The organism is Paenisporosarcina sp., assembly GCF_057785155.1.
This window is the reverse complement of record NZ_JBYNRN010000032.1, coordinates 1-57,671: the sequence shown is the minus strand read 5'-3', so window position 1 is coordinate 57,671 and position 57,671 is coordinate 1. Positions and strand designations below refer to the sequence as shown.

Annotated in this window: 50 protein-coding genes and 1 riboswitch (1 of these 51 running past the window's edge); of the genes, 15 read left to right on the top strand and 35 right to left on the bottom strand. The window is 37.3% G+C overall.

The window, feature by feature from the left end; all coding sequences use genetic code 11:
- From AC3EA5_RS11430 to AC3EA5_RS11405, 6 genes are all read right to left on the bottom strand, one after another.
- On the bottom strand, nt 1-485 hold the beginning of the coding sequence (locus AC3EA5_RS11430) for an S-layer homology domain-containing protein (RefSeq protein ID WP_488608458.1). Its footprint begins 1,969 nt before the window's first position; the window shows 485 of its 2,454 coding nt (coding positions 1-485); its start codon is at nt 483-485; the stop codon falls past the left edge of the window.
- Between the two features lie 302 nt (nt 486-787).
- Complete coding sequence (locus AC3EA5_RS11425; RefSeq protein WP_488608457.1) at nt 788-2,182, bottom strand: O-antigen ligase family protein; 1,395 nt, start codon at nt 2,180-2,182, stop codon at nt 788-790.
- 11 nt (nt 2,183-2,193) lie between these two features.
- Complete coding sequence (locus AC3EA5_RS11420; RefSeq protein ID WP_488608456.1) at nt 2,194-3,309, bottom strand: glycosyltransferase family 4 protein; 1,116 nt, start codon at nt 3,307-3,309, stop codon at nt 2,194-2,196.
- Between the two features lie 7 nt (nt 3,310-3,316).
- On the bottom strand, nt 3,317-4,186 hold the full coding sequence (galU, locus tag AC3EA5_RS11415; RefSeq protein WP_488608461.1) for a UTP--glucose-1-phosphate uridylyltransferase GalU: 870 nt from the start codon (nt 4,184-4,186) through the stop codon (nt 3,317-3,319).
- A gap of 15 nt (nt 4,187-4,201) precedes the next feature.
- Nucleotides 4,202-5,476, bottom strand: a complete 1,275-nt coding sequence (locus AC3EA5_RS11410; RefSeq protein WP_488608455.1) for a nucleotide sugar dehydrogenase — start codon at nt 5,474-5,476, stop codon at nt 4,202-4,204.
- A gap of 43 nt (nt 5,477-5,519) precedes the next feature.
- A complete protein-coding gene (locus AC3EA5_RS11405; protein ID WP_488608454.1) occupies nt 5,520-6,236 on the bottom strand; it encodes a WecB/TagA/CpsF family glycosyltransferase in 717 nt (238 codons plus the stop codon).
- 150 nt (nt 6,237-6,386) lie between these two features.
- Between AC3EA5_RS11405 and csaB the strand changes: the two genes are divergently transcribed.
- Genes csaB through AC3EA5_RS11385 form a run of 4 tightly spaced genes read left to right on the top strand, consistent with a single transcriptional unit; the run spans nt 6,387 to nt 11,842 of the window.
- The gene (csaB, locus tag AC3EA5_RS11400) at nt 6,387-7,508 is read left to right on the top strand and encodes a polysaccharide pyruvyl transferase CsaB (protein ID WP_488608453.1); all 1,122 of its coding nucleotides are present in this window, start codon (nt 6,387-6,389) and stop codon (nt 7,506-7,508) included.
- The gene (locus AC3EA5_RS11395) at nt 7,505-8,677 is read left to right on the top strand and encodes a glycosyltransferase family 4 protein (protein WP_488608452.1); all 1,173 of its coding nucleotides are present in this window, start codon (nt 7,505-7,507) and stop codon (nt 8,675-8,677) included. Before csaB ends, AC3EA5_RS11395 begins: the two co-directional genes overlap by 4 nt.
- Nucleotides 8,678-8,731: 54 nt before the next feature.
- Nucleotides 8,732-10,240, top strand: coding sequence for a murein biosynthesis integral membrane protein MurJ (gene murJ, locus AC3EA5_RS11390; RefSeq protein ID WP_488608451.1), 1,509 nt, complete (start codon nt 8,732-8,734; stop codon nt 10,238-10,240).
- 33 nt (nt 10,241-10,273) lie between these two features.
- Entirely contained in the window at nt 10,274-11,842 is a 1,569-nt protein-coding gene (locus AC3EA5_RS11385; protein WP_488608450.1) for a hypothetical protein, read from the top strand.
- Nucleotides 11,843-12,044: 202 nt separating this feature from the next.
- Here AC3EA5_RS11385 and AC3EA5_RS11380 read toward each other — a convergent pair whose 3' ends face one another.
- From AC3EA5_RS11380 to AC3EA5_RS11345, 8 genes are all read right to left on the bottom strand, one after another.
- Nucleotides 12,045-14,105: an S-layer homology domain-containing protein gene (locus AC3EA5_RS11380; protein ID WP_488608449.1), complete on the bottom strand. Its 2,061-nt coding sequence runs from the start codon at nt 14,103-14,105 to the stop codon at nt 12,045-12,047.
- 132 nt (nt 14,106-14,237) lie between these two features.
- Nucleotides 14,238-15,275, bottom strand: coding sequence for a C40 family peptidase (locus AC3EA5_RS11375; RefSeq protein ID WP_488608448.1), 1,038 nt, complete (start codon nt 15,273-15,275; stop codon nt 14,238-14,240).
- 334 nt (nt 15,276-15,609) lie between these two features.
- Nucleotides 15,610-17,517 carry a S8 family peptidase gene (locus AC3EA5_RS11370; RefSeq protein WP_488608447.1) on the bottom strand — a complete coding sequence of 636 codons (1,908 nt, stop codon included), beginning with the start codon at nt 17,515-17,517 and terminating at the stop codon, nt 15,610-15,612.
- Nucleotides 17,518-17,662: 145 nt separating this feature from the next.
- Nucleotides 17,663-19,132 carry an N-acetylmuramoyl-L-alanine amidase gene (locus tag AC3EA5_RS11365; protein WP_488608460.1) on the bottom strand — a complete coding sequence of 490 codons (1,470 nt, stop codon included), beginning with the start codon at nt 19,130-19,132 and terminating at the stop codon, nt 17,663-17,665.
- 270 nt (nt 19,133-19,402) lie between these two features.
- Complete coding sequence (locus tag AC3EA5_RS11360; protein ID WP_488608446.1) at nt 19,403-21,571, bottom strand: 5'-nucleotidase C-terminal domain-containing protein; 2,169 nt, start codon at nt 21,569-21,571, stop codon at nt 19,403-19,405.
- A 146-nt stretch (nt 21,572-21,717) separates the two neighbouring features.
- Complete coding sequence (locus AC3EA5_RS11355) at nt 21,718-22,191, bottom strand: VanZ family protein (RefSeq protein ID WP_488608445.1); 474 nt, start codon at nt 22,189-22,191, stop codon at nt 21,718-21,720.
- A gap of 76 nt (nt 22,192-22,267) precedes the next feature.
- Nucleotides 22,268-22,720, bottom strand: coding sequence for a hypothetical protein (locus AC3EA5_RS11350; RefSeq protein WP_488608444.1), 453 nt, complete (start codon nt 22,718-22,720; stop codon nt 22,268-22,270).
- Between the two features lie 63 nt (nt 22,721-22,783).
- Nucleotides 22,784-23,839, bottom strand: a complete 1,056-nt coding sequence (locus AC3EA5_RS11345; RefSeq protein WP_488608443.1) for an S-layer homology domain-containing protein — start codon at nt 23,837-23,839, stop codon at nt 22,784-22,786.
- A gap of 469 nt (nt 23,840-24,308) precedes the next feature.
- Here AC3EA5_RS11345 and AC3EA5_RS11340 point away from each other — a divergent pair, with 469 nt between their 5' ends.
- Nucleotides 24,309-25,169 carry a nuclease-related domain-containing protein gene (locus AC3EA5_RS11340; protein WP_488608442.1) on the top strand — a complete coding sequence of 287 codons (861 nt, stop codon included), beginning with the start codon at nt 24,309-24,311 and terminating at the stop codon, nt 25,167-25,169.
- 61 nt (nt 25,170-25,230) lie between these two features.
- On the opposite strand, the gene AC3EA5_RS11335 is transcribed toward AC3EA5_RS11340, so the two are convergent.
- The 4 genes from AC3EA5_RS11335 to AC3EA5_RS11320 all read right to left on the bottom strand — a co-directional run bounded on the left by AC3EA5_RS11335 (nt 25,231) and on the right by AC3EA5_RS11320 (nt 30,180).
- Entirely contained in the window at nt 25,231-25,449 is a 219-nt protein-coding gene (locus tag AC3EA5_RS11335) for a hypothetical protein (protein WP_488608441.1), read from the bottom strand.
- Between the two features lie 132 nt (nt 25,450-25,581).
- A complete protein-coding gene (locus AC3EA5_RS11330; protein WP_488608440.1) occupies nt 25,582-26,931 on the bottom strand; it encodes a DUF5667 domain-containing protein in 1,350 nt (449 codons plus the stop codon).
- 83 nt (nt 26,932-27,014) lie between these two features.
- Nucleotides 27,015-27,100: riboswitch (cyclic di-GMP riboswitch) on the bottom strand.
- A gap of 202 nt (nt 27,101-27,302) precedes the next feature.
- Nucleotides 27,303-28,922 (bottom strand): M20/M25/M40 family metallo-hydrolase, encoded by a 1,620-nt coding sequence (locus AC3EA5_RS11325; protein ID WP_488608439.1) that lies wholly within the window; start codon nt 28,920-28,922, stop codon nt 27,303-27,305.
- A gap of 94 nt (nt 28,923-29,016) precedes the next feature.
- Complete coding sequence (locus AC3EA5_RS11320) at nt 29,017-30,180, bottom strand: aminotransferase class I/II-fold pyridoxal phosphate-dependent enzyme (protein ID WP_488608438.1); 1,164 nt, start codon at nt 30,178-30,180, stop codon at nt 29,017-29,019.
- A gap of 198 nt (nt 30,181-30,378) precedes the next feature.
- Between AC3EA5_RS11320 and AC3EA5_RS11315 the strand changes: the two genes are divergently transcribed.
- Nucleotides 30,379-30,597: a hypothetical protein gene (locus AC3EA5_RS11315; protein WP_394188580.1), complete on the top strand. Its 219-nt coding sequence runs from the start codon at nt 30,379-30,381 to the stop codon at nt 30,595-30,597.
- Nucleotides 30,598-31,545: 948 nt separating this feature from the next.
- Here the strand turns inward: AC3EA5_RS11315 and AC3EA5_RS11310 are convergent.
- The 6 genes from AC3EA5_RS11310 to pxpB all read right to left on the bottom strand — a co-directional run bounded on the left by AC3EA5_RS11310 (nt 31,546) and on the right by pxpB (nt 35,961).
- Nucleotides 31,546-31,734 (bottom strand): zinc ribbon domain-containing protein, encoded by a 189-nt coding sequence (locus AC3EA5_RS11310; RefSeq protein WP_488608437.1) that lies wholly within the window; start codon nt 31,732-31,734, stop codon nt 31,546-31,548.
- Between the two features lie 465 nt (nt 31,735-32,199).
- Complete coding sequence (locus tag AC3EA5_RS11305) at nt 32,200-32,625, bottom strand: hypothetical protein (RefSeq protein WP_488608436.1); 426 nt, start codon at nt 32,623-32,625, stop codon at nt 32,200-32,202.
- Nucleotides 32,626-32,670: 45 nt separating this feature from the next.
- Nucleotides 32,671-33,597 (bottom strand): DMT family transporter, encoded by a 927-nt coding sequence (locus AC3EA5_RS11300; protein ID WP_488608435.1) that lies wholly within the window; start codon nt 33,595-33,597, stop codon nt 32,671-32,673.
- A gap of 81 nt (nt 33,598-33,678) precedes the next feature.
- Nucleotides 33,679-34,521 carry a 5-oxoprolinase subunit C family protein gene (locus tag AC3EA5_RS11295; RefSeq protein WP_488608434.1) on the bottom strand — a complete coding sequence of 281 codons (843 nt, stop codon included), beginning with the start codon at nt 34,519-34,521 and terminating at the stop codon, nt 33,679-33,681.
- On the bottom strand, nt 34,518-35,285 hold the full coding sequence (locus AC3EA5_RS11290) for a LamB/YcsF family protein (protein WP_488608433.1): 768 nt from the start codon (nt 35,283-35,285) through the stop codon (nt 34,518-34,520). Before AC3EA5_RS11290 ends, AC3EA5_RS11295 begins: the two co-directional genes overlap by 4 nt.
- The gene (gene pxpB, locus AC3EA5_RS11285; protein WP_488608432.1) at nt 35,272-35,961 is read right to left on the bottom strand and encodes a 5-oxoprolinase subunit PxpB; all 690 of its coding nucleotides are present in this window, start codon (nt 35,959-35,961) and stop codon (nt 35,272-35,274) included. The genes AC3EA5_RS11290 and pxpB overlap by 14 nt, the downstream gene beginning before the upstream one ends.
- 142 nt (nt 35,962-36,103) lie before the next feature.
- Here pxpB and AC3EA5_RS11280 point away from each other — a divergent pair, with 142 nt between their 5' ends.
- Both AC3EA5_RS11280 and AC3EA5_RS11275 read left to right on the top strand, forming a co-directional pair.
- On the top strand, nt 36,104-36,961 hold the full coding sequence (locus tag AC3EA5_RS11280) for a hypothetical protein (RefSeq protein WP_488608431.1): 858 nt from the start codon (nt 36,104-36,106) through the stop codon (nt 36,959-36,961).
- A 195-nt stretch (nt 36,962-37,156) separates the two neighbouring features.
- The gene (locus AC3EA5_RS11275) at nt 37,157-38,017 is read left to right on the top strand and encodes a manganese catalase (protein WP_488608430.1); all 861 of its coding nucleotides are present in this window, start codon (nt 37,157-37,159) and stop codon (nt 38,015-38,017) included.
- Between the two features lie 6 nt (nt 38,018-38,023).
- On the opposite strand, the gene AC3EA5_RS11270 is transcribed toward AC3EA5_RS11275, so the two are convergent.
- From AC3EA5_RS11270 to AC3EA5_RS11255, 4 genes are all read right to left on the bottom strand, one after another.
- Nucleotides 38,024-38,854, bottom strand: coding sequence for an MBL fold metallo-hydrolase (locus tag AC3EA5_RS11270; protein WP_488608429.1), 831 nt, complete (start codon nt 38,852-38,854; stop codon nt 38,024-38,026).
- Nucleotides 38,855-38,914: 60 nt separating this feature from the next.
- On the bottom strand, nt 38,915-39,142 hold the full coding sequence (locus AC3EA5_RS11265; protein ID WP_488608428.1) for a WGxxGxxG family protein: 228 nt from the start codon (nt 39,140-39,142) through the stop codon (nt 38,915-38,917).
- Nucleotides 39,143-39,444: 302 nt separating this feature from the next.
- The gene (locus AC3EA5_RS11260; protein ID WP_488608427.1) at nt 39,445-40,056 is read right to left on the bottom strand and encodes a 3'-5' exonuclease; all 612 of its coding nucleotides are present in this window, start codon (nt 40,054-40,056) and stop codon (nt 39,445-39,447) included.
- 197 nt (nt 40,057-40,253) lie between these two features.
- A complete protein-coding gene (locus AC3EA5_RS11255; protein ID WP_488608426.1) occupies nt 40,254-40,832 on the bottom strand; it encodes a C40 family peptidase in 579 nt (192 codons plus the stop codon).
- 373 nt (nt 40,833-41,205) lie between these two features.
- Between AC3EA5_RS11255 and brnQ the strand changes: the two genes are divergently transcribed.
- Complete coding sequence (gene brnQ / locus AC3EA5_RS11250) at nt 41,206-42,537, top strand: branched-chain amino acid transport system II carrier protein (protein WP_488608425.1); 1,332 nt, start codon at nt 41,206-41,208, stop codon at nt 42,535-42,537.
- A gap of 278 nt (nt 42,538-42,815) precedes the next feature.
- On the opposite strand, the gene AC3EA5_RS11245 is transcribed toward brnQ, so the two are convergent.
- Together AC3EA5_RS11245 and AC3EA5_RS11240 are read right to left on the bottom strand one after the other, a co-directional pair.
- Nucleotides 42,816-43,760: a sensor domain-containing diguanylate cyclase gene (locus AC3EA5_RS11245; protein ID WP_488608424.1), complete on the bottom strand. Its 945-nt coding sequence runs from the start codon at nt 43,758-43,760 to the stop codon at nt 42,816-42,818.
- Nucleotides 43,761-44,063: 303 nt separating this feature from the next.
- Nucleotides 44,064-45,305, bottom strand: a complete 1,242-nt coding sequence (locus AC3EA5_RS11240) for a YflT domain-containing protein (protein WP_488608423.1) — start codon at nt 45,303-45,305, stop codon at nt 44,064-44,066.
- A 454-nt stretch (nt 45,306-45,759) separates the two neighbouring features.
- Between AC3EA5_RS11240 and AC3EA5_RS11235 the strand changes: the two genes are divergently transcribed.
- Nucleotides 45,760-45,927 (top strand): hypothetical protein, encoded by a 168-nt coding sequence (locus tag AC3EA5_RS11235; RefSeq protein WP_488608422.1) that lies wholly within the window; start codon nt 45,760-45,762, stop codon nt 45,925-45,927.
- Between the two features lie 36 nt (nt 45,928-45,963).
- Here AC3EA5_RS11235 and AC3EA5_RS11230 read toward each other — a convergent pair whose 3' ends face one another.
- Both AC3EA5_RS11230 and AC3EA5_RS11225 read right to left on the bottom strand, forming a co-directional pair.
- Nucleotides 45,964-46,794: an STAS domain-containing protein gene (locus tag AC3EA5_RS11230; protein ID WP_488608421.1), complete on the bottom strand. Its 831-nt coding sequence runs from the start codon at nt 46,792-46,794 to the stop codon at nt 45,964-45,966.
- 128 nt (nt 46,795-46,922) lie between these two features.
- On the bottom strand, nt 46,923-47,432 hold the full coding sequence (locus AC3EA5_RS11225) for a sigma-70 family RNA polymerase sigma factor (RefSeq protein WP_488608420.1): 510 nt from the start codon (nt 47,430-47,432) through the stop codon (nt 46,923-46,925).
- A 237-nt stretch (nt 47,433-47,669) separates the two neighbouring features.
- Here AC3EA5_RS11225 and AC3EA5_RS11220 point away from each other — a divergent pair, with 237 nt between their 5' ends.
- The 3 genes from AC3EA5_RS11220 to AC3EA5_RS11210 all read left to right on the top strand — a co-directional run bounded on the left by AC3EA5_RS11220 (nt 47,670) and on the right by AC3EA5_RS11210 (nt 52,450).
- Nucleotides 47,670-48,131, top strand: coding sequence for a competence protein ComK (locus AC3EA5_RS11220; protein ID WP_488608419.1), 462 nt, complete (start codon nt 47,670-47,672; stop codon nt 48,129-48,131).
- 197 nt (nt 48,132-48,328) lie between these two features.
- Nucleotides 48,329-50,326: an EAL domain-containing protein gene (locus AC3EA5_RS11215; RefSeq protein ID WP_488608418.1), complete on the top strand. Its 1,998-nt coding sequence runs from the start codon at nt 48,329-48,331 to the stop codon at nt 50,324-50,326.
- Nucleotides 50,327-50,341: 15 nt separating this feature from the next.
- Nucleotides 50,342-52,450 carry a flagellar assembly protein A gene (locus tag AC3EA5_RS11210; RefSeq protein ID WP_488608417.1) on the top strand — a complete coding sequence of 703 codons (2,109 nt, stop codon included), beginning with the start codon at nt 50,342-50,344 and terminating at the stop codon, nt 52,448-52,450.
- A gap of 416 nt (nt 52,451-52,866) precedes the next feature.
- Here AC3EA5_RS11210 and AC3EA5_RS11205 read toward each other — a convergent pair whose 3' ends face one another.
- Entirely contained in the window at nt 52,867-53,826 is a 960-nt protein-coding gene (locus tag AC3EA5_RS11205; RefSeq protein ID WP_488608416.1) for an NAD-dependent epimerase/dehydratase family protein, read from the bottom strand.
- Nucleotides 53,827-54,495: 669 nt separating this feature from the next.
- On the bottom strand, nt 54,496-54,684 hold the full coding sequence (locus AC3EA5_RS11200; RefSeq protein ID WP_488608415.1) for a hypothetical protein: 189 nt from the start codon (nt 54,682-54,684) through the stop codon (nt 54,496-54,498).
- Nucleotides 54,685-54,925: 241 nt separating this feature from the next.
- Between AC3EA5_RS11200 and AC3EA5_RS11195 the strand changes: the two genes are divergently transcribed.
- Nucleotides 54,926-56,428: a UDP-N-acetylmuramoyl-L-alanyl-D-glutamate--2,6-diaminopimelate ligase gene (locus tag AC3EA5_RS11195; RefSeq protein ID WP_488608414.1), complete on the top strand. Its 1,503-nt coding sequence runs from the start codon at nt 54,926-54,928 to the stop codon at nt 56,426-56,428.
- A 239-nt stretch (nt 56,429-56,667) separates the two neighbouring features.
- Here AC3EA5_RS11195 and AC3EA5_RS11190 read toward each other — a convergent pair whose 3' ends face one another.
- On the bottom strand, nt 56,668-57,147 hold the full coding sequence (locus AC3EA5_RS11190) for a hypothetical protein (protein WP_488608413.1): 480 nt from the start codon (nt 57,145-57,147) through the stop codon (nt 56,668-56,670).
- Nucleotides 57,148-57,548: 401 nt separating this feature from the next.
- Between AC3EA5_RS11190 and AC3EA5_RS11185 the strand changes: the two genes are divergently transcribed.
- Nucleotides 57,549-57,671 (top strand): helix-turn-helix domain-containing protein (locus AC3EA5_RS11185; protein WP_488608459.1); only part of this gene is annotated, 123 nt, incomplete at its 3' end.

The following is a 57,671-nucleotide window of genomic DNA, read 5'->3' as shown; positions in this document are numbered from 1 at the left end:
ACGTCAGTGAATTTCAATGAAGAAGTATCACCTTTAAGATCGTAAGCTTTAACGTTAGCCATGATTAATGCAACTTCACCACGAGTTAAGTTATCTTCAAAACCAAAACTAGTAGTTGTTTTACCATTGATGATTCCAGCAGCTTTTAAAGAATTGATTGCTAGTGCTGCACGAGCAGGAACATCAGTGAAACCTGATGGTGCTGCATTGCTGTCATCTACGATACCTAATGCTTTTGCAAGCATGATCGCAGCATCACCACGTTTGATTGTAGAGTCGATACCGAAAGAAGTTTCAGTTAAACCTACTGTGATGTTGTTTTCTACTAAGTAATCTACTGCTACTTGGTATTTTGCAGAAACATCCGTAAATGCTGCAGTTGATGCACCGTTAGCTGATGCTACTGGTACGATTGCTGATGCTACTAATGTAGCAGTCGCTGCAGTTGCAACGAATTTTTTGTACGACTTTGGTTGGTAAGCCATGTGTAGTATTCCTCCTGTTTTTTCGTTCATTCTGTGATATGAGTTGATTTGCATCAACTTTATTGCACAGTTTAAATTGTACCAACAATTTCTATCTTATGCTACTATTCTTTGACATTATTATTACTTTTATTAAAAAAGTATGAAACGTCTGTAATGGGAACACAAGAAGAAATTGGGAACTTTTTAAACTCTCATTCTATAATAACAAAGAATTTCCTTTTTTCAACTAAAAACATAGAAAAATATGATAAAAATTAGTTTATTTCGAAAATAGGGTTATATTACACTTGCCATAATACCTATTTTTTAACATTTCTTAGTAGTTTAGTTTCACCATAAATCGACAGTATTGCCAATAATGCACCTAAATAGATAGAAACACTTGGTGCGGTGAGCACATGTCCTGCTGTATAACTAATACCAATTCCTAAAAGAAAGGATACACCTGTAAAAATCGTAAAATAGTTGAAATGGTATTTAAAATTCTGAATAATACGTAAAACATATTTACTTGCCAAGTAGACTAACGGTGCTATTAAATAGATAAAACCTAAAATCCCAAATGTATAAAAGAAATCGTGGAAGTCCATTTCAACTATTTTTAATGGCTTTTCTTTTGTTGGCACATCGTAGTTACCAGCATAGCCCATTCCAAAAAGCTTCTGCGCTAGTGGAGCTTCATTAAATTCTTTCTTATAATTTTCTGCATACTGTTCTCTACTGCTAAATACTAAATTTTGAAATTGCTCATTAGTAATCTCTTGATCTTCTGTATCCTCATCATCGATATTTTCTCCTAATCCTAACTCAGGTTCATTATCCTTATTTGAAAAATCAATTCCTAAAATCCCAAGATGAGCGTACATATTATGAAACACTGGTGTAAACGGTGTTACCGCTATTAGTATTACTAGAAATAGTCCGCTTACCATCGTATTGATTTTAAATGAAGATTTTTTATTCCAAGCCCATAAAATTAAACTCCCTATTAAAGCACTGAGTAATACTACTACAATTCCACCATATCCTACCTTTGTTCCAAGTGCGAGCATGGATAAAGACAAACCTACAAACGGAATCCAGTATTTAATATCTTTCCAGCTGCTTGTTTTTTGTACAGCATATAGTGCTGTAATTGGTAGCAAAATGGCCATGATAGCCCCTATCTCGTTACCAGCATAGAACCATCCTGTCCATCCTTCTTTCGAACGCACATAATTTTTCATGCTTGTTTGTGTTAGCTGAGCCACTATAAATACAGCACTAATAATTATTGAAGATGTAAGGAACGTTCTGATGATTTGTTCTTTTACATTCGTTCCATTTAGTTTCAGTTGCTCAAAAATTAATAGGAAACCGAATAACATGACATGAAAGTACACGGCTTTATTAAAGAAGGTTAACTCTTGAACCAAATAGTATGGATCCTTTATTTGCATATTCATTGCTATATTTATAATCAGTAAGATGAATAGACCAACGAGATAGGCTAGGTAATATTTAGCTCGTTTCGATTGGAATGCCATATAAAGAATAAATACCGTCATCAGTAAGAAATAAAGTGTTCGTAATACAATTCCAACTGAGATCGATAAATCTGTCCAAAGAATAGTTGCAGTAGTTAATATATCAATTACTGGTTGCAATACAATAAATGCAACCATGAAAAGTAAAAATCGTTGGTTCTTCATCATTGATTTCATCCTCATTCGCTTTCTATAGAAGGTTTTTGTTTTTCAAATACGTTTTTGAGCCTTTTAGCAACTAAATTCTGATCAAAATATTTCGCTGTATGGAGAGCATTTCGACTCAGAGCTTTTTTTTCTGTTTCTGATAAATTAGCATAAACTATTATTTGATCAGCTAATTCACTTGCGTTACTCGCTTGAAAAGTTAGAGCATTTTCTTCATTCACATAATCTCTTGTACCAGGGATGTCACTAGCTATTAGTGGAATTCCGCATGCCATTGCCTCTAAACCTACTAATCCTAAACTTTCTTGATGAGATGGAAAACAAAAAATGTCTGACGCATTAAACACTTCAACCATTTGTTTTTGAGTTAACATGGGTAATCGAGTGATGGAAGAATTTAATTCGCAAGCATTAACCATCGTGTTTAATGTATGATCTTGTGAACCTGATCCAGCCATTAGAATATGAAGCTTCTTAAAGTTTTCAGGATTATGTTTTTTGATAATTGATATGCTATCAATGAGAGTATCCCACCCTTTAAATGGATCCACTCTTGAAATATAGCTTATAACAATTTTATCTTTTGAAATATTGTGAGATTCCCTAAAGCTATTCCCAAATTCATCATTTGGTTGGAAAAGCTCTGTGTCAACTCCACCGGATGGGAAAATGGTGATAGGACAAGATACTTCATACTTTTCTTTTACTACTTGTTGATAATAGGAGGATGGCACAATAACTTGATCAATGACTTTCATCATTTTTTGAACATCCGGTTGATACTGTTCTTGTGCTTTTGTTTGAGGCAAGATATCTGTTCCATGTGTGTTTAAAATGATGGGGATTGACGTCTTCCATTTCTTCATCAATTGAATCAGTTTTGCGTTTTGTGAAGCGTAGTGTACATAAATAACATCGGGTTTAGTAAAATGGGTTTTCATGAAAAATGAAAGAGCATATCGGATATATCCAATTAGCTTTTTCATTTTCGAGTTTGTTTTAGTTAGTTTCACTAGAATGATTGAGTGACCAGCATCTTTTAATATGTTTTCCGTTCGTTGAACAAACACCCCGTAATTTGGTGCTTGTTCTGAAGGATACATATTCGTTAACAAAAGGATTTTCATAAAAGCATCATCCTTGTTCTAATTTCTTTTTCATGAATTCTATTAATCCGTCTTTCAAATCAGGTCGTTGCAGCGCCATTTCAATCGTAGTAGTCACAAACCCTAATTTTTCTCCTACATCAAAACGCTGACCTTCGAATTCATATGCGTAAACTTGTTGCACTTGGTTTAATTTTTCAATTGCATCGGTTAATTGTATTTCTCCACCTGCTCCTATTTCCATTTCATTTAAATAAGAAAATATCTCAGGTGTAAAAATGTACCTTCCCGTGATGGCTTTATTCGAAGGAGCAGTTCCAAGTTTAGGTTTTTCTACAAACTTCTTCACTTTATACAAATTCCCATCCTGTTCATAAGGATCAATAATTCCATAACGATCTGTTTCTTCAGGTGCAACATCCATAATACTGATCACTGAAGATTGTGTTTTATCATATTGGTCCATTAACTGCTTGAGACATGGGACTTCAGCTTGTACAATATCATCTCCAAGTAAAATAGCAAAAGGTTCATCACCAATAAATTTGCGTGCTGTCCAAACAGCATGACCTAATCCTAAAGGAGCTTTTTGACGAATGTAATGTATTTCAACTTTACCTGAGCTCTGCACTTCAGCTAGTAAATCGAACTTCTCTTTACGCTCTAATGTATCTTCTAAAAGCGGAGCAGAGTCAAAGTGATCTTCGATTGCACGTTTGTCTTTCCCTGTGACGATAATAATGTCTTCAATACCTGAAGCAATCGCTTCTTCTACAATATATTGAATGGTTGGTTTATCGACAATGGGAAGCATTTCCTTTGGCATTGCCTTTGTGGCTGGTAAAAAGCGAGTACCTAGTCCTGCAGCAGGTATAATGGCTTTTCTTACTTTTTTCATCAAACCATTACCTCCTTAGTTTTTCGCATCTCCTAAAAGATACACGTCAAATCCTGCAGCTTCCCACGTTTCACGATCGATACAATTTTTCGTATCAATCACTACGTGATGCTTCATTTGAGATTTAATATCGTTAGGACGAATATCTTTAAATACTTGGTGATCCGTCAAAATCAATATAGCTGAAGCACCTGACAACGCATCATCTTGAACTTGCGTTTGCTCAGGTAAGTTATTGTTTTTGATATGTGGATCGAATGCCATAAGATTCATTTTACGTTCAATTAATTGTTCTACCACTTCAACTGATGGACTCTCACGCATATCGTCGATATTTCCTTTGAAAGCTAGTCCAAAAACTGCTATTTTAGGATCTTTAATGCCTTTTGCATTTAAAATATCCGCAGTTAATTGTGCAGTATACGACGGCATACCATCATTAGTCTTACGAGCTAAATGAATCATTTTTGATTGTTCTGGATCTAACTCTACTAAGAACCATGGATCGACTGCTATACAGTGTCCGCCAACACCAGGTCCTGGAAAGTGAATATTTACACGTGGATGGAAATTAGCTAATTTAATTGCTTCCCAGACATTAACACCAATGTTTTGAGCGATTTTTGCCAGTTCGTTCGCGAAGGCAATGTTTACATCCCGATACGTATTCTCCATTACTTTTACAAGTTCAGCAGTAGTGGCATCGGTTTCGTGCATATTCCCTTCTACAAAGGATTGATATAATTCAGTCGTTTGGCGAGCAGATTCTTTGTTAATTCCACCAATGATACGGTCATTTGTAACTAATTCTTCAAACACCTTTCCTGGAATTACCCGTTCAGGTGAATGAGATACAAAAAGCTCAGTTCCGATTTCAAGGTTAGACTTGACTAGTTCTGGCATCATAACATCTTCTACAGTTCGTGGAGGAACTGTTGATTCAAGAATAACCAAGTTTCCTTTTTCTAAAAATGGGACTGTTGAAGCCGTTGCTATACGAACATATTCCAGGTCCGCTGTTTTGTCGGCTTTTATCGGTGACGGAACCGCAATGATAAAAACATCTGCTTTAATTGGTTTGGTCGAAACAGTTAAAGTACCCGAATCAATTGCTTTGTCTAATCGTTCTTGTAAGCCGTTTTCTTCTATATGAAGTTGTTTGTTTTGAATCATTGTAATTGCTTTTTCGTTTACGTCCACACCATGTACTTGATGTCCGTGATTCGCAAACATGACCGCAGTTGGTAATCCAATATATCCTAGACCAACAACACAAATGGATTTTTTCATTTGAATTCTCCTTCAGATAATAATCTATATAATAGTAGGGATTTTATTTTCGTTCTTTTAAAACTTTAAGTAAAAAGATAGGTAAATTCATTTGCCGACGAATTCGTGATGGATTACTAGCAAGTCGATACAACCATTCTAACCCAAGTTTCCGGAAAAGTGCGGGTGCTCTTTTGACTAACCCAGAAAACACATCAAAACTCCCACCAACTCCTTGGAAAACAAGAACGTTTGGCAGGTTCGTTAGGTTCCTTTTTATCCACAATTCTTGTTTAGGGCTACCAAGGGCAACAAATAATACCTTAGCTCCACTATTATGGATTCGTTTGAGTAGAGCGTCTTCGTGTTTATCATAACCATTGGTATAACCAGCTACGATAATATTCGGTCGTTCTTTCGTAATTTCTGAAATCGCTTTCGTCACTACTTCTTCTTTCGCTCCATAGAAATAAACTGGATGCCCTTCATTTGCAGCAAAATCAAGAAGTTTACCCATCATATCTACCCCAGTAACACGAGATGTAATCATACCACCTTTTACTTTTGATGCTAGTAAGACTCCCACACCATCAGCAATTTGAAAAGTAGAATTATTTATTAGATCTTTTACTTCGGGATTCTTCTGAGCCGTAATGATTTTCTCAGGGTTGACAGCTATGATTGTAGACTGTTCATTTTTAGACATTCTCGCTTTTATTTCAGAAATGATTCCTTCGTATGATAAGGGCGATACATTCACGCCTAAGTAAGTTTTTTTCACGTTTCCTAACCTCAATTCGTTCACTTTCAATTGATATAGTATAGCAGATTTTATGTTTAGTTGCATAGGCTCCTCTACAAGTGATAAAATTTGGAGATAGTGTTGCTTTCACCACCTGTGTGAAAGCTTTCTTTATGAGGAGGATTTATTTTGAAAATTGTACTTTCTGGCTTTTATGGTCTTGGTAATACAGGCGATGAAGCTATTTTAAAAGCGATTGTGGATAATTTGCGTTCTGAGTTAAACAATCCTGACATCACGGTTTTTTCGTTATCACCTGAACAAACGGCTAAAGAGCACGGAGTTAAATCAGTGTATCGCGGGTGGCGTCATGGGAATAAAGAAAAAGTCAAAGCACTTCGAGATGCTGATTTACTTATTTCTGGTGGTGGTGGCCTACTGCAAGACACATACCCTACGAAATTTTTATTTGGACCGCTTCCATATTATTTATTAATCGTATTCTTGGCGAAGCTTTGCGGAGCTAAGGTTATGTTCTTTTCTCAAGGAATTGGACCCGTCACTTCTACTTGGGGCAAAATATTAATGAAAGTATTCGCAAACATGGCTGATTTCGTTACAGTTCGTGATGATTATTCTAAGGAATATCTTCATTCATTGGGTGTAAAGCGACCTGAAACGGTTGTTACTGCAGACATCGTTTTTGCTTTCCAAGGTACGACTGATACATCTGCATATGATTCACTTCAATTAGACGGCAGAGAGAAGTTAGTTGCGGTTGCTCCACGTCCGTGGTTTGAACAAGAAGAAGAATATATCGAGAAAATGGCTTGGGTTCTTGACGAATTAATTGAACAACGTCAAGTGACTCCAGTTTTTGTCCCAATGGAGCCTCCATACGATACGAATGTTTCGAAAAAGATCTTAGCAAAAATGAAACACGCTGACGCTACAAAATTATTAGGTGAACAATTCACGCCTAACCAATTTTATAACTTCATTGGACAAACAGATTTAACACTTGCCCTACGTTTACATGCCTTAATTTTTGCAGCGTTATCGAATGTACCGCATATTGGATTAAGTTATGACCGTAAAGTCGAAAGCTTTTTAAAACGTTCAGGCATGTGGAAGCATTCATTCCCGCTTGAAGACTTTACGAAAGAAGCTTTATTGACTGAAGCAATTTATGCCTTAGACCATTCTGCTGAAGTAAAAGCCATGATGGAACCTAATGTGGAAGTACTTCGTCAAGAAGCTCGACGCAATGTAAGCTTATTAAAAGAGAAGTTTGGGAGGACTGCCAAGTGAAAATTTTACTCGCTACTTCATATGATTACCCACATTTAGGTGGTTTATCGACTCATTTAGCTACATTAAAAACTGGTTTAGAAAATCGCGGACACCAGGTAGATATCGTTTCCTTCAGTGATGTGCCTGTTTGGAAACGCCAATTTATCGCACGCGGACCTGCTTTTATTTTAAATAAAGTCAAAAAAGGTTCTGGTTATGTATGGTCGCTTCAACGTCGTAAAGAATTCATTGAGAAATTGGTTAAAGAACGTATCGGAAGCGATTATGATTTGGTCAATGCTCAAGATGTTTTTGCTACGATGGCCGCTTTGGCTTCTGGGATCCCAACAGTAAGTACGGTTCATGGTTACTTAACTTATGAAAGTATCTCAAAAGGATCTGTTGACGAAGGTTCAAAACAAGCTGATAAATTAATGGCGGACGAGCGTATTGCTTATACGGCAACTAAAGCTGTTATTACCGTTGATACTCGCATTAAAGAGTACGTTGAACGTGAAACTGGTGTCGTTGGCTCGATGATTAAAAACTTTATCGACGTGGAGTCTTTCAAACCGGAAGTTGAGCGTCGTTCAGAATTCCGTGAAAAATACGGATTTAGCCAAGACGATTTAATTTTCTTTGTACCTCGTCGCTTGACTCGCAAAAATGGAGTTATCTATCCAGTCCTTTCCTTCCCTCCTGTATTGGAGAAGTTCCCGAATGCACGTGTCGTGTTTGCAGGAACTGGAGAAATGTTTGAAGAGTTGAAATCTAAAGCATCTGAACTTGGTGTTGCAGATCGTGTAACAATGCTTGGGGCTGTTGACCATAAAGACATGATTGAGTACTACGCATTAAGTGATGTGGTTTTAGTTCCTTCAATATATAGTGCTGGTGTAGAAGAAGCCACATCGATTTCTGCATTAGAAGCGATGGGCTCTGGTGTTCCTTTGATTGCTTGCGCTGTTGGTGGATTGAAAGAAATCGTTGATCACGAAAAAGATGGTCTGCTTGTTGAAGAACGTAATATTGAAGATTTAACCAATGCCATGATTCGATTATTAAATAATAAAGAAGAAGGTTCACAGTTAGCTACTGCTGCTCGTCAGAAAATCATCGACGAGTATTCTCACTTTGCTGCTGCTGAAAAATACGAATCGATTTACAAGCGAGCTCTCGCTAAATAATTTAAAGCTCCTTGCAGGTTTTGTGCAAGGAGCTTTTCTAAGTAGGTGGACGAATTGAGTAGTTTAAAAAAAGCGGCTTTGTGGACAACGGGTCTCGCTTTATTGTTAAAGTTATCTGGTTTTATTCGAGAAGCGATTGTCGCTCGTGAATTTGGTGTTAGTGCTGAAACGGATGGTTACTTTTTAGCATTTGGATTTATTACTTTGGTTGTTGCCATGATTTCAACTGGATTTAATAATGTATTTTTACCGATGTATGTGAAGCGACGAAAATTAGGTAGTGATACAACAGATCAAAATGCGAATGCGTTATTGAACTGGACCATGTTGATTTTTATAGTTGTCAGTTTTTTAGGTTGGATGTTTGCCTATGCATTTGTTCCTTTTTTATATGGCAACATGAAGGAAGAAATTGAACCGTATGCTGTTCGTATGACCCAAATCTTCTTTGCATTCATGACAATGATTGCATTAACTGGTTTATTGGACTCTTATTTGCAATCAAGACGAATTTTTGTCCCTTCTCAACTGGCTAAGTTACTCGCAACATTAATGGCTGCGGTCTTTGCTTTATTGTTTAGTGACATGTGGGGAATTTATTCGCTTGTGTATGGATTTGTTTTTGGTACCGTGCTTGGTGTTGTGATTCAATTATTTTTCTTAGGAAAGTCGGATTACAAATGGCGACCTGACTTTGCAATGGAAAGTGATTTTAAAAAAGCTTTTATTATTTTAATTATCCCCTCCCTGCTAAATTCAGTTGTAGGGCAAGTAAATTTATTTGTGAATAAAGCATTTGCTTCTGGTGTAAGTGAAGGTGCCGTGTCGTACTTGAATAATTCTTCGTTATTAGTGAGTATTCCAAATGCGATCTATGCAACTACTTTAGCTGCGATTATCTTTACTTTAATGAGTGAACAAACGGAGAATTTAGCTAAGTTTAAAGATACCTTCTTTAGAGGTATGGAAATTTCGTTAGTTACATTGTTGCCCATCGCCATTGGGTTATTGGTTGTCGGAGATGCGGCGATATCTTTTGTGTATGAACGCGGAAGGTTCACTTCGGAAGATACCGCGAATACGTACTTGGCATTACTATTTTACTTACCAATTATTGTATTTCAAGGGATGCAGCTGATTTTATCGAAGTCTATGTATGCTCGGGGAAAAACCGCAGTAGTTTTTCGTATTAGCGTAACGACAATTTTAGTAAACTTCTTGCTGAACTGGTGGTTGGTTGATGATTATGGATATCCGGCCCTGGCTTTTTCTGCTTCGATTGTGAGTGTGTACTACTTTGCGGTATCAATGATCGTGGTATATCGAGATTTAGGTGCTAGCGAGTTTAAACGATTTGCACAGATGAGTGTTCGGGTTGTTATTCCAGCTGTCATGATGGGATTGGTTGTTTGGGGAGCTAAGGAGTTCTTAGATGCTGAGGAATGGTACTCGTTGATACAGCTCGGTGTGCTGATTCCAATTGGAATAGCTGTTTATGCGGTAATATTGAAAGTCGTTTACCCGGTTGGCTTTAATCGTATTGTTCAGATGGTTAGAAGATAAAAAAGTAGTGAAATGTTTTAAGGCGGTGTTTGAATGAAGAAAAGAGTTATAGTTGGTCTAGGAATTCTAATAGGTTTATGTTTAATTATTTTTGGAAGTTTATTTGTTAAGGAAGATTTAGAAGTGAGTATAGGTGACGGTGGAACTTACCATATTTTGTTCCCGGCCATATTATCTGTTGAAGAAGAAGGTATTCAATCAGTTGAGTTTGAAAATACGACAGATCAGATTCAATTATTTAATTTTAAGCTTTTTGGTCAACAAGCCGGTAGCTTTGAGTTAGTTGAACGAAAATTAGGAAATGACACTTCTTTTGTTTTCGAAAGATTTAGTAGTGAGCTATTACCCCTACCTGTTACTTTTGAATTTCATTTAAATTCAAGTATTGCGGACACTATTTCATGGAACCCTCGTATTGTGGAACATCCTCATCATCCTGATTTTGGTGTAGATCCTACTGTTAATCCATGGGGACTTATCAAAAGTAAAGATTTACAAATTATTAAGGGAAATGTGTACCTTTCTGAGATAGTGACAACCAGTTATTCTAAAGATGAACAAAGTATTATTAGAGAACTAGATAAAGAAATTCGAGAATTAAAGATTGAAGGCCAAGAACTTACTCAAAGCTTTATCATTTGGCCAGGTAAGTTGGCTGAATCATGGGCATTACATAGTAAGGAAGATTTGTTTAGTAGTGAGAATGCTCAGAAAGATTGGATTGAATTTAGTTTAACCAATCAAACTTCCCAACTAAACTGGCTAACTGTAAATGGTCCTTTTACGAAACTACCTTATTCTATTGAGCCAGGCACTAAAATGGGCTATGGTCGTGCTATGGGACGTTTTGAGGATGACATTGCATTAAGCTGGTATGAGAAGGATGGCTCTGTATTCCATGAAAGTATGGCTTTGAATTCGCGTGTAAATTTAATGTCTTATAATAATGAGTATGGTAGTTCAAGATGGCCGACAGAGTATACAAGCATGTGGCTGAAAAATGCATATGGACTTCATGCTCCCTATGTCGATACACGCTTTAATGAATACGTCGCATTTTATTTAGATAAACTACCTGTTATTTTTGGTGAAGAGATTGATAGTGAAACCATGTTCGTTCCTTTGTATGCGGATTATTTACTTTCACGGGTTGAAGAGAAAGACATTATTGAAGCTACAGAAGGCTTTTTAATCGTAGATTATTTTGACAACCGTGAAGACACTAAAATTACCCATGCTTCCTTAAATCATGAACTAGGTGGTTTAAAGATTCTATTAAGCGCTTATGATTCTACTGGGAATGATAAGTATTTAACAGTTGCTAACGAAGTCACTCGAGGTATTGAAACATTTGGTCAAGAGGATGGAGGTTGGATACGAGAGAATGGTGACTTATGGTACCAAGCAAAACCAGATGGGACATTTTCTGGAGATGACTATCCTCAACTTACGTTAGTCGACTTGTTAGAAACGCAAGCAATGTTAGAGTCTATGAATATGCCTAGAAATGCATATTTTGATAGAATGATTGATTCAAAGCTTTCGTACTTAGAGAGCGAGAAAGTAGAATTGATTGAGAAAGTTACTAATCTTCTTGAGTAAAAATAGTACAAAGTAAGTCAAGTATTATATTTATTTATATACCTACATCTATAAATTCGGAAAAATCCGAGCTAAACTCGGAAATTTGTCGATTTAACTTGAAACAAAGCAACAATTCTTTGAATACTAGCTATTTTAAGATATGAAAAAGGGGTAGTCACAAGAGTCAGGTTTAATGACTTTTGGACAGCCCCTTTTTTTATTATGGATATGTGATCACATTAACTACGTCTGAGCGAACCCATCCGTATACTGGTGAAGATATATCAACAAATTTATCTGAATAGACTTTGTACCATGTATAGCCACCTTCTTCAATTGAGTCTACAACTGTTAAAGGATAACCTAATGGATAGCCATTTGGAGGTAATGAATCTTTGTAAACTCCAACGTTTCTAGGACGATATGAATAAAGAATTTCAGACCAAACTGAAGGTTGAGTTCTAATGTTTGTTGCAACTTCAAATTTTGTGAAAAGAATTTGCTTATGTTTATTTATATCTTTTCCACCTAAAGCTGCGTCTAAAGTAAGCATATGTGCACCCGCTTTAGCTCCCCATGTCGGATCAGAAGCATAGTTTACATTGAAACCAGTCGTTTTATTTCCGAATGCAGCACCTAGATTACGAGCTGGAACACCCATAAACTCGGGGTTCACATAACGTGAGTTCCAAAAATTATCTACTAAACTATCAGCACCTTCTTCAGGAGTATCAAAAGTTCCTGCAGCTGGGCATGTTTTTGTTAATGAGTCATAAATGTGTAAACCAAAAAGGTTATTACATTGTTGCGCTCTTTCACTCATTCCATAAGCACTCTCATGAATAGCAAGAGATAAAATGAATAATGCATTAATTCGTTTTGTTTCCTCTAATTCTTTAAAATGTGCACCCATACCTAATAGTTTTGAAGTGGATCCATTTGCAGGGTATTTTTCTGCTAATACTTTAACAATATAAGCATCTAATTCTTCTGCGGTATAACTAGTCGTCGTTCTTGCTGATAGATATTGGAAGTATGGAAAATTCGTTCCTATTCCTTGTCCTTGTTCATTCATAAAATGAACACTATCATGACTATAATATTTAGGACCCTGTACTAAAAATGCTGGAGCTGGACCAACTGCATAACTAGCCTTAGCCTTCGAGTAATGGTTATATAAATTATGGATTAACGTGCCCCATTGACTCACATTATAGTAATCACGATCTTTAATAATAGATTTAGGTTTTAAATCTGTTTCTGAATGCTTCACATAACCTATCGTTGCAGCTACTTGCACTTTAATATAGTCAGCCGTGGAATCTATGTATCTCATTTCGCGACCACGTTCTATAAAGGTAGCTTGTTGTTTAAAGTTAGTATCAAAATAAATTGTCGTATTAGGACCTGATCCTGTTTTGTTATCACCAAAAGCTATTCCGCCTGGTTTAACTTTCATAATCTCAGTTCCACGATAAATCGCTTCATAACTAGAATTGCCATTATAAACAGACAATGCTTGATCGTATGTTTGGTATGTTGTTGACGTCTTTACAAGTTCACCATTAACAACCGTTGCTAATTGGTACAATGTTGGATCTACAGGTGCTTCCGGATCCACAGGAGGCTCTTCAATAACCGGTGGCTCATAGTTTAACTTAGCTTGTTTAAAGCGGTAAATAAAGGCTGCAGCTTGTTCACGTGTTGTATGAGCTTTAGGTTCAAACCTCATCGTGTTTGTTCCAGCGTTAGGAATACCACTTGTAATGCCATAATGTACTGCGTAATAAGCAGCGCGAACTCCACCAGAAGAAACAAAGTCTTTTGCATCTGAGAAGAGAATTCGTTCTTCTATTAATTCCATTTCATTGTACTTTAATACATTTTGCACTGTGACCATTAATTGCTCGCGTGTAATAAATTCATTTGGTTTGAACGTATTGTCGCTGTAGCCACTCATTAAACCTGCTGCATTTACAGCATTAATAGATGTAGCCAAATTTAATGATGAATTGACATCCTTATAAGAAGGTTGTCCATCGGGCAAATCTAAAGCTCTATCAATAAAAGCAGCGAATTGACCACGTGTTACCTTTCCTTCTGGTTGGTAAGATCCATCTTCAAAACCAAAAATTACTTGCTCATCAATCATAGCTCGCATTTCTTTTTCAAGTGATCGACCTGTAAGTTCATCTGCTAAAGCAGGAGTTGGAACTGATAAATTCAATGCCATGAGTACGGCGACGATTGAAACAAACATCCATTTTGTAAATAATTTCACTTGTACTGTTCCCCCTATATTCTGTCTATTCTATTTTATAGTATTTTTATGTTTATAAAAAGAGATTTCTGGGAATACTACTAAAAAGAGCCAATCTTCATAGAAAGAAGACTGGCTCATGAAAGTTATATTTTATTTTGCTTCAATAGCACTATATAGTGCTGCAGAAAACTCAGCTCTAGATGAGTTCGCATTAACAAGGAATTTAGAAGTTTGGAAAACCGTTGTTTGGTCAATTGCTTTCAAAGCGACGATCGAGTCATATGCCCAATACGATGCTGCAACATCGTTATAATAAGAAGCCGTATGTGCTTGATTGTCTGCTGCGGAAGTAATTTTGAATGCACGTTCTAATATTACTGCTAGTTGAGCTTTAGATAGCAAATCATTTACTCCGAACTTACCATTTGAGTAACCTGCTAATATTCCAGCTTCGTTCATTGCTGTAATATCTTTCGCAAATGAATGTGTTGTACCCACATCAGAGAATTTTGATGTGCTTTTTGGCGTTAACTTTAATTCACGGTTAATCATTGCTGCAGCTTGTCCTCGCGTGATTGATGCTGTTGGACGAAATTCTTGATTAGGGAATCCACTAACGATTCCATCAATGTTTAAAGCTTTAATCGCAACGTACGCAGGATGTGATGTTGTTACATCACTAAAGTTACCATCTGTAACTGGAGGAGCTACTGGAGTTGCATTTACCACTGTGCTAGTTTTTAAAATTCGTTTTGCGCCAATATAATATTTACCCCAATAATATTTATCATTAATGTTACTAATCGCAATTCCTTCGGATTCTGCAGAAATGAATTTTCCACTACCAATATAAATACCTACGTGAGTTGGACCTTTTCCTAAATTGTTATAGAAAACAAGATCGCCTTCTTGTAGATTACTTTGACTCACTGAAGTTCCAACTCCAAATTGTGAAGCTGAAGTTCTTGGTAGAGATATTCCAGCTTTCTTGTATACATAAGATGTAAATCCAGAACAGTCAAAACCTGAAGGTGTTGTTCCACCGTAAACATATCGAGTTCCTAATAATGATTTTGCATAACTTACTATTTCGTTCCCTGATGCGGCACTGGCTTTCGTCGACATAAACGGTAGAGCGAATGACAATATTAAAACTGCCACAAGTACTTGAATAATTCGTTTCTTCATTAGTATTTAGTCACCTCATATAGTTTTTGAAAATCTATGTTGTAATCTTTATCATAGTTTTAACAACCTGAGTAAAATATTATCAGAAAAAACATGATAATTACGTTACGGTTACATTACAATCATGTAACAAAAATCAGATTATTCTAACTATATAATAATGTTGATTTAATGGGTTTTCTGGTAATAATTTATCAAAATAACGGTTAATAAAATACCTTGACATTTGGAAACTGAAATTTATTCTTTGCAAATATTACAGAAATCGATTTTATTGTAATATTAAACGACAAAAAATCTCTTAGTAAAATTCCTAAGAGATTTTTTTTAGTATTTATTTAAATAGATCGCTTCGCTCTGCTCTTGCTATGAAAACACTATAAGTAGCTCTAGTCATGGAGGTATCCGGTTTGAATTGTGTTTCTGTATAACCTTTCGTAATGCCGGCTTGCTCTAATGCTTGTATCGCTTCATAGCTTACCATACCATTACTAACATCTGTGTATTTCAACTCTATGGTCGAATTCACTTTAAATTCATATGCATTTTGAAGTAAAATCGCCATTTCTGCACGAGTAACAGATTGATTAGGTCTAAATGTTTTATCAGGAAATCCAGAAATTAATCCTTCCTCTAATGCAGACTGAATATAACCTGAAGCAAAACTTCCTGCACTTACATCACTAAAACTAGTTTTCTTTTGCTCCCCATTCAAGCCATATACCCTTCCTAAAAGTGCAACTGCTTCTGCACGAGAAATTAGTTTGTCTGGTTTAAAAGTTCCATCTAAATGTCCAAAAATGAGCTTATTATGCGAAAGATAAGAAACGTGTGGAGCGTACCATTTTAAAGCTCCAATGTCTGGGTAGTATGGTTTTACAACATTCATCTGTAACGTATCTTTCTGTTGAATATTGTTTTTGTCTAAGTAAGAAATTGTGAAAGAATATTCTCCTTTTAACCTGTAGATCTCCCACTGATTAACCTTGCTTGTGTGTATTACTTCATTGTTACTTGTAAGTTGAGAATTTGTTACATCCTCGCTATTTTGTAACGTAATTATTATCTTTCCATCTTGTTCTTCTACTATAGGGTAGGGAATTTCAGTAATTTCTTGTTTATATTTGATTAAACCATAGCCAAACGATTGGTCTCTGCCTGTTGTTCCTAAATCTTCAGCAGTATTTGAAATTAACTCTCTTAATCTCTTGTTCGTAAAGTGCGGAAAGCGCTCTTTATACAAGGCTAACACGCCTGTGACATGTGGAGCTGCCATCGAAGTACCAGAAAAAGTGGCATAGCCGTCTTTATTTCCATCAATATTATCTAAGTCAGATGGATATGTGCTTATGATTCCATCGCCCGGTGCAGAAAGTTCCACTTCGGGACCTATAGAAGAACCTTCTAATAATGCGTTAAATCCAGTAGTTGCAGAAACTGCAATAACATTCGGATATTTTGCTGGATATTGTACACTGTCTGATTGAATGTTGAGTCCTTCATTACCCGCAGATGCTACAACCGTAATACCTTCTGAATAGGCTTTTTCAAGAAGTAGTTTTAATGCTTGATCGTCTCCAGTTGTCGTTAAACTCATATTAATAATATCTACTTTTTGTTTAATCGCCCATTCGACACCAGCTGCAATATTCGTCGTTGTTCCTCCGCCAGTTCTTGTCATTACTTTTACAGCATATAATTCGACATTTGGTGCAACACCAATCAGTCCAAAATTATTTTTTTGAGCGGCAATAACACCTGCTACATGTGTACCATGCCCATTATCATCATCATAAGATGGACTAGTTGGACAATTCGTTTTGAGGGTACAAACTCCTCCAGCAACTTTGAGATCAGCATGCTGAGCATCAATCCCTGAATCAATTACTGCAACCTTTACACCTTTACCTGTATACGGGGTAGTATTTTTAGGTTCGGCATTTATCAGTGGAAATTGAAACGGCACAGTATCCACCGTTGCAGCTGTTTCATAAATTTGAACTTCGGAAATTGTAGAGTTTGGGTATTTTTCTTTTAAACTATTTTTCTCTGAATCGGTTAATTGTATTTCAATCATTGGAACAACATCAAAAGATTTTGTAAAGGTCGGAAATTCGTTCATTATTTCATGAATATTGCTTTGTGAATCATATACTAAATAATTTTGTTTTGTTTCAGCGTTGCTATGTATGGGTATTAATAAACTAATACTTAAAACTATGCTTATGATGATTTTTTTCAAAATCTATTCCCCACTCTCTTAATCTTAAGCAAATCATACAACAATTCTCAGATTATTTAAAGAAATGCTTGGTATTTTAATATATACCCATTGATATAAGAAAAGAAACTCTGGGTAGTATACTTAATACCCAGAGTTTCGATAATTAATGTAATTTTTTACTTGGTGTGCCATTTGCTACATTGTATAGAGCAAGTACGTCTTGACGTCCTTTATAATGGTAATAGTAATCTAGAGTTGCAAGGAATAGGGCCTTACCCATTCTTTCTCTCTCTACTTCAGATTTAATGTATTGAATATCTTTTGAACTATCAATAAAGCCCATTTCAATTAATGTTGCTGGCATTGTATTTTCACGTAGAACATGTAGATTCCCGTATCCGAATGGATTAATACCACGATTTGTTAATTTCCAAGTTTCTAACATTCTATTTTGCATATAGATTGAAAGAGCTCGTGACTCTTTTACATATGGATTTGTTGCTGCAGTTTTTGCATAGTAAAAAGTTTCTGTTCCATTCGCAGAGTTATTATAAGCGTTTGTATGCAAACTTACAAAAACATCTCCTTGATTCTTTGCAGCGAAATCTGTTCGGAAATCAAGAGAGACAAAATAATCCTCAGTTCTAGTCATTTTAGTTTGGATTGGAGTTTTAGCAAAATACCTGTTCATATGTCTAGCAATATTTAATACTACATTTTTCTCCATAAATCCATTCCCTACTCCACCAGGATCTGTTCCACCATGACCAGGATCGATAATCACCACAAGCTCACTTAAACTTTTTGTTGGTGGTGTAACTACGGGTGGCGTTACAACCGGTGGAGGTGTTGTTGTAGAAGGTTGTTCTAATTGTAAAAATCCGCTATGTAAAAAGCCGATTTGTCCATTTACGCGAACATATGACCAGTCTCCAATTGAATATGCGAATTCAACTTTTTGTCCTTTATTGAATTTTCCAATTGATAAGAAACTAGTATTTGGTCCTGATCTAAAATTTAAGTTGTCTTCATTCACATACATATCTCGACTGAAATCTTCAGTTTGTGCTGTACGATAAGAATCATTAATTCCTCGAGTTAAGAAAACTGCAAAATCTGCACGTTTTAAAGTATGACTTTCACCAAAAGTACCGTCTGCAATTCCTTCTGAAATACCTTTATTCATTAAAGCTGATGTAGCTAAGTTAACTGAACTAGCTCCATAATTAAAAGCTCTACTTATTAAAATTGCCATTTGACCACGCGTCAGAGTTTCGTTCGGGTAAAATTTCCCGTCATTAAAACCTGATATAATTCCTTTTTCGACCATTTGTTGAATGTATCCAGAAGCAAAGTTATTGGCTGATACGTCAGGGAATTGAGTGTCTCTCTTTTCACCATTTAACCCTAAAGATCTACCAAGTAATGTTGCTGCTTCTGCTCTAGTGACGAGTCGATCTGGTGCAAATTTTGTAGTTGTTACACCACTTACAATACCACCTTGTACAAGATAATATATTTCAGCCTGGGCACGGTGCGTCGTTCCGACATCAGTAAAGTTTGTGTTTGCACTCGATTCTTTTGCTGGCAATATCCCCAATACCAACAACGTCATACAGAACACAGCTATCATTTTTTTCAAACCAACTTCCTCCAATTCTTCTAATCTATCGACAGTTTACATGAAATAGATGGAAAATTCTATATTGCTATGGGGCTATATTTTGTAATATTTTGTGGGTATGTCAAGTAATATGCTTAAATCATATAGGAAATATTATGCATTTAATAAACTTGTCATATTTTTGCCTTTTTATTTCGTTCAAATAATTTATTTATTAAATTGTCGTAAACAAGAAAAATCGCGAAGGAAAATATCCCTTCGCGATTTTCTTATTTATTTTTATTCAGCTGCCGGAGTAGCTATATCTACAATACGACCTTCAACTTCTGAATTCACGTCTTCTAAAGTTAAAATATAGTCAATAAATGATTCATAATCAACGATTCCTGGCTCAGATCCACGTCCGTCATTATAAGCATTTTCAAACACTTCGTAACCGTCTCCGCCTTTCATAGTAAAGGCATTAGTTGCAACGGAGTAATTTTTCGCTTCATCAAGAGCAACGTACTCTTCACCCTCTAAAACTTCTACTTTCGTTACGCGTTCACCAGCAGGTTTCGACGAATCATATTCGAACTTCATACCAGAAACTTGTAAGAATGCACCACTTGCTTCTGGTGCTTCAGCAACTGAATGCTCTAACGCTTCAAGGATTTCAGCTCCTGTTAAATCCATAATTGCTAGCGCATTACCAAAAGGCATTACTGTTAAAACATCACCGTACGTAATTTCTCCCGCTTCGATTGATGTACGAATACCACCAGAATTTTGAAGTGCGATTACTGTTTCAGGCTTGTATTCTTTTGCTTTAGCTAACATACCATCTGTAATTAAGTTACCTAAATTTGTTTCTTTCGTACGTACATTTGCACGTTCACCATCTAAATCGACGTCATTTGATGCACCAGTTGCTGTTTCCTTTAATTCGTCGACGTCTGGTTTGTATTTATTTACAATTTCAGTAGCACCAGCGTCTGGTTCAATAGTAGATTTCTCCGGATATCCTTCTGGATCTGTGTTAATTAAACCACCACCATACATTGTTACTTCTCCCCATGCATTGAAAGTAACATCTAGAACTCCTAGAGCTTTGCCGTATTCATAGGCTTGAACAATAACTGTAGGTGCATCAAATTCTTCTGATAAGTATGGCTCAGGAACTGAAAGATGTGTATGCCCACCTACGATCACGTCAATACCTTCAACATATTTTGCTAAAAGTTTATCGTTATCATATTTTGCAGCGTCTTCGAATCCAATATGGGAAAGTGCAACAACTTTATCTATCCCCATATCTTCAAATGTTTTAACTGCTTTCTTAGCTGCATCGATATAATTCGAAAATTCTACTGATCCAACACTTGAAATATCAGGCGTTTCTTCAGTTGTTAAACCAAATACCCCAACTTCGTGCCCATTTACATCAAGAACAACACCGTTGTAAATATGTCCATCTTCGTAATTAGAAGCATACGTATTTGATTGTAATCCATCAAACAAAGAATCCGCTGAAAAATCTACATTGGCAGCTACCATTGGGAATGAAGCATTTTTAACGAAATCTGCAAGGGCTTTATGTCCTTCATCAGTAGCACCTAGATCAAATTCATGGTTACCGAATGTCATCGCATCGTAGCCTAGGTACTCCATCATTTCTAATGTAGCTTGTCCTTCAAATAAATTGAAGTAAAGATCTCCAGAGAATACATCCCCAGCGTCTAATAAAATGCTGTTTTCACTTTGAGCTCTTACTTCTTTTACCGCAGTCGCATAATAAGGTGCTTTTTCTAAATACGAGTGCGTATCATTCGTATGCATGATTGTTAAGTCGGTATAACCAAAGTATTCTTTAGCTCGGTCAAGGAATAAAGCTAATTCACCACGTTTCAAGAAATCTTCAGAACCAAATTTCTTATCTGTTTTACCAAATGCAATTCCAGCTTTAACGAGAGCATCTACATATGGAGCAAAACGTTCATTAACATCAGTATATTGAGTCTTTGTAACATTCATGTTGACATCTAACCCTGCTGCATTAGCAATTAATAATGCAGATTGATTTCTTGTAAGAGATTGGTTTGAACCGAAAGTGTCAGCATCCAATCCGTTAATCATATTTAATTCGTACAATGCATTTACAGCCCATTGCGCTCGCTCTGGAACATCCGTGAAACCAGCATCTTCATATGTACCTGCTGGATCTAAATTTAAAGCTTTTGCAACAAAAACTGCGGCATCCACACGTTTTATTTCTGTAGCTGTTCCAAAAGTAGTTTCTGTTAGGCCACTTGTAATACCATGTCCTACTAGAAAGTCAACCGCATCCACGTATTTATCAGATACGTCATTAAATTTTGCAACCTCATCAGCAGATGCTGCGGGTACCAATGCTGTAGCAACTGCTGCAGCTGTAACTGTAGAAGCTAAGAACTTTTTGTTTTTCAACATGAACTTTCCTCCTTGTAGTGAGATCCTTAAGAATCTCTAACATCTATTACTTTAGCAAAAAATACTAGATTCGCAAAGTGAGTTTACACAATCTTTAGAAACTTTTTGAAAACGCTAACATTATAGGGCACTAAGTAAAGAAAAAGTCACGTTTGTTTGTACAAACCTGACTTTTTATATGAATGAACATATTTTAAAACAAAGATTGTTAATAAGGCGAAAATTGCACCATATGCATCGAGTAATACATCTTGAACTGTTGGTGTTCTTCCACCCGTCAATGATTGATGAAATTCATCAATTACGGCGATTAATATTGTTAATAAAAAAGAAAGAAAATATTTCTGCGTCATGATATAAGCTGAAATTGCTAATGCGCCAAATGTAAAGACATGTGCACCTTTTCTAATTAAAAATTCAATGAATAGATAATATCCTCTCTCGTCTATTGAGACAATGCCTCCCCAATAAGGAATTTGAAACATAGATAAGATGTGAATAAAAGGTTTGTTTGGTAACCAATGTTCGAGTGTCGGAATGAGAGACTGTTCTTCATATGTTTGTCCTGACGAATAGAATAGAGCAGAGACGATTAATATAAATAAAATGTATTTTTTCATAGTTTCTATTCTAACATGGGGAGCAAAGATCATAAACAAAGGTGACACTCTAAAGAAAGCTTTAGTAGCTTAACTCTTACCAAGTTATGTAACCTGTGTCTGCTGGCATAACAGACTTAATAAATTCTATTTCTCGATCTGTCAAATTATCCGCTGTATTCTCAGTCGACCAATGTCCCATATTTACTATGGATTTATTATTATAACTTAAAAAAACTGAAAACCATTTTAATTCTCCATGTTGAGTAAGATTATCGTAAAGAAGATGTTGGATTATTGCTGGTGTCAACTTGGCTTTAAAATAAGTAAGTTTATACTTATGAGAAATAACAAATTCATTTGTGATGGCCTTTGTTTCTTCAATCGTTTTAGTTTCTTCAGTCCAGCAATGTATTTCAACCGTATCGGATTTTTCAATAAAATATTTCATGAGGGGAACCCAGTAATCATAATGTTCCGGTATCGGGATTCCATAAGGTGAACCTTCAGCCGCTGAATATGAACTAATTTCAAAATGTAAATTTTCCAATTTAATTCCTCTTTTTTTCACAAGAAGCCAGCTACACAACATTATGTGGCTGGCTTCTTGCATTTATTTAGTTGAAAACATATGAACCCAGTATATGCGACCATTTTCATCTTTAGCAATTCCTACTCCAATATTTGTGTAAGAGTGACTTAAGATATTGGATTTATGACCTGGTGAATTCATCCATGCTTTAACTACTTCTTCGGGAGTTTCTTGACCATAGGCAATGTTCTCACCAAATCGGCTATACGTATATCCAAAATGCTCTGCCATATCCCATGGGTCTCCGTAGGTAGGAGATTTGTGGTCGAAATAATCATTCTTATTCATATCTTCAGCTTTAATTGCCGCAATCTTCGATAATTGCGCATCAATTACTAAAGTTGAACGTCCTTCCTTAGCTCTTTCTAAATTTACTAATCTTGCTGTTTGTTTTGCCACTTCATTTACTAAAGGAAGTGTAGTATCTATATAGGTTTTATTCGCAGTATCATATTTGATGACACCGTTATTGCGATTTCCGTTAAATTGCATTGCACGATCAAGAAATGCTGCCATTTGAGCACGTGTAACAGATGTCTTTGGTGCGAATTGTAATGGTGAATATCCGACTGATATTCCTACTTCTGCAATTGTTGTAACATAAGAATGTAAGGTCATTGTCGTTGAAACATCTTGAAACTTCACTTGATGATTATCATCTACAATGATTTGATACGCCGTTACTAGAACTTTTGCCATTTGGTCTCTTGACAATGGTGAGCTAGGATTAAATTTCGTAGCATTCGAGAATATTCCTTTCTCCGTAAGAGCTACTATTTCTTTGTATCCTCCAGTTGTAGGATTGATATCTTGATAACTTGGTTTAAAAGATGTTTCTAAAGGGATTCTTAAAGCTTTCGCTATTAATATAGCAGCTTGAGCACGCGTGATTCGATCATCAGGACCAAATCTTCCATTGTTATATCCATTAATAATATTTGAATTAGATAGTTTAGTAATTGATTGGTAAGCCCAGTGACTTGTTGGGACGTCAGTAAAACCGGCTGCACTCGTTTGAGTAGGTAGTAACATATGCAAACATAGCAATGCCAAAACTATCCATTTTAGCTTTTTCAAGGTTCCACTTCCTTTCTACGTTTCTCATATAATAGCAAATAGTGGATAGATTGGAATGAGGATTTTGTTGTGGGGAGATTTTCCTGTATGTGTTGTTGTGGGATTAGCGGGTTGGAGTATTCTAGATTTCACGGGTGTTGTATTTGTGTGGTGATCTCACATTCTACATTTCGCGGGTGGTATTCGAGGATTTGAAGGTGTGATTCTATATCTCGTTGGAGCTATTCAAGGATTCGACTGGCCTATTCTAGATTTGGAGAGGGCTATTCTAGTATTCACGTTTTACACACAATTCTTTATTGGAAAAAAATTCTTTTGTTCTCTTGTAAGTTATCAGATTATTTGATAGATTTTTGAAAAGGAGATGATTTTTATATTTTATACGCGGTACAAGCCTGTCAATATTGATGCGCTGAGTCGGTTGAAAAAGCGATTACCTGAGCGACATCCAATGTATGAGAAAGTTAGCATGGATCTTTACAATTATACGGCTGGATTTGGTGGCGAAGAACGAGTTGATCAAGTGTTGCGACGAGTTGCTTTTGCAGAACCTTACGCTATTTTACCAAATCTATATTTACATGACCCTATCATTTCAAGCTCACAGATTGATGTCTTAATTGGAACCAGCAAATATTTCTTGATTTTAGAAGTGAAGAATTGGACAGGCTCACTGGATTTTAAGGACTCCCCTCGACAAGTGATTCAAACTACCTCAACTTATACAAAATCACATGATTGTTCTTGCGTTCAAGCTGAAACGATTCGAGATCGATTGGTTCGCTGGCTTAAGAGAAATGAGATTGAGATTCCAGTTTTTTATGCAGTAATTTTTCCTTACGCATCCACCATTATTAACAAATCAACTTTTATAACTAATGTTCATGTTGCTAGTGAGCTACCGATTTTATTGAAGGCATACGAAAACCTCTCTTCGTTAATAGCTGAAGATTTATTTCATTCAACCATAACCTCTTTATGGTCAGAAAACACCCCCTTTACGCTCAATCCCTTATGCACGAAATACTCTATACTCCCTAGTGATTTAAAGAGAGGCTTATTTTGCTCTAGTTGCGACTTTCATTTACTTAAAAAATCTAGTCGCAGTTATTATTGCCCGAGTTGCATGACCATGCCGAGTAATCCGTTTGCAGATGCAATGACGGATTGGTTCTTTCTGGTCGGTCCAAGCATTTCGAATCGGGAATTAAAAGCATTTACTAATACAACAACTTCGCATACTGTTGGGTATTTTATGAAATCGTCTGGATATAAAAAGAAAGGCAAAACTAGGGATAATTTATATTTCAATGAGTTAGTATATAAATAAAAAAGCAGCCAATTACAATGAAATCACATTGTAATTGGTTGCTTAAAATATGTGTCTTTTATTAACCTGACATAGCTAAAACAAAAAGCGACCATAACGAAACGAGTCCACCAACAATAATTGTTAACATCACATAAATAAAGAAATTTTTCTTTTGTAAAGTATCATTCCGTTTGAAAATGTATGCTAATACAGCTGTAAGTATATACAGCAACCAGCTACTCAAGGTTACGATAAATAAACTTCTAAAAGGAGATATACTACCTACCCTCTGCGACAATAAACCTCCGATATCTTGTGCATAAGCACCCAAGATCGTCGCTAGAATTAAACAAAAGAGTAAGATTATATTATTTTTAACGATCTAAATCACACCCTATTGAAATTTCCAACTTTACTTGAGATAAAGGAATTACTCATCTTTATCCTTTTTGCCATTATTAGATTTGTCTTCATTTTTGTTGCCTTTTTGTGAATCGGATTTTTCTTCTCGTTTTGATTTATTTTCTTTTTCTTTAGCTTCAGCAGCTTTCTTTAAAGCCTCTTGACGCTTAGCTTCAGCCTTAGCTTTTGCTTCATTTTGTCGTTTTTCTTCAGCTTTTGCTTTTGCTTGTTCTGCTTTTTGTGCGGCTTTTTCTTTCGCTTCAGCAGCTTTTAATTCAGCCTTCTTTGCAGCTTCTTGACGCTTAGCTTCAGCCTTTGCTTTAGCTTCTTCCGCTTTTTTAGCGGCATCAACTTTTTTAGTTTCTGCTTTAGTCGCAGTTGTTTTTTGTTCAACTGTTTTTGTAACGGCTGTTACAGCGGCAACAGTTGTTTCTACAGTAGATTCAGTGTCAGCTTCTGTCGTTTCTGTTGATTCTTCAGTAGCAGTTTCTGTATCTACCTCTTCTTCTGTTTCAGTTGGTTCCTCTGTTGGTTCTTCATTGACAACTTCTTCTTCCGTTGCAGGTTCTTCTAATGGTTCTTCTGGAGTTTCTTCAGTTTCTTCCGCTGCTTTTTTAGCTAATTTCGCTAATTTTTTCTCCACTTTTTTGTCTAGACGTTCAATCGCTTTTAGCACGTTTTTTGCTAATGCTTCTTTTGCTTTAGGATTTTCTACTTTTTCTAATGCCGCTTGTAGGGCTAATAGGTTTGATGAGAATTTTTCGATTAATGCAGCACGCGCTAAATCTTCTTCTGTTTCTTCAGTTGCAGGTTCTTCTTCTACGACTTCATCCGATTCAGGAGATTCTTCATCCACAGGTGTTTCATCGGTTTCTGCATTTTCTTCTTCGGTAGTTCCTTCTTCTTCAGTCGGGTTTTCTTCTTCAGTTGTATCCTCTTCTTCAGAAGGAGTTGGTTCTGTCGTACTATCTTCTGTTGCCTCATCTTCTGTTAATTCATTAAATTTAGCGATAGCTTCTTCTTGTTGATCAATCGCAAGTTGAAGAATTTCATTCGCCAACTCTTCTTCACCATTTTCAAATAAGGCAGTAGCCTCTAAAATACGTTCTTCAACAAACGCATTTAACAATTCCGCTTCTTTTTCATCACTGAATGTGAAAGCTAATTGTAAATTTTCTTGAATTGTTTTAAGGAAATAAAAGAAATCTCCTGGAACCAATGAAGGCTCTTCTGTTTCGATTACCTCTTCATTTTCGCTATCAACTACACTTTCGTCCGTATCTGCATAAGCCGGATTGACTCCTGCACTAACAACGAATCCTCCAAGTAACATGGCGCTTAGTAGTGATTTGTAACTTTTACCAGTAAAAATCGACATAAAAAAACTCCCCTTTTCTAATTGTGATAGAAAAACAAGGAAGAAATGTGAATTAAACTTATTCAAGTTTATACTCATCATTCTTCAGCGGTTCAGCCACCATTACCATTTCGGTATTAGGTCTGGAACTTTGCGTCTTCACCTTTCGATGAATTTGCCTTTTTCAAATGAGAACTAATTACTTTTACTAAGTTAGTTCTTATCTAGCAATATTATACAACTTTAGCTATCATATTGCACATGTGAATTGAACTAATAGTAGAATAGGTAAATAGTTTTGTTAATAGAATAAATAGAATCGATTTTGATGGATGAAAAAAACATGTCAATTGGCTGGCCAACTGACATGTAATCATCATTTAAAAATCGTTCTATACTTTCACCCTATTAACCAGTACTTCCTTAACCATACCTTCAACCAGTGCAGGTACTTCGACAAAGGCACTTTGAATATGCAATCGCTCTGTCCGTTTGTGAGCGTCTTTACCAAAAGGACCTACGTTCAAGATTGGCGCTTGTAGTTCAGCCATTCCATCAAACGGAATTGAATAGGAATCTCCCCATACTGGTGTATTTGCTTCAAACACTTGCCAGCCACCCGTTACGTCTTCGTAGTTTACATAGCTTAGGTCCGAGATTCCGTTGAAATAATGCATGCGTTCGACAGGTAGATTGAAGTCCATGTCACCTTTTTCTTTTACATACTTAACGCAGGCTTCAACTACCTCGTCTTCACTCGTGTTCACTGCTGGATAGTATGGTGGTGTGTACATTAACACGATCGCAGGAGCGAGTTCTTGGCATTGGATCATCAGCGTGTCAACAATCCGGAATGATTTTTCGCGATCGTCCCACTCTGTGTTTTCTCCGACTAACGCTTTGACGCTGTCGATATAATCCATGCCGAATTTCTTTTCTGCGTGGTCCATCAATTGTTCGTATCGCAACACTTGGATGTCACCAACTGGTTCAACCCCTTCACGTTCACAAATGCGTTGATAGTCTTTATTACAAGCATCCGCCGATTCTTTAGCTACTTGCTCGAATAAATCCATGATTTCCGCTGCGTTACGCTTCATTAAAAAGACATTGTAGAGTGCTTTTGCACGATATGGCGTTTGGGTCGAGTATTCCATTTTTAAGTCTTGTTGTTGCAATGAAACGGGTAGAGGTGTTTTTTCACCAAGAACCGTTTCTTGGAATAAAGAGTTAAACTCCATTCGCTGAGTTAAGTAGGATGCAATATAGTTCGCCGTGATGCCGCTTAATGGTTCACCGACGTGCGTTTGCATGCCATAAAAGAGAGCTGAAGGCATGATTTTCCCAATTGTCCCAGAGTAAATATAGAAATTTGGATCGCCAGGTTCTTGAGAGAAAACGGGTTCGCCGTTTAAAAACAATTTATATGTCAAATCATGCTCATTGCGTAAGTCGTTGAGTTTCAATACTGCCGCGCGCATACCAGAACTGTTTACTTCTTCATCCGGTACCGTCAATAAAATTAAATTGATTGGCCAGTTTTCTGAAGCTGCCTTTTCAATTAACCCCATGTGCATAACTAGTCCCATTTTCATATCCATCGTTCCACGACCGAATAAATAATCGCCAGACTCAAGGTCTACTCGTGCCTCGTCAGGTAGCTCGTCCTTAATATCAAGAAGTGCTTTTGTTAACATTTCCGGTTCAAAAGCAAGAGCTTCTAAGTCACCATACTCTTCTGTATTGACCGTGTCGAAATGGCTAATCAAGACGACGGTTTCTTTTGCTTCCGGGTGTTTATAAAGAGCGGTCAATAATTTACGTCCGTGATCCGCTTCCGTTAGTTCGATATTTCCTGGATTTTCTGCAAAATACGGCACACCATGTAATTTCGCTTGAACTTTAAGTGGGAATTCCCGCTCTCCATCCGAATGCGTCATACTTTTCCAACTTACAACTTCGCAAAGCAATGAGCGTAAGGCTTCCGGTGTCGACCATAATAATTCTGTCATTTCTAGGACTCCTTTTTGGGTGCCAGGTACGCAAACAAATGTGTTTGTTTAAACATTCATGAATGTTTGTGTACCTGGTACCGATCTATTGATTTTACTGATTATCCAGATTCTTTATGAAAGCTTCGAGTCGATTCATGCCTTCTACTAAGACTGGCATCGAGTAGGCGTAAGAAATACGCATATAACCTTCTCCGTATTTGCTGAAGGCACTTCCAGGTACGCAAGCTAGACCGCCTTCTTTTAATAGTTTCGTCGCAAAGTCAAATGAACTCATGCCGAATTTTTTAATAGAAGGAAACATGTAAAAGGCTCCATTAGGTTTTACGACTTCAATGCCCATGTCGATTAATCGACCGTACAAATAATCGCGTCGTTCGATATATTCTTTATTCATAGCAGCTGGAACGTCGCGCCCGTTTGTCAACGCTTCAATTGCCCCGTATTGACTTGGCAAAGGTGCACAAACCGTGTTGTATTGGTGAATTTTAATGACGTGCTGCATAAATTCTTTCGGTCCGAGTAAGAAACCGATGCGCCATCCAGTCATGGAATGGGATTTAGACAAACCGTGTATTAAAAATAGTCGATCGCGTAGTTCGCTATAAGATGCAAACGAACGATGTTCGCCATTAAATGTGTTTTCACTATATATTTCATCAGTTAAGATAAAGATTTCATGTTGTTTCAATACGTCTACCAAAGCATCCATTTGCGCCGGTTCAATCATGACACCCGTTGGATTTGATGGGAAATTGAAAAGTACCGCTTTCGTTTTTTCATTAATTAATGAAGCTAACCTCTCGGCAGAAGGCTGAAAATCTGTGTCAGAAGTGTCGAGATAGACCACTTTTGCGCCAAGCAATGTAATAATCGGCTCGTACCCTGTATACATAGGTGCCGGCAAAATCACTTCGTCGCCTTCTTCTAAAATAGCTCGAAAGGTCGCGTCTATCGCTTCACTCGCACCGATCGTGATTATGATTTCGTTTTCCGCATTGTAATGAAAGTTATATTTATCGTAAAAAAATTGACTGACGGCATTTCGTAAATCAATCAGTCCCGCATTATGCGAGTAGCCTGTCATGTCATTTGCAATGGCAGCCATTCCTGCAGCCTTGACACTTTCGGGTGTTGGGAAATCGGGTTGACCAATCGTTAAATTGACAGCATCCGGGTAATGCACAAGTTGGTTGGAAAATTGACGAATCCCCGACACGGAGATCTGTTTCACACGCTCATTAATCGTAATCGGCATCTGGCTTCAGCCCTTCTCATAAAATGAAGAAATCTTTTGACTCTATGTTAACATTTCCGCACTGTTTGTATAGTGTTGTCTTTGATTTGAAATAAAGAGTTTTGCTAAGGGGAATTTGATATATGGAGATCATTTAATTGAAACTTTTATTAAAGATATCCGTATACTAAGTATGAGAGATTTAAGGAGGAATTAATGATGTTAAGAAACCCTGGTATTGCAGCTGTCTTAAGCTTTTTCTGGACAGGTGTTGGGCAAATATATAATGGTGAAATCGTGAAAGGGATAATTTTAATCCTTGTTCAAATGGTTAATGCAGCCTTGATGTTCGTATTAATCGGATTCATCACTTACCCTATCGTATGGATTTGGGGCATGTATGATGCATACAAGGTCGCCGAACGCATGAATCGATAGATTGTAGATTAGCCACTTCCTTTTGGGAGTGGTTTTTTTATGGGGTGATTGGGAGTGTATTCTCCATTTCGCGGGGTGTATTCAAGGATTCACACGGTGGATTCTAGGATTGGACAGGGGCATTCAAGGATTCGGCGGCTCTATTCGAGGATTCGACCCACCTAATCTAAAATTCACTTTTCACACACAATTTGACGTGCAGAAATGGTGCCAGTTGGATCTCCAACTGGCACATATTCTGCTTATGATCTTGATGTACTGTATTCTCAATTTCGCGGGGTATATTCAAGGATTCACACGGTGAATTCTAGGATTGGACAGGGGCATTCAAGAATTCTTCCGCTCTATTCGAGGATTATACCCACTCATTCTAAAATTCACGTTTCACACACAATTGGACGTGTTGAAATGGTGCCAGTTGGATCTCCAACTGGCACGTATAATGCTTGTGATTTTGATGGAGTATATTCTTCATTTCGCGGGGTGTATTCATGGATTCACACGGTTAATGGTTCTTCTATCTCATTAAGGTTTGTGATGCTTAGGTGGTGAATTTTGTCCGTGGACATTTTAATGTCCACTCCTTTTTAGTCAGTATCCAATATAAAACTCCACCTACTATATAAGCTATTACGTCTAGGGGGTCTGATACGCTTTTGCTTAAGTATAGGGGTGTTATGTATTCCCAAAATAGTCCTGATGATAGGGTTATTAAAGCTACCGTACTTAGTCTTGTTACTATTAATTTAGGTTGGTTATTTATAATGCTAAGTGCGTTTATGTAGCATAGTAGTAATACCCCTGCTAAGACATCGTTAAGGTGATTTTTTATTAATATATTATCTGTGTGGGTTTGTAGGTACAGTTTATTGAAGGTGTACATAATTAAAACCGCTATGCCTAATGTTGTACTCATTAGTAGTAATGGTTTTTTCTGTTTGTCTATTTTTAGCACAACGATATTAGTATAATCGCTACTATGATTGCACCGACTACGCCCCAAAATGTTAAACCTACTTGGTTTGCAGGTCCTGCTACCGTTATTTTCTTTGCACGTATTGGGTAACCACACTGTGGGCATGATTCTGCTTCTGTTGATACGTTATTATTACATTCTGGACATTTTTGTAACGCCATTTGGATTTCCTCCTTAGTTTTCTAAGTAAACAACTTGTACGGTCTATGCTTGAGAATCCTTTTTCGCACCAAAACTCTTCGGAGTATTCGATATTTTGGAGCTTGATAGGTAAATTGTAAAAGGTTAAAGGTTTTATGTAACTTAGTGCCCTTATGTTTTAAGTGTTTGGTTACATCCATCATGTCTATGAAACATTGTTTGTACTTCTTAGGGTTTTACATGCACAACATTATCAATGAATTGACTCATTTCACTCCGAACTTGAGTCGCCTTAAGGAAGTTTTCCACTATCATAAATTTCTTATCTACCAAAAATTTTCAAGAATTAGATATTACTTGAATTATTATAACATCTTCTTATCGCAAACTTTATAACACATTTATAGCTATACATATTTAATCATTAATTTTTGTTTCAAAGGACTAATTATTGCAAAAAAATAACCACTCTACAATAAGAGTGGTTACTGATTATATATTTCTTCATAGGCTATTTTTTGCAGCGCAAGCATCTCTTCTTCAGTCAGATTTTCTTGTAAGACTTGAAGAATTTCTTCCTTAGATGCTTCGCCTGATTGGGCTTTGGCTTGAAGATTTTTCAATTTAGACACACCTAGTTTGTTTACCAATACTCGAGTGGCTTCACCTTTAGTGGTGAATGGCAATGTGCTTGGATCAGCGGCTTTTGCTTCCTCCATCATTGCTAACAGTTCTGGGTCGCTTTCGATCATTGTTCTTACGTCATTCATTTGCCCACTGTCTTCTAAATTTGCTGTGTAGTCATCGACGATTTTTTCGGAAGCGGTATTCGTTCCAAATATATATAGCCCATAACCGAGGCCAGCTAAAATCATTAATGTAATGATTGTTCCGATTAGAAACTTCTTCATTTAGAAATCTTCCTTTCAGTTTCAATCCTGTTTATTCAAAAAAAGTTATTCTTCAGTACGTTCTTTCAACCGATTTCTGCGTTTTCTCCACATATCCTCTGCTGCTCCGGATCCAAAAATTACGCCTGCAACAATAAGGACTAAACCGAAGATATGTCGTGTCGTGATGTCTTCCCCTAAGAAGACGGACGATCCAACTAGTGTAAATAACGTGTTTAAGTTAATAAAGATGGCCGCTTTTGACGGACCTGCTTGACCGACAGAATAGTTATACAACATATGTCCAACTGCTGTTCCAATCATGCCGCTCCCAAAGAATGCGAGCCAGAACATAGGTGGCACATCGAAGAACTCGACGATTTCTCCTGGTTCTTGAACGAGACTTATTAAGAATAAAACAACTGATCCTACTAGGAACATATAGGCTGTTAACAAGCGTGGATCCAACGTTTTTGCAGCTTTACTGATGACTATAAAACTGAACACTTGCGTTAAAATCGCTAAAAACACGAAAATGTCGCCAAGCGAAAATCCGCCCGCTCCTTCTCCGCCAGCTAAAATGGTCGCACTCACTCCACCAAGACCTAGGACGAATCCGAGCCACTGAAGTTTCGAAGGATAGATACGTAGTAATAAAGAAACCAAAACCGCCGTTAATACTGGTCCAGTTCCTAAAATTAATCCAGCTGTCGATCCAGCCGTTTGTGTTAACCCAATCGACAAGAAGTAATGATGTCCTACCACATTCAGCATAGCTCCGAGCACAATGTATTTCCATTCTTGCGTTGTTGGTTTTCGAACAAGTTTGAATACGCCTAAAATCGCGAACACCGTTAAGCTTGCGACAAATATACGAAACGCGGTCATTGTGACCGGTTGAACTTCACCTACTAAGTATTTGACTGCGGGTAAGTTGAACCCCCATATGAACATGACAAAAACGAGTATGCCATAAATTTTCCACTGATTCATCCGGATTGCACCTCACCTATTCTTTCGGAAAACGAAAAACAATAGGAATATCTTAATCCTTTATCGGACTAAAGTAAATGATTATTTTTGCCTGTCCCTTAGGCGAATTTCTCCGCCTGGTCGAAGCTGTGCTACTTTCCATAAATCTGCTTCAACAATTTTACCAAGCGTGGCATATCCCCCGGTTGTTTGAGCGTCCGCCATGAGAACAATGAGTTGTCCTTTATTGTTCACTTGAATGGTCCCAGGTTCAACAGCTTCTGACAAAATATCTCCAGATGAATGGAATTCGATGGGTGGACCTTCGAACAAATACCCCATTCGGTCACCCGATTTTAGTTGATAGGGTTCTTCGAAATTCTTGTTTTTGAATAAAGACCTGTGTACACTCGGCCAGATTTCTACGGTCAACTTTTGTGAATAAACAGGTCGTTGCAATTGGATTAGTCCTTGAATAGTACCTCTTGTAGGTGTTCCTTTGATAATATCTCCCTTTTTAAAAGGTCGCCCCATTCTTCCTCTTGAATAAACACTCGCAGATCCAAGCCACTTTTCGACTTCAATATCTCCTCGTATACTTAGATATGCGATGATTCCTTCCTCTGCTTGCCCTAGTTTGACCATCTGACCAGCTTTTACACGATTCACTTTCCACATTTCTTGTGTTGCTCCATCAACATGTATGTTCACCTTCGCACCGGTAAAGGCGATCTCACAGTCGGACAAACATGTCAGTTCAAGTCCTCCAAGCCACACTTCGAGTACAGCGCTCGAAGGTTTATTGCACAAAAGATCATTCAACATCGTATAAGCAAAACGATCCATCGGTCCTGAAATCGGCACCCCATTCGCCCGGTAGCCAAAACGGCCGTGGTCTTGAATGGTCGTCTGTATCCCAGGTTTCACAATTTCAAAAAGTTTCATATCGCTGAATCCAGCTTTTGAACCGAGATACCTTCTCGTGTTAATAAATGCCGGACAGCACCTAACAGTTCCACAACGCCCGCTCCGTCTCCGTGAAAACAAATCGTGTCTGCTTCCATCTCGACTCGCTCCCCAGAAACCGTTTTGACATGTCCTTCTAGAATAATTCGTTTGACTTGATTCAACACAACAGAAGAATCTCTCAACACGGAGCAATGCTCGGTTCGAGGCATTAATGAGCCATCGACTTGGTAGCCACGATCCGCAAAAGCTTCGCGCGCAACTTGGATTCCAGCGGCTTGTCCCGCTTCAATTAATTGACCACCGGAGAGTCCATAGAGAATGCCATTTGGCAATAAGTCTTTCACTGCGTTCGCAATTGCATCCGCCACTTCACGATTCTTGGTTGCGCGGTTATACAGTGCACCATGTGGTTTTACATGCGACAACTCGACTCCTTCTACGTGGCAAAATGCTTGCAGCGCACCGATTTGATAGATGAGACTGTCATAGATTTCGTCAGGCGTCAAAGCAATTTCTCGTCTGCCGAATCCTTGTAGATCTGGATAGCTAGGATGCGCACCGATCGAAACGCCATGCTCTTTTGCCAATAAAACGGAGCGTCGCATCACACTAAAATCGCCACCATGAAACCCACAAGCAATATTCACAGAACTGATTAATGGATATAGTGCCTCGTCATTGCCAATTTTGTACACACCAAAACTTTCGCCTGCATCAGCATTCAAATCAATTCGCTTCATCAATGACGCCACCTCCGGAATAATTTTGATATTCATCTTGAGTGATTTCTGTAAATTGAATACGGTCCCCCGCTTGGAATAAAAATGGAGTATCTAAAGAAGTTGTAGAGAAAATGTCGATAGGAGTTTGTCCAATTAAGTGCCAGCCACCAGGACTTTCAATCGGATAGATGCCCGTTTGAGAGCCGCCGATGCCAACAGAACCTTTTGGCACGGACTTCCTCGGTACCTCTCGTCTTGGAAAATGCAAGCGTTCATCGAGTCCGCCAAGATACGGAAATCCAGGCAGAAAGCCAATCATAAAGATGGTGTATTCGACTGACGTATGAGTTTCGATCACTTGTTGCACGGTTAAATTTTTTGCGTATGCAAGTTGTTCTAAATCTTCCCCGTTATAGCAAACGGGTATTAAGTGAAGATTGCTTTCATAGTCTATGTGATTCAAGGTTTTATTCCAGCATCGTAAAATTTGGTTTTGAACAGTTGAAATGTTTCGTTCATGATTGATGTAGAGAGTCAGCGTGCGATAACCAGGGACTGCTTCGAGAACCTCTGGACATGTAAGTGCAAGAGTTTGCAAACGAATCACTTGGCGGTGTATTTCAGGGTCGATCTTTGGCGGAAATGCATAGCGCAAAGTTCTTTCAGCCGTTTGATGTACACGAAACGATTCCACCTGCATCACTCCTTTTATCCATTATACCGAAAATTATTCGAACATTCTGTTTCATTATCACTCATGTTGTGTGACATCATTTGCAGTTAACTAGGTATATGAGTTACGCTTAATTATAATTTCAAATATATGGAGGAATTGGATGTTAAAGAAAACTGGTTTGTTATTGCTATCTATTGCATGTTTAACAGCCTGTAGTGAGGAAAACACATCGGATAAGTTCAAAAGTGAGGAACCCGTTAAGCAAGAAGTTGAAATTGTTGAAACGGATGAACCAGCAGAAGTCGAAGATGTCGAAACGGTCGATCAAATACAAGAAGAAGTAGTAGTAGAAACTCAAGAAACGTTGAATGAATCGGAAATCCGAACGATTATGGATAAATTCGAGAAAATGCGTCAATTGGTTATTGATACACACATGACTTTGACATTTACGGAAGAAGAGTTTTATAGTCCAGAATTACAAACAGCTAAAGTGATGGAAAACTTGCCTGAAAGTATTCATGATCTTATATCGACTAACATGTTGAACAATCAATTGCCACAACTCCTTCAATCGATGTATGAAGCTAGCGGTGAGGGTGGATTCTTGCCTGATACCAATATGAATGCCCGAATGGAAATCATCGAAAATACACCTGAAAAAGTACAAGTAAAAACCTTTCAGTTAGTAGAAGAAATTGTCTATAAAAGCAACCATAATGTTTACCTCACAGCGATAGAAGAAAATGGGCAATGGGTTATCGATGAATATGCAGCCACAAATGTGGACAAAGAACCCTTACATTTAACTAGAGAAGAAGTTATCATTCATGAGCAAATGGTACAAGATTCGGAGATCGAGTTTGTTGCCGAAGAATCCATCACAAGTGCATCTGATCTTAGTCTTTCTAAAACGGCTAATGCGATTATCGTTCGTATCGTCAAAGATGGTCGACTGTTAGCTCGTTTTACTGATACCGGCGAATATGCTTACGAAATTCCTGATAAATATAAATAATTGACAAACAGCCTATCCTATTTTCATAACAGGAATGGCTGTTTTAATTTGGAAGTTATGAACATAGTATTACGTCCGAAAAGGCAATGATATAGTTTAAGTTTCCGTATAGGAAATGAATAAATTGTAACAATCCTTACGATTCATTAATACAATACGTTGTGCAAATCAACTTAAAATGACCGGAGGAATAGAGTGTTTTATCATGTAAAAGAATTACAATACCATGCTAAACCAGAACGTCCCGATCCTTTATTTGCGAAACAGCTTCAGGAAGTCTTAGGTGGACAGTTTGGAGAAATCACTGTTGCGCTTCAGTACCTTTTTCAAGGATGGAATGTTCGTGGAAATGGTAAATACAAAGATTTATTAATGGACACAGGCGCTGAAGAGTTGGCCCATATTGAAATGTTGGCCACCATGATTGCTAGACTTTTAGAAGGTGCGCCTGTTGGTGATTTGGAAACAGCCGCAAAAGATCCCATTATCGGAGCTATATTAGGCGGTATGAATCCTCAACATGCGATTGTTTCAGGTCTTGGTGCAATGCCAGTTGATAGTATGGGGAACAAATGGAATGCTGGCTTTGTCATAGCGAGTGGGAACTTACTAGCCGATTTCAGATCGAATTTAACCGCTGAATCACAAGGCAGACTACAAGTTTGTCGTTTATATGAAATGACCAATGATCGCGGCGTCAAAGATATGCTCTCATGGCTTATTGCACGTGACACCATGCATCAGAATCAATGGATTGCAGCCATCAAAGAACTTGAGGCTCAAGAAAACGTGGTTGTTCCGAGCACATTCCCACGAGAATTAGAAAAACAAGAAGTTGCCTATACTTTGTTCAATTACTCACAAGGCAATCAAAGTGCAGAAGGTCGTTGGGCACATGGTCCAAGTATGGATGGCTTAGGGACATTTAATTTTGTGGAATTTCCCGTTCCATATGGCGGTGTACCAAAACTAAAACCAGCACCACCCTATATCTTCAATACTCCACCATCGGTTATAAAAGCAAGTCCAATAAATCCTCCACCAAATCTGTGTTAAAATCGTTTAAACATATTTACCTTGTTTAGGTATAGCTATTTTATCGAATTCTTTTGATAGGTAGGCTAGATTATTCTTTAACCATTCACCAAATACAGGTTGACCATGTCCTGTGACTGCTATCAAGGGGTGAAGGTTTTCTAACGTTTTAACAGATTGCCACGAAGCTTCCCAATCTGGTGTTAAGTATTTGGGAGGTCCATGAATTCCTAACTTTTGCGTTAATACTTCATATAACGACTCTTGATTTACAGTTACAAAAGCATCACCAACTACTAATGCTCGATCTTTGTCTCTAAAAAAAGATACATGTCCTTCTGTATGACCAGGCGTATGAATCCAACGCCAACCTTCGATGTGTGGTACTGTTCCATTACTCGGCAGCTCATGTATATGATGTCCTAAGTCAATGGCTTCTATTGGGAATAAAGGTGATATTTTAGCAATTAATCCTTTATCCACTGTACGATCTGGGAGAGGATAATTTTTTTCACCCGTCAAAAAGGGCAACTCTAAAGAATGTGCATATATTGGCACGTTCCACTCTTCTACTAATTCAAATATTGCTCCAATATGATCAAAATGAGCATGGGTTAAAAAAATGGCTTCTGGCTTAGCGCCTTTTCCGAATCGGTTTTCTGCCTCTTCGATAATTTGCCGAGCTGATTTTGGCGTCCCTGCGTCCACTAAAACCCAACCTTTATCAGCAGTTCCAATAAAACATACATTCACAAACTGAATGGTGAAACTATAAATATCTTTTGCACTCTCTACTCCATTCCCACTCGAGATGGTCCGTAAAGGAATGTACCTTTCTGTAGAAGAACTTTTTTCCATGCGCTCGCACTCCTTTAATTAAATTAATGCCTCCTCTCATAAGAGAGGAGGCATTATCATTTAATCTCTTCGATCGTCTCTTCTCTTCATTCCCATCAGCCCAGCCAAACCAATTAACCCAATCCAGCCCCAGTCCATTCCATCATCGTCGTCTGCAGTTGTTGTTGCCGTAGCATTTTCATTGACATTATTATTGTTTCCTGTGTCAGGTGAAGCAAAAGTTGTGGTTCCGAGTACAGTAAATGTACATGCGATAACCAAGAAAAAAGCTGCGATTCTTTTTAGCATAAATCTTCCTCCTTACTTCATAATGCACGTAGTATGTGTGAAGATTTTGGAATCATACTATGTATAGATGACTTATTTAGAACCTCAATACAAGCAAGTCGAATTGTGTGAGAAACGTGAATTTTAGAATGTGGTGGTCGAATCCTTGAATGTGGTCGGTGAATTTGAGAATGTCATGATCTAGATGGAGAATACTGATAATGAATCCTTGAATGAACCATGCGAAATCTAGAATAGCTTAAAAATCACCCGCTTCACATTAGCTTTTATAGGCACATAAAAACTCCACCCAGTCAATGAGACTATGTGGAGTAACGTAGGCAATATTGATAAATTTGAGCAGTCGCTAGGCAATCGCCGATTGCATCATGTGCGTTGTGTTCGAGTCGTAAAAATTGAGCCAATGTCGTCAATTTGTGATTAGGTGTTTCGCGTATGACTTTTCGTGCAAGCTTAAGCGTATCAATTACTGAATATCGTGGTATTTCTGTGTATTGTTCTAGTGCATATAAAAAGCCCATATCGAATGAGGCATTGTGTGCCACGATTGGGTAGTCGCCAATAAAATCAATCAATTGGTGAATCACTGTACTAATAGTAGGTTTGTTTCTTACCGAATCATTAGAAATCCCAGTTAATGACGTAATTCGATATGAGATATCCCTTTGAGGATTGATCAATTGGTTCATGATGGCTACTTGTTCATGATTATTGTATTTAATCGCTCCCACTTGAATAATTTGATCTGCACCTGCGCGAAGGCCGGTAGTTTCAAAATCAAGTACTACATAATCAACGGCTTTTCTCATTGAAGGTTGATATTTTTTCGGGGTAGTGGAACGGTTTGATGACCAATACTGTTGTCGCGATTTCGCTCTTATTAGTGCCGATGCATCTAAGTTATAATCGTCCATATTGCTTCCCTCCGAACTCTAAGTTGTCACTCTCTTTTCTCTTAGTATGCCCTGTATACCCAAATTTCCCTAATCTAAACTCTCTAATTCAAGATATTAATATTTTATTAAATTTTAGAGGATATACGAAAAAGTGCCAGGTACCGAAACATTCGTGTTTGTTTAAACAAACGTGAATGTTCGAGTACCTGGCACCTTTAATTTGTTACGGCATTAAAACGTCGGAAGTCGACGAAGTGAGATTTCCAATAGCTGTTGTCAAGGTTTGTAATTTCGACACCTCTTGAAGCAGCGTGGATGAATTGATTGTTCCCAATGTATACACCCATATGTGAAATTCCCGTAATATACGTATCTTTAAAGAATACTAGATCCCCAATTTGAGGTACATTCACTTTCGTAGCGTCTTTGTAATAATCTACACTACTTTTTCGAGTGATATTTAATCCTGCTTCATTATGTACATAATGAATGAAACCACTACAATCAAATCCAGTCGGTAGTTTACCACCCATAACGTAAGGCGTTCCTAGATAATTTGGTGCTATTGATGTTAGTGCTGCATAGACAGCTTGTCCATTTGCAGAAACTGGAGCAGCTATTGGTTCAGTAATCGCAACTGGAGCCTGGGATCTTTTTAAGTAGATTGCGGATTTTTTCAATTGAGCCATTGACGAAATATGTGTTTTTTTCCAACCTGCTGCTTCTACTGTTGGCGTAATGATAAACCCAATGAATGACACTATGAGACAAATAACAGCGAATTTTTTCAACACGTTCTGGCTCCCCCATTCAATAAGTCCGTTCGAAGATTAGTAATCTCATCATAGAGTACGAAGAATATTCAGTCAATAATAAATTTCGCTAAATTCATTTCAGAAATCGGACAGATATCGTCAAAGGGACTAAAAGTATTCCCCGGGAAATAAATCCACTTAATCTGTCGAAATAATTTGTTGATTTTATAAAAAAATTTCAATACAACTCAATTTTCACCTCAGCAAGTTCCATAGTTGGAACTTCTTGTACATTTTTGGTGTTTCAAGTTGTGAATTTTCTCGCTTTTGTCACAATTCCTTGCATTTTACCTATGACTGTACTGTATAATAGGCGACTGTACACCTTCTACAACAAAGGAGTTTTTATAAAATGAAATCACAAAATTCTCTGACGATAGGCGAAAACATTGTCGTCGGTTTAATGCTTTTTGCACTATTCTTGGGAGCTGGAAATATCATCTTCCCGCCATTATTAGGTCAACTTTCCGGAGATCAATTAGTCATTTCTATAATTGGCTTCCTAATAACTGGTGTTGGTCTACCTTTAATCGCCGTGATTGCCATTGCGAAATCTGGTGGAGATCTTCAATCAATAGCTAGTCGAGTACATCCGTTATTTGGAATAGTCTTTACTGTCGTTATTTACTTGGTTATTGGTCCGTTGTTCGCGATTCCTAGAACTGCAACTGTTTCTTATGAAATTGGTGTATTGCCGTTTTTATCAGACTCGATCTCATCTGAAAAATGGCCACTCTTAGTATTCAGCATCCTTTTCTTTATTGTCACAGTGCTATTCGCCTTGAATCCAACGAAATTAGTTGATCGCATAGGCAAAATTTTGACACCTATTTTAATAGCAGTCATTGGTTTGTTGGCAATAAAGAGTTTTATCACTCCTATGGGTGAAATTGGTTCACCAATTGATGCATATAAAGAAGCACCATTTTTCGAAAGCTTTTTACAAGGGTATTTAACAATGGATGTTCTTGCGGCGCTTGTATTTGGTATTGTGGTCATCCATGCTCTTAAAGATAAAGGTGTTTCCAATCCAAAAGTGTTGGTAAGAGCAACGATAACTGCTGGTGTCATTGCAGCTATTGGTTTGTCGATTGTGTATATTTCCTTAAGCTTTATTGGCGCAACAAGTGTTGATGCTATTGGTATTCAAGATAATGGTGGTTCTATTTTAGCTCTTTCTTCGAACGTATTGTTTGGAAGCTTCGGTAGCATTATTTTAGCGTTGACGATTGCATCAGCCTGTTTAACCACTTCGATTGGATTGGTGGCAGCCGCATCACAATTCTTTGAAAAGCTTGTTCCATCGATTTCGTATCGTTCATTCGTATTCATTTTCTCAGGATTTAGTGCTTTATTTGCAAATGTTGGGTTAACTCAACTTATTAACTTTTCTGTTCCTGTATTGTTAGCGATTTATCCATTGGCGATTGTCTTGATGTTATTATCATTTGTAGATCGATCGTTTGATCGTTCGCCAATTGTTTATGCATTAGCATTGATTTTCACAAGTTTTATAAGTCTTTTTGATGGTTTAAAAGCAGCAAAAATTATTTTCCCAGCTGTTGAAAATGTTTTAAGATATTTACCGCTTTATAACGAAGGGATTGGGTGGTTAATTCCAGGGGTTATTGGCGCTTTAATCGGGTATATTATTTATAAAACTAAAAACTCAGATTCCCATTAAACGGGGATCTGAGTTTTTCTTTTGAATTTTGAAAATAACGAGTGAGACGTTATTAAAAAAATGCTGATTTCCATTACGATGGACGCTTTCCGCGGGCACGGCTTCAGCCGCTTCCCTCGCGATTGCTCAGTCCAGGGTCTTCAGTTCGTGCTAATTCCGCTGGAGTCGCCATCTTCATTACAATCAACAAGAATTGAGTAAGGATATTGAATCTACATTTTATTTTAGATAGCATTTTCCATTCTTAAAAAACTCTTAAAATCCCTACAAATTCAGATTTAATGAATTTGCAACTGACTTCTACCATTTTCTTTCGCCGTATACATGGCCATATCGGCTTCTTTCATAATTTCTTTTAATTGTTTACCTGGAGTTGCGTATGTCATTCCGATACTAGCAGAAATCGACAAATGGTTCCCTTCTACTTCAATTGTTTGGGTTGTCAGTAAATTAAACAATTCCGCAGCGACCTTTTTAGCTTCTGCCATTTCGACTGAAGTGACAGGTATGAGAAAAACAAATTCGTCGCCGCCAATTCTCGCTACTACACTTTCTTTAGGAGCTGTCTTTTTGAATAAGGTTGCTACTTTCTTCAGTAATTCATCCCCAATATCATGTCCATACTCATCGTTGACTTCTTTAAAGCGGTCTAAATCGACATAAAGTAGACTGTATTGTTTTCCTGTTTCTTTGTCTTGTTTAAAGAATTCTTTTAAATAAAAGCTATTGTATAGACCTGTTAAATGGTCATGTAACATTAAATCTTCCAGAATAATTGTTTGGCTTAATAATGAACTTAACGTTTTTATTAATCGAACATCGTATGCTGTAAAATCATAAGGTTTTGTATCAAAAGCACAAATTGTGCCGTAAATTTCTCCATCACTTTTATAGATAGGTGCTCCTAAAAAACAACCATTTCCGACGTTTAAGGTGACAGGATGATTAATCGTCATCGCATTTTCAGCTAGATTTGTAATAACGATTGGTTCCGAGTCATTATCGACAACGAGTTTACACAAAACATCCTCAAAAGGAGTTTTCTCTCCTTCTTTTAACAGAGCTGCTTTGCGATTAAATGCTTTGACGATAAAATTGGAGTACCGATCATTACTAGCTAAAAATATTGTATTTACATCCATCGTTTCACTTAGTAAAGTAATGACATCTTCAGCCACTTTGTCCAACTGATTAAAATAATGAGAACTTTTTTGATTAATCAACCTGAACACCCCCTTTGATATATACATGCACATTATACTATGATTACTATTTCTTTTACTTGTATTAATATGTTCCCTTTAACCTATTTTTTAAAACTACTATACGGGACTAATGATGTACAACGATGTATACAAATTAAAGATACTTTAAAATTGTTATTCAAACTATAATATTTTCTTCATGGTTCCATATTAGATTTCTACTGCCACCCTTTATACTTCAGTATAAAAACGCCCTACAGACACAGTCATCTGTAGGGCGTTCCATTTATATATGGTGGGGGTCACCTTATATGCGTTAGATTAAAAAAGTTTTGTTGTTGGTGGTGGATTGTGATCTGAACGGTATTGGTTTTTATCAATTTTTTCTTTAAATTGATCATTAGCCAATTCTTGTTCGTCGTCATCAACACCACCTGTTAGGACTTCATTGTTATTTGAGTCGGTATCGAATGAGAAAGCATTGCCATCTCCATCTGTTTCATAGCCAGTCTCTAATTTTTCATTATTGATACGTGGGTCTTTTTCAAAATCGTGTTTCATTTCGCCTGATGGCATTTCATTTTCCACATCTCCAAATGCTGCTGGTCCTAAATTTGGATCAGCTCCTGGCGACTGGAATCCTTCTGTTTTGTGGTTTTCAGTAATTGGTTCATTCGTATTAAATTGAGCACGTTCACTCGTGTTGAAATCTGCACCTTCATTTGCTTCATTAATTGTTGGACGGTGTTCACGCGTCACTTTGTCTTCTTGCATCGAGTGACCAATATGATCCGTTTCTCTTGCTAAGTGTGGACTAGTTGCAAACGTTTCTCCTCTTTCGAAGCGGTCCATAGGTTCGTCAAAACGACCATCTGTTTCATTCACTAATTCATTGTTAGAAGGCGTGAACCCTTGTTCTTTCGCATAGTCGCTTTGTGGCTCATCGTGTTTTGATTCAAATTTGTATTCGCCACGAGGTTCTTCTGCACCAAATGTTGTTGTTTCATTAACTGACGCTTCGTTTCTTTCGGTTTCATTGAAACGTGTATCCACAAAAGCTGTTCCAGACGTTGCCGTCATTTGTGGGTCTTCGCTTTGAATACGCTCTTCAAAACCAGGCACATTTGTAACAACTGAGCGCTCTTCGCCATGATATGACTCGTAACTATTGCCAGTTGCACCGAACGTATCATATCCTTCTTCGAATTCATTTTGGTGATCTTTCGCATCACTAACTACATGGTCTGTGTAAAGTACGAATCCACCGCTTGCTACATCGTGAGAATAGCGATTTTTTTCTTCTTCAGTTAAATTCAATTTGCGAAGACCTTCTGTTATAGCATCTTCACCTGTGAACCAAGACTTGAATTTATCCATAACTGTTCCCGCTTCGTGTGTGGAAACTTCTGAATGTTTATTTAACGTGTGGATATGTCCGTGATCTTTCGAGACCACATGAATATCACTTTCTTTATATCCTTGTGACGTTAACGTCTCTAATTTGTTATATAATTCTTCTTCTGTGCGAGCTACTTCAATTCTTCGGTTCATTTCATTATTCATGGTGGAACCTCCTAAGTGTTTTTTGTTGTACACTCTATCTACCCCAAGTGAAATTAAATTTAAACACGATTCCTAATATTTAATCTTCTTGTAATAAAAGAAACCTTCATCCAATAGGACAAAGGTTTGACAAGGAATCATTAAATTTCAGTTATATTGTGTTCGGTTATTTCTTTCGCTTTCCGCGGACGAAACGCTAGCCTCCTCGGCTCATCTGTCTCTGACAGCTGAGCCTGTGGGGTCTAGCGCCTTTCGTTTTTCCGCAGGAGTCTCCAGAAATAACCGACCACATTCTACTAACAAATTTTGTAGGGTCTTTATATACTGAGGTGATTAGAATTGTAAATTAAAATTTTGCAGAATGGAAATTAAGTAAGCGATTAATTGGTATATTGGATTGTTAATACATGCTCACAGTCATATTGACAAAAAGTTGATATTGGAAGTAATAAATATGAATAAGAGTAAAACGCTCATTATCATTTCGTATTTATATCAATTTAAGTTGATTGAAATGGAGGCGGCGACTCCGAGAGGATTAGCAAGAGCTTTAGACCCTGGACTGAGCCTCGCGAAGGAAGCGGCTAAAGCCTTGCCCTCTGGAAAGCGTCCGCCGAAATGAAAATCAACATCAACATTTTATTAAGTAAACATAAGTTTAATTTAATTTTAAAGCTTGACATAAATTTCCGGTGATTTGTATATCCTTGAAGTTTACGCCAAGTTGAACGGCGGTCATTGCAATTTCAGGTCTAACGCCAGATAATGTTGTTGCCACACCTACAATTTTCAAAGCATCAATCAACTGGAAAATTTGCATTGCAACCATTGTATCAATCATGGTTACGCCAGAAAGGTCAACATATAAATGGGTAATCTTTTTATTCCCACATTCCATCAACGTGTTCTCAAGTAAATATTTAGCACGTTGCGTATCGATATCTCCTACTACTGGCAATAAACCGATTCCATTGTGTAAACGGATGACAGGCGCACTTAATTCGTTAATAACTGCTTGCTGGCTTGTTAATCGTTTTAAAGCTAATGCATCATGCTCTTCTACGAATCGAGAGGTGATTCTTCCAAACGCTTTGATGATTAGTTGACCCCAAGTAAAAATCACTTCTGTTGTGTATTTTCCTTTATTTTCTATCGAATAATTTCTGAGCATTTCTAAATACTGATCTTGCACTTTTAGAAATTCTTTAAAAATGACATGAGTAGGTGTTTTTAAGTGTTCGGAATCTCTAGCAATTTCGAGGATCCATTTATCGAATTCCTCGAAAAATATTTCTTCTTCTCGAATGAAAATATCAATCAGCTTTTGGTGGAATCTTAAATTTTGATTTTTTAACTTGTCGATTACTTTCGGATCTGTAGAAGCATAAACACCTTCAGCAGTCGATTTATCAATTGCCGCATACCAATCTTCTGTAAGCTGTTTCGCTTTATCTAATAAGTAATCATGTAAATGAGAATTTCGATGCATACGGTGCCTGCTCCTTTTCGAGTACAAAATAGGTAAGTAAAGTTCGATATCTATCCTCTTTTAACATACCTCTTTTATTCGAAATAAAACATAGTTTTTTTTACAATTTCTCGAATACTATCAATTGTTCAAAATTTCATGAATGTTTCGGTGCCAGGCACCATCAAGGAGTCTCTCAACTTTTTCAGAGTGCGTTGCCTCTTTTTCTTCAAACTTTCTTTCGTCATACCCAACCGATTTGCTACTTCATCTAAAGAGAATCCTTCAATAAATAAAAGCTGGATCAGTTGTTGCTCGGTATCATTCAAGTGTGATAGGGCTTTTGCGATGGATTTATCTTGCTCAACCACTTCCTCTTTAAACCCAATGATTCTTTCTAACACATCACCTTCAGTTGGCACTGCTTGTTGTTCATTGGCATACGATTTTTTCAATTCATCCAGTATGCTGCCATAGATCGATCGATATGCAAATGGCGCAAAGTCTCCTCGTTCTTTTTCATAGCGTTGAAGTGCCTTCCATAGACCTACTCGACCTGCTTGTACAAATTCTGAGTGATTTTTATAAATTCGTAGTTTTCGGATAGATGCGTAAATCATAGGCTCGTACTGTTCTAATACTTCTTCAAAATTCTCCAACGGTTGTTTCCTTTGGAGCGTGCACGCTTCTTTATTCCCAGGTGGCTTCAGTTTAGTAGATATGATCGATTCATTCGAATCACATTTTGTGATGTTTCTCTAGAGGAAACGTCAAGTTTCGACTAATAAATAAATATCCAATGAACCTACAAAAATGCCAAATAATATGTATTTTCTGACTTGTTAAAAAACTTTCAACATGCTACATTCAAATTATCACGTTTAGGAGGTTGTTTCTTGCGCACTTGTGACTCTTTACGGATTGACACAGACACTCTGGTCGTCCAACCCATCTTCGAAAATGCATTAAAAACACACATCATTACAACACATGGTTCCTACACATCCTCGTTCTCACAACTAGAACTCTTAAATCTTGCTTGCATGCGCTACTTTTCGACTTATGAAGGACGTATTCAAGCCTCTCGTTACCAGACTTCATTTCATAGAAAAACACCTTTGCTCGTTGCAGAAAATGGCATATTTGCTTTTCCAACTATGTCACCTTTGAATGCGGAATGTATGTGGATTTTCAATCATTCTTTTAAGTCAAAAAAACATACGGACAAATCTACAATTCTTCAATATGACAACGGAGTAGAAATCGTTGTGAATGCATCTATACATACGATTGAAAAACAAAGACAGCGCATGATTGTGATGATTTATAAACAAAAATCACTTGGTCGAATTTATTAGAAAACAGGCAAACAATTCAAAAGTTTGCACCTCTTCCCTTTCTGTCAATTTATATATTGTGTTTTATTAATAAATCCTTTCCACTTTTAAGTGTGAAGGGATTTTTTAAAAGCTTTAAATAAAGGAAAAATGAGAATATTGTCGAATTAAGTAGAATCATAATTTTTCTAGATAGGATTTGGATGGGAGAGGACCTTATGGAGAATTCATTTCAAAAAATAATTGATGCTTTGCCTGATCAAATTGTCATTATTAATCAAGATGGGTTCATTATGCATAAAAATATTGCCTGGGATTTGTTTGCACTTGAAAACGGAGGGTTAACTGAGTCAACCGGCATTGGCGTGAATTATTTAGACACCCTTGAACAAGGGAACAATTTTTATGAAGTCAATGGAATTCGCCAAGTGATGCAAAAAAATATTGATGAATTCTCATTAGAGTATCCGTGCCATTCGCCAAATGAAGAACGCTGGTACTGTATGCATGTTAAAAATCTGGCTGACAACTTAATCATGATTCGTCATGAAAATATAACTCAAGTGATGAACCAGCATTCAACTGTAGAAGATGTTTTGGAATCCATGACAGATGCCTTTTTTTCATTAAATAAGAATTGGGAGTTTAGCTTTGTAAATACTGCAGGTTACTCTTTACTTGGGAGAGAGATTGGAACGTTAATCAATAAAAACATTTGGCTTGAATTTCCTGAAGCTAAACAAGATATTTCCTATACAAAGTATCATCAAACCATGGAAAAGCGTGAACCTGCTACATTTGAAACGTATTATCCTCCGTTAAACACCTGGTTTGAAGCTCGTGCATATCCGCAGAAAGCTGGTGGAATTTCTGTTTACTTTAAGGACATCGGTGATAAAAAGAAAACAGAAGAACGTTTAAAGTTATTTGCTTACTTTGATGAGTTAACCAATTTACCTAATCGTCGCTCTATTTTAGAGACCATCTCTGAAAGGATTGCATTAGGGTTACCTTGCGCTCTTATGTTTATTGACTTAGATGGCTTCAAAAATGTAAATGATATTTATGGTCATGAAAAAGGAGATCAGTTGCTTCAGCAGGTCGGACTCAAACTAAGCACGCATTTAAAAGATGATTGTATCGTTGGTCGACTTGGTGGCGATGAATTTTTAGTTTTAACCTTTGAGACGAATCACAACTATTTAAAGGATTATGTTCAGTATGTGCTTAGCGCATTCCATCAACCTTTTATTACTTCACAATCCTCTTTCAGCCTAACGGCTAGTATAGGTATTGCATCCTTTCCACATGATGCACGAGATGCCAACTTGTTAATGAGTGCTGCCGATACCGCTATGTATCAAGCAAAAAAAACGCGAGGAAATAGTTTTGCATTTTACGAATCAGAAATGAAAGAACTTATAACTCGAAGATTATTAATCGAACAAGAGTTAGGAGAAGATTTAAGAAAACACGGCATTTACTTTGTCGTCCAGCCTCAAATTGATACTGAAACTAATTCTCTCGTTGGAATAGAAGTTCTGTCTCGCTGGAGTCACCCTTCACTTGGCCAAATATCACCACTCGAGTTTATTTCAATAGCTGAAGATAGCGGAAATATTTTAAAACTGACTCAATATTTACTAGCTGAAATTTTTGCCCGTGTTTCGAGATGGATTAAAAACTATCAGTTTGATAAAAAGATTTCAATTAATATTACGCCTTATTTATTGTCCCAAAAGTCGTTTTTTGATGATTTGTTTGATTTGTTAAACCGCTACAACATTCCTCCTACTATGATTGAACTTGAAATTACGGAGGAAACGGAATTGGTCACTTCCGAAATGACGTTATTTAATATAAACGAATGTCGAAAACAAGGAATTACAATTGCGATTGATGATTTTGGAACTGGTTTTTCGATGTTAAGTTATTTAACCTATTTCCCAGTAGATTGTATCAAAATTGATCGTTTCTTTATTAAAGGTATCGGACATGATCATCGATCTGAAGCAATTTTAGAGTCTATCATCCATTTAGCAAAGAGTTTAAAATGCGAGATTATTGCTGAAGGGGTCGAAGATGAACAGCAATTACTTTTTCTAAAAGAGCATGGATGTCCGGTTATCCAAGGTTTTATTACCGACCGACCACTAGATTTAGATGAATTTGAAGATAAGTATGTTGCTACACGGAAAAATTTTAACCCATCTTAAAGTGAGGTGATTGACTTGGGACCGTCTATTACAATTAAAGCTGATACCATTGAAGAAGCTGTACAAACAGCGTTAAATATCATGAATTGCACAATTGATGAGGTAGCCATTGACGTTCTTTCTTCTCCTCGAAGTAGTCTATTTGGTTTACGAAAACAATTGGCTGAAGTCACGGTTTCTAAAAAAACACAAACTTCCCCTGTTGAAGTGGAAAAAGTTATACCCGTTCAACCTAAGAATGAGAAAAACCAAAACATGGAAGAATTAATGGATATTTTCTTGTCGGATGAAGTCAGTGCCTCACTTGAAACCTTAAAAGAGGATATGGAGGATTCAAAGCCTTTCCCATCACCCGTAATTAATGGAGAGGATTTGCCATTTGGCGTATGGATTGATTCTGGGATTGTGTATGTCAATGAACATGATCGAAAATATCCCGTTATATCCCCTGGGAGAAATGTCAAACTTATGGTTAATGGGATTGAAGTAAAGGATCGGTTAGCTGTTTCGAGACGAGATCATGTGAAGGTTTCTATAACAGATGACGTGACTTCTACTCACTTTACCATTCATTTAATTGAGCAAAATACAGTCGCAATGTTAATCGTGATTCCTGGAAAACGAGTAAAAAGAACGATTCAAGATGCTCCACTTTCTGATTACTTATCCATTGAAGTGCAGGAAGAAACCATTTATTTTAATGATTTAAAACGAGATCATATTATGTTAAAGCTTCAATCATTAGGTATTGATCGTCGAATAGATGAAAGTGCAATTCAAGACGCTCTTACAACCGTGACGAAAAAAGAAATTATTATCGCTAAAGGAATTCCTCCTCAGCAAGGGAAAGATGGAGATATCGAGGTCTTTTTAGAAGATATTTTTGAGGAAGAAAAAGTTCCTTTAAATGAAAATGAGCGAGTCGATTTTCGAGAGACACATAAAATTTTAAATGTTGAAGAAGGAACCGTTATTGCAAAACGAGTTCCTGCAGTAAAAGGAATTGCTGGCCAAGACTTGTTTGGGAATGTGATTCCACCAAAAGACGTGTATGAAGTCATCATTCGGACAGGGAAAAACACGACCATTAAAGAAGATGAAGTCGTGGCCATTAGTGCAGGCAGACCGACGATCGAATGGCGTGGAAAATTAGTAAAAGTGGATGTAATTCAAGAATTCATTCATAACGGTGACGTTGGAATGGAGTCAGGAAATATTCATTTCCACGGGGATGTTCGAATAACTGGAGATGTACTTGAATCGATGAAGGTTGAAGCTGCTGGTCGGATTTATGTAAAAGGGACAATCACGAAAGCGAATTTGCAATCCGGTCAATCCATTCACGTCTCAGATAATGTCTTTTCAAGTACATTAAGTGTAGGTCGAGAAAACTTTGTCATATCAGAACTTGTGCAACAGTTAAAGGTTATTTTGAAGTATGCCGACAATATGCTCATCGCTATTAATCAATTAATGGTTGTTCGAAATTTATCAACGAATGATTTATCCAGTTCTGAATTAAATCATTTGCTTCGTCTTTTATTCGAAAAAAAATATACAGATTTTCGTGATATTGTGCAGAATTTCGTGACGAATGTTCGCACTAATTCCCAAATTGTCGATGAGGAATGGCTAAATTTATCGGAGCGACTGTATCAAGCGTTTATTGTGTTATCGCATCGCCCTCTACAAAATATCGCTGATTACGAGGTGTTAACGGAAGAAATTCGACATATTTATGAAAGTCATCGCGTGCCACCTGAACCGAAATCACTTTTAAGTGTTCCGTATGCAATCAATAGCTCTCTTTATAGCAGTGGAAATATTATCGTCAATGGTCACGGCGTCTATCATAGTTTGTTGAAGGCAGGAAATGATATCACAGTTAGTGGCGTTTGCCGCGGAGGCGAAATTCATGCAGGTCGAAATGTGACGTTAGATGAAGTTGGATCAGAGGTTGGGGTTAAAACGGTAATCACTGTTCCCGCTGACGGTGTCATTCGAATCGGGTATGCACATCCCAATACGAATATTCAAATCGGAAATCGACTCCATGCTTTTGCAAGTAGTGCAAACTTAATCATGGCTAAATTAGATTCAAACGGTAATTTACAAATTACGTAAGTTAGTAGAACAACTTTTGGATATTAAATCCAAGTTGTTCTCTTTTTTATTTCAAAATACGAACATACATTCTATTTTGTGGTATAATTAATGAACAATCGCTGGTAATGGACAGGCTGGTCACTTTCAGGAGAAGGGAGGTCATGCTTATGACAAGTTTTGAATCCCTGAGCTTACTTATGCAGCTCGCGACTGTTATGTTTGCTGGCTTCTCAATAGCTGTCACATTGATCATTTTGTTCATCAATAAAAAATAACCGTCCCCACTGGTAAGGCGAGACGGTTACTTGTATCAAACTGGACCAACCACTCCATAAGCTAAGCGATTGTCGGACTAGGTGTTGACCCACCTAGTCTTATTGGTATAAGTATACAACAATTTTCTACTATTCTCAAAGGAATTTCGTTCTATTACACTACTTCTTTTTGAGAAGCGTTTCCTCCATTTCTTTTGTTGGACCAGCTTTTATCTCACGGTCACCCGCCCAAGTACGGGTATCCTCAGCTGTTTCTTTTAGCGGTCTAAAAGTTAAGCCTTCTGCCACTGCTTTATCATTTTTCACAATAAAAAAGCCCTCTGGATATTCTTCAGAGATTGGCATCCAAAATGGAAACCGACGTGCACCTAAATCATTTCCTTCTAATTCTTTATCTGAAATCCATACTTTTTCTACAGAATTCGGTGCGATTTCATCCATAAAGTCATCCATCGTAATTGGGTTCGATGCTGCGTTAAATGTGCCAGTCTTCCCTTCTTCAATCATCTTAACAATCCATTTTGCCATGTCACGAACATCAATCCACTGCACCATACGCTTCGATTCAGGACCGCCAGGAAGTGCGACAGGACCCGACTCTGCTAGCTTCATCGCATAGTAGGTAAAGCGATCGGTAGGGTCATTTGGTCCAACAACGATACAAGGTCGGATAATTAATGCTTTATTGCCAAATGCTTGTGTGACAAGATCTTCACACATTACTTTAAGCGGTCCATACGTTTCACCTGTTACTTCGTCCGTTTCAATTTGGTTCGTGTGCATTGAGCTTTCTTCGTTTGGACGTCCTTGTTCGTAATTGTCATAAACTGAGATCGTCGAAATGAACATATAGGTATTTGTGTTATTCATGACTGCCTCTAACACTGGCGTTACATCATTAGGTGTATAGCCACATGTGTCTAGGACGGCATCCCATTTTTCATTCTCAAGTAGATGTGCATCGGTTCTTCGGTCGCCTTTTATATGACGAATGCCTTCAAACACACCCGGATTTGTTTTTCCTCTATTAAATAAAACCACTTCATGTCCATTTTTTATGGACGCTTCTACTAAATATCTGCCTATAAATGATGTGCCGCCGATTACTAGTATTTTCATTTTAATCGCCTCCTCTTTTTTACATTCTTCGCATGTCGAAGAAAATCCTTTAATTAAACTTTTTGGGGTACTTCACTGATGTAATCTATATTTCTTTTAAGGAAAATTTAACTTTATACTCCCTTTAGTTACAAAACCTACTTAAAGAAAACTATGTAATTGTTAATTTACACTGAGAACTCTCCATTTCCGTTTCAGTCGGACGCTTTCCGCGGGCATGACTTCAGCCTCCTCGACGAGCAAGCTCGTCTCCGGGGTCTTCAGTTCATGCTATTCCCGCAGGAGTCGCCGCCCTTCACTGCAATGGATTAACGTTTTTATATCAGAAACTCTTGAATTCCTTCTAAACTTAGCATGCATAAGTGAGGAAAAACTTCTCAAAACTTTCGAAAAAAATCATGCAAATTTCAACTAGAGCCTCTGTATACATAGCTATACAAACATATGATAGTTTTATAAAGGATCGGCAAATCAAATATTCAAGACAGTCCAATTAAAAAGTTATTAAAGATAGTATATATGCATTTTTGTACATCTGAATTTAGCAATTGTAGTTGAAGATAGTGAATAAGAATAAAGATTTACCAATGATTTTTTTAAAGTTAACAATGCCAAAACATATGGAAGACACTATACCTATTAACTGTTCCTATATTTATTAGTACTATCTTAAGTGGAATTTTTGCTGATTGAAATGAAAGCGGCGACTCCTGGAGTAGCAAGAGCTTTAGACTCTGGACTGATTAACGTAAAGGAAGCGGCTAAAACCTTGTCTCCCGGAAAGCATCCGCTGCAATGAAAATCAGCTACAGTACCAACTGGTTTTCCCCGTCGGTTAACAAAAATTGATGGATTCATTCCTACCTATTTCTATTTACTAATTCCAATTAAAGAAGTCTAACAAACTTCGCATGGTTATTTAATTCCTTCACATACTAAATTTATTAGCAGAAGCGTTTTAAAAAACAGGAATTGGGTATTAGAAAAGGTAATCTAAATTAATTAGGACAAAACTCGCATTTTGTCGAATCGTGGTACAGTTCACGCTTTTATAATGGTACAATTAATCTTCAAGATATTGAGTAAAAAGGAGCCTTTCATGTATATTCAATGGACTAAACTTCCACAAATAAACGCGCTCCGTATTTATGGACCTGACTCTCAAGAGACGACGGGCATTTTTTATGACTCGCGTGATGTTAAACCACAATCAGCCTTTTTCTGTATTATTGGTGAAGAAACAGACGGGCATTTGTACATAGAAGAAGCAATTGGAAACGGTGCCACTTCTATTGTTGGTTCCGATCTACATAAATTCGTTGCGATATATGATGCCTATCCACATATCACATTTATTGTCGTTGAAGATTCTCGTCATGCTCTTGCTTATACGTCTGCAGAATATTATGAGCATGCGCATGAAGAATTAATCAAGATTGGTGTGACTGGTACTAACGGTAAAACGACCGTCTCTACTTATGTTCGAGATTTATTTAACTTAGTTGGTCTTCCATGTGGACTTATGGGGACGAACGGTATTTTTACATCAAAAGAAAAATTAAATATTAAAAAAAGCACACCGACTACACCCATGTCTTCAGATGTTCACTCCATTTTTAGACACTTAGTTAATGTTGGCGATCGAGCTGCTTCTATGGAAGTATCTTCAATTGCGCTAGATCAATACCGAGTTGGCGCATTCGAATTTGATGTGGCGATCCACACAAATATTTCTGAGGAACATATGGAGTATCACAAAACGTTTTCTCATTACAAAGCATGTAAACTTCGTTTATTCAAACAAGCTAAAGCTAGTGTGATTAATATGGACGATGAAGGAATGGGATGGGATATTCTCAATTCGATTGATAACGATCACTTAACTTATTCCAATCAAATGGATTCACATGCAGATTTAATCTGGACGAATGTCGAGCATTTTGCGGAAGGAATAACATTTGATTTGTATATCGAAGATCAAGTGCATCACTTAGCAGTGCCAATTTATGGTGAGTTTAACGTAGGGAATTTAGTTGCTGCTATTGGTGCGGCTTTGCTTTCAGATGTTGCTCTAGAAACCATCATTTCTGCTTTGCCTAAAATGACGCAGGTTGAAGGTCGATTCCAAGTGATTCATGGTCCTGAAGACCGTAAAATTGTCTTAGATTATGCCCACACACCGGTTGCTTTAGATGCTATTATGGCTGCAGTAAAACAATTGCCACATCACCGATTAATTACTTTAATCACTGGTATTGGAATTCGTGATTTTGCGAAAATGCCGAAAATGGCCAAAACCGCTCAAGGAAAAGCAGATGTTCTCGTCGTATCGGTCGATCATCCAGGCTATAACGACCCTTGGGAAGTAGTAGATAAGGTGTTAACAGGGTTTTCAGAACCTTATTTACAAGAAGTTTTAACTGCACCTTCGCGTAAAGAAGCCGTTATCAAAGCTTTGGAAGCGAGTCTTCCTGGAGATATCGTGTTGCTGACAAGTGGTTGTATTAACGGCTGTCAAATTGTTAAAGGGGAATATATTCCTCACTCTGACGAAGACATTATCGAAGATTATTTTAAAAACTTACAGTTACAGGCTAAATAGAGTGTTTAGAAAGGCTTACGATGGTTATCGTAAGCCTTTTTAATTTGGGCGGATGTTCTTATTCTCGATTTCGCGGGTTTTATTCAAGGATTTGTTGGTGACATTCTATATTTCGTTCTACCTATTCAAGACTTCGAGCTGCACTCTAAAATTCACGTTTTTCACACAATTCGACGCGCAAAAATGGTGTCATTTGGACAGACCAAATGACACTTTTTCTGTTGGTTTATTATCACTGTTTATTGTTGCTTAATAATCCTCGGACTAAATCCTCCAAGCTCTACTAAATCTTGTTTATCTCCATACGTCACTGAGTAAATATCTTCTTTATTAGTCGAAAAGACTTCTTCGATTTGAATGCCTTTGGCAGCATAATACTGCATGATTTCAGCTCGAGCTAAATTGGATACTGAATTTGGTGATTGTTCATTTGTATGTATATCTCTTTCTTCAACGAGTGTGTCTTCGTCTTTTCCATTTTGTTTATTCACTAGTTCCTGAAGAAGTTTGATAATTTCACTAAGTCCAATTAGGATTAGTCCGATCACAATATGACCGATGAACAACAAAATAATGAATCCACCATCTACTTGTACATATTCGATTCCATAATCTGTCGTAATCGCTCGATTACTCATCATGATAATTGAGAGTAAAATCCCTATAACTATGATAATAAAACCTGCGAATAGCAGGATCTTTCCAACAATGTTTTGCACAGTTACACTTCCCTTCATACAATCTATATTCTTTACACAAATTAACAATTCCTGCCATGTAAATGAATTGTGTGAAAAATATGAACTTTAGAATAGACTCTCCGAATCCTTGAATAGACCCCTCCAACTCTTGAATAACACTATTGAAATCTTGAATGCACCCGTTTAATCCTCAAAACCCTTCACCAAATGGAGAATCGATCAAAAAAGCCAGGTACTCACGAATTGTGTGAGTACCTGGCTCCTGTTTATCTTTATCCGACAGAAGACTCCCACCTCAAGGAATGAAAAGGGCGAAGCCTATTGAGTAGATCGGAGATGAATGTCGGTTGGCGGTAGCCAAAACTTTCCTCACGATGATACAATGAGAACAAACATTCGTATCGTTGGGGGTGGAAATCATGTTAGTCAATAAGGCATACAAATTCCGGATCTATCCAACCAAAGAACAAGAAATCCTCATTGCTAAAACAATCGGATGCAGTCGTTTTGTATTCAATCGCTTTTTAGGGCTATGGAATGAA

What these genes read in the sequence shown, in the direction of transcription:
- AC3EA5_RS11425 (WP_488608457.1), bottom strand. Translation starts at nt 2,182, where the DNA reads ATGATGAAGAACCAACGATTTTTACTTTTCATGGTTGCATTTATTGTA.
- AC3EA5_RS11420 (WP_488608456.1), bottom strand. Translation starts at nt 3,309, where the DNA reads ATGAAAATCCTTTTGTTAACGAATATGTATCCTTCAGAACAAGCACCA.
- galU (WP_488608461.1), bottom strand. Translation starts at nt 4,186, where the DNA reads ATGAAAAAAGTAAGAAAAGCCATTATACCTGCTGCAGGACTAGGTACT.
- AC3EA5_RS11410 (WP_488608455.1), bottom strand. Translation starts at nt 5,476, where the DNA reads ATGAAAAAATCCATTTGTGTTGTTGGTCTAGGATATATTGGATTACCA.
- AC3EA5_RS11385 (WP_488608450.1), top strand. Translation starts at nt 10,274, where the DNA reads ATGAAGAAAAGAGTTATAGTTGGTCTAGGAATTCTAATAGGTTTATGT.
- AC3EA5_RS11375 (WP_488608448.1), bottom strand. Translation starts at nt 15,275, where the DNA reads ATGAAGAAACGAATTATTCAAGTACTTGTGGCAGTTTTAATATTGTCA.
- AC3EA5_RS11365 (WP_488608460.1), bottom strand. Translation starts at nt 19,132, where the DNA reads ATGATAGCTGTGTTCTGTATGACGTTGTTGGTATTGGGGATATTGCCA.
- AC3EA5_RS11360 (WP_488608446.1), bottom strand. Translation starts at nt 21,571, where the DNA reads ATGTTGAAAAACAAAAAGTTCTTAGCTTCTACAGTTACAGCTGCAGCA.
- AC3EA5_RS11355 (WP_488608445.1), bottom strand. Translation starts at nt 22,191, where the DNA reads ATGAAAAAATACATTTTATTTATATTAATCGTCTCTGCTCTATTCTAT.
- AC3EA5_RS11340 (WP_488608442.1), top strand. Translation starts at nt 24,309, where the DNA reads ATGGATCTTTACAATTATACGGCTGGATTTGGTGGCGAAGAACGAGTT.
- AC3EA5_RS11330 (WP_488608440.1), bottom strand. Translation starts at nt 26,931, where the DNA reads ATGTCGATTTTTACTGGTAAAAGTTACAAATCACTACTAAGCGCCATG.
- AC3EA5_RS11325 (WP_488608439.1), bottom strand. Translation starts at nt 28,922, where the DNA reads ATGACAGAATTATTATGGTCGACACCGGAAGCCTTACGCTCATTGCTT.
- AC3EA5_RS11320 (WP_488608438.1), bottom strand. Translation starts at nt 30,180, where the DNA reads ATGCCGATTACGATTAATGAGCGTGTGAAACAGATCTCCGTGTCGGGG.
- AC3EA5_RS11315 (WP_394188580.1), top strand. Translation starts at nt 30,379, where the DNA reads ATGTTAAGAAACCCTGGTATTGCAGCTGTCTTAAGCTTTTTCTGGACA.
- AC3EA5_RS11310 (WP_488608437.1), bottom strand. Translation starts at nt 31,734, where the DNA reads ATGGCGTTACAAAAATGTCCAGAATGTAATAATAACGTATCAACAGAA.
- AC3EA5_RS11305 (WP_488608436.1), bottom strand. Translation starts at nt 32,625, where the DNA reads ATGAAGAAGTTTCTAATCGGAACAATCATTACATTAATGATTTTAGCT.
- AC3EA5_RS11300 (WP_488608435.1), bottom strand. Translation starts at nt 33,597, where the DNA reads ATGAATCAGTGGAAAATTTATGGCATACTCGTTTTTGTCATGTTCATA.
- AC3EA5_RS11295 (WP_488608434.1), bottom strand. Translation starts at nt 34,521, where the DNA reads ATGAAACTTTTTGAAATTGTGAAACCTGGGATACAGACGACCATTCAA.
- AC3EA5_RS11290 (WP_488608433.1), bottom strand. Translation starts at nt 35,285, where the DNA reads ATGAAGCGAATTGATTTGAATGCTGATGCAGGCGAAAGTTTTGGTGTG.
- AC3EA5_RS11280 (WP_488608431.1), top strand. Translation starts at nt 36,104, where the DNA reads ATGTTAAAGAAAACTGGTTTGTTATTGCTATCTATTGCATGTTTAACA.
- AC3EA5_RS11270 (WP_488608429.1), bottom strand. Translation starts at nt 38,854, where the DNA reads ATGGAAAAAAGTTCTTCTACAGAAAGGTACATTCCTTTACGGACCATC.
- AC3EA5_RS11265 (WP_488608428.1), bottom strand. Translation starts at nt 39,142, where the DNA reads ATGCTAAAAAGAATCGCAGCTTTTTTCTTGGTTATCGCATGTACATTT.
- AC3EA5_RS11260 (WP_488608427.1), bottom strand. Translation starts at nt 40,056, where the DNA reads ATGGACGATTATAACTTAGATGCATCGGCACTAATAAGAGCGAAATCG.
- brnQ (WP_488608425.1), top strand. Translation starts at nt 41,206, where the DNA reads ATGAAATCACAAAATTCTCTGACGATAGGCGAAAACATTGTCGTCGGT.
- AC3EA5_RS11240 (WP_488608423.1), bottom strand. Translation starts at nt 45,305, where the DNA reads ATGAATAATGAAATGAACCGAAGAATTGAAGTAGCTCGCACAGAAGAA.
- AC3EA5_RS11235 (WP_488608422.1), top strand. Translation starts at nt 45,760, where the DNA reads ATGAATAAGAGTAAAACGCTCATTATCATTTCGTATTTATATCAATTT.
- AC3EA5_RS11230 (WP_488608421.1), bottom strand. Translation starts at nt 46,794, where the DNA reads ATGCATCGAAATTCTCATTTACATGATTACTTATTAGATAAAGCGAAA.
- AC3EA5_RS11215 (WP_488608418.1), top strand. Translation starts at nt 48,329, where the DNA reads ATGGAGAATTCATTTCAAAAAATAATTGATGCTTTGCCTGATCAAATT.
- AC3EA5_RS11205 (WP_488608416.1), bottom strand. Translation starts at nt 53,826, where the DNA reads ATGAAAATACTAGTAATCGGCGGCACATCATTTATAGGCAGATATTTA.
- AC3EA5_RS11200 (WP_488608415.1), bottom strand. Translation starts at nt 54,684, where the DNA reads ATGAATCCATCAATTTTTGTTAACCGACGGGGAAAACCAGTTGGTACT.
- AC3EA5_RS11195 (WP_488608414.1), top strand. Translation starts at nt 54,926, where the DNA reads ATGTATATTCAATGGACTAAACTTCCACAAATAAACGCGCTCCGTATT.